Annotated in this window: 52 protein-coding genes (2 of these 52 only partly in view); 21 read left to right on the top strand and 31 right to left on the bottom strand. The window is 68.1% G+C overall.

Annotation, left to right across the window (positions count from 1 at the left end; all coding sequences use genetic code 11):
• The 8 genes from ATO4_RS03350 to ATO4_RS03385 all read right to left on the bottom strand — a co-directional run.
• Positions 1-338, bottom strand: partial view of an amidase gene (locus ATO4_RS03350; protein WP_245308540.1) — the 5' end (the start) only. The gene continues 1,141 nt to the left of window position 1, outside the view; 338 of the gene's 1,479 nt are visible here — the first part of the coding sequence; its start codon is at positions 336-338; its stop codon lies beyond the left edge, outside the window.
• Between the two features lie 34 nt (positions 339-372).
• The gene (locus ATO4_RS03355; RefSeq protein WP_083589996.1) at positions 373-1,506 is read right to left on the bottom strand and encodes a M20/M25/M40 family metallo-hydrolase; all 1,134 of its coding nucleotides are present in this window, start codon (positions 1,504-1,506) and stop codon (positions 373-375) included.
• Positions 1,507-1,560: 54 nt separating this feature from the next.
• Positions 1,561-2,724, bottom strand: coding sequence for a M20 aminoacylase family protein (locus ATO4_RS03360; protein WP_083589997.1), 1,164 nt, complete (start codon positions 2,722-2,724; stop codon positions 1,561-1,563).
• Between the two features lie 54 nt (positions 2,725-2,778).
• Positions 2,779-4,287 (bottom strand): M81 family metallopeptidase, encoded by a 1,509-nt coding sequence (locus ATO4_RS03365; protein ID WP_083589998.1) that lies wholly within the window; start codon positions 4,285-4,287, stop codon positions 2,779-2,781.
• 9 nt (positions 4,288-4,296) lie between these two features.
• Positions 4,297-6,042, bottom strand: coding sequence for an ABC transporter ATP-binding protein (locus tag ATO4_RS03370; protein WP_083589999.1), 1,746 nt, complete (start codon positions 6,040-6,042; stop codon positions 4,297-4,299).
• Positions 6,042-6,863 carry an ABC transporter permease gene (locus ATO4_RS03375; protein ID WP_083590178.1) on the bottom strand — a complete coding sequence of 274 codons (822 nt, stop codon included), beginning with the start codon at positions 6,861-6,863 and terminating at the stop codon, positions 6,042-6,044. The genes ATO4_RS03370 and ATO4_RS03375 overlap by 1 nt, the downstream gene beginning before the upstream one ends.
• Positions 6,864-6,952: 89 nt before the next feature.
• Positions 6,953-7,894 carry an ABC transporter permease gene (locus tag ATO4_RS03380; protein WP_083590000.1) on the bottom strand — a complete coding sequence of 314 codons (942 nt, stop codon included), beginning with the start codon at positions 7,892-7,894 and terminating at the stop codon, positions 6,953-6,955.
• Positions 7,895-7,998: 104 nt separating this feature from the next.
• Positions 7,999-9,612, bottom strand: coding sequence for an ABC transporter substrate-binding protein (locus ATO4_RS03385; protein WP_083590001.1), 1,614 nt, complete (start codon positions 9,610-9,612; stop codon positions 7,999-8,001).
• 152 nt (positions 9,613-9,764) lie between these two features.
• Between ATO4_RS03385 and ATO4_RS03390 the strand changes: the two genes are divergently transcribed.
• Entirely contained in the window at positions 9,765-10,532 is a 768-nt protein-coding gene (locus tag ATO4_RS03390; protein WP_083590002.1) for an IclR family transcriptional regulator, read from the top strand.
• Between the two features lie 100 nt (positions 10,533-10,632).
• The gene (locus ATO4_RS03395; protein ID WP_083590003.1) at positions 10,633-12,255 is read left to right on the top strand and encodes a gamma-glutamyltransferase; all 1,623 of its coding nucleotides are present in this window, start codon (positions 10,633-10,635) and stop codon (positions 12,253-12,255) included.
• Between the two features lie 282 nt (positions 12,256-12,537).
• Here ATO4_RS03395 and ATO4_RS03400 read toward each other — a convergent pair whose 3' ends face one another.
• A complete protein-coding gene (locus ATO4_RS03400) occupies positions 12,538-12,879 on the bottom strand; it encodes a DUF2293 domain-containing protein (protein ID WP_245308541.1) in 342 nt (113 codons plus the stop codon).
• A 44-nt stretch (positions 12,880-12,923) separates the two neighbouring features.
• Entirely contained in the window at positions 12,924-13,412 is a 489-nt protein-coding gene (tsaA, locus tag ATO4_RS03405; protein WP_139802224.1) for a tRNA (N6-threonylcarbamoyladenosine(37)-N6)-methyltransferase TrmO, read from the bottom strand.
• Positions 13,413-13,578: 166 nt separating this feature from the next.
• On the opposite strand from tsaA, the gene ATO4_RS03410 reads away from it, so the two are divergent.
• Positions 13,579-14,592, top strand: a complete 1,014-nt coding sequence (locus tag ATO4_RS03410) for a metalloregulator ArsR/SmtB family transcription factor (RefSeq protein WP_083590006.1) — start codon at positions 13,579-13,581, stop codon at positions 14,590-14,592.
• A gap of 10 nt (positions 14,593-14,602) precedes the next feature.
• Positions 14,603-15,517: a methylenetetrahydrofolate reductase [NAD(P)H] gene (gene metF / locus ATO4_RS03415; protein ID WP_083590007.1), complete on the top strand. Its 915-nt coding sequence runs from the start codon at positions 14,603-14,605 to the stop codon at positions 15,515-15,517.
• Positions 15,518-16,020: 503 nt separating this feature from the next.
• On the opposite strand, the gene ATO4_RS03420 is transcribed toward metF, so the two are convergent.
• Entirely contained in the window at positions 16,021-17,334 is a 1,314-nt protein-coding gene (locus tag ATO4_RS03420) for an amidase (RefSeq protein WP_245308542.1), read from the bottom strand.
• A 138-nt stretch (positions 17,335-17,472) separates the two neighbouring features.
• On the opposite strand from ATO4_RS03420, the gene ATO4_RS03425 reads away from it, so the two are divergent.
• On the top strand, positions 17,473-18,693 hold the full coding sequence (locus ATO4_RS03425; protein WP_083590180.1) for an alanine racemase: 1,221 nt from the start codon (positions 17,473-17,475) through the stop codon (positions 18,691-18,693).
• Between the two features lie 9 nt (positions 18,694-18,702).
• On the opposite strand, the gene ATO4_RS03430 is transcribed toward ATO4_RS03425, so the two are convergent.
• A complete protein-coding gene (locus ATO4_RS03430) occupies positions 18,703-19,149 on the bottom strand; it encodes a DUF4112 domain-containing protein (protein WP_083590008.1) in 447 nt (148 codons plus the stop codon).
• A 263-nt stretch (positions 19,150-19,412) separates the two neighbouring features.
• Here ATO4_RS03430 and ATO4_RS03435 point away from each other — a divergent pair, with 263 nt between their 5' ends.
• The 5 genes from ATO4_RS03435 (at position 19,413) to ATO4_RS03455 (ending at position 27,674) form a co-directional block, all read left to right on the top strand.
• Positions 19,413-20,825, top strand: coding sequence for a cation:proton antiporter (locus tag ATO4_RS03435; protein WP_245308543.1), 1,413 nt, complete (start codon positions 19,413-19,415; stop codon positions 20,823-20,825).
• Between the two features lie 156 nt (positions 20,826-20,981).
• A complete protein-coding gene (locus tag ATO4_RS03440) occupies positions 20,982-22,229 on the top strand; it encodes a hypothetical protein (RefSeq protein ID WP_083590009.1) in 1,248 nt (415 codons plus the stop codon).
• On the top strand, positions 22,226-23,632 hold the full coding sequence (locus tag ATO4_RS03445) for a cytochrome P450 (RefSeq protein ID WP_083590010.1): 1,407 nt from the start codon (positions 22,226-22,228) through the stop codon (positions 23,630-23,632). Before ATO4_RS03440 ends, ATO4_RS03445 begins: the two co-directional genes overlap by 4 nt.
• Positions 23,633-23,798: 166 nt before the next feature.
• On the top strand, positions 23,799-25,580 hold the full coding sequence (locus ATO4_RS03450; RefSeq protein ID WP_083590011.1) for a radical SAM protein: 1,782 nt from the start codon (positions 23,799-23,801) through the stop codon (positions 25,578-25,580).
• Between the two features lie 270 nt (positions 25,581-25,850).
• A complete protein-coding gene (locus ATO4_RS03455) occupies positions 25,851-27,674 on the top strand; it encodes a mechanosensitive ion channel family protein (protein ID WP_245308544.1) in 1,824 nt (607 codons plus the stop codon).
• A gap of 108 nt (positions 27,675-27,782) precedes the next feature.
• On the opposite strand, the gene ATO4_RS03460 is transcribed toward ATO4_RS03455, so the two are convergent.
• On the bottom strand, positions 27,783-28,457 hold the full coding sequence (locus ATO4_RS03460; RefSeq protein WP_083590182.1) for a YitT family protein: 675 nt from the start codon (positions 28,455-28,457) through the stop codon (positions 27,783-27,785).
• Positions 28,458-28,694: 237 nt separating this feature from the next.
• On the opposite strand from ATO4_RS03460, the gene ATO4_RS03465 reads away from it, so the two are divergent.
• The 5 genes from ATO4_RS03465 to ATO4_RS03485 all read left to right on the top strand — a co-directional run bounded on the left by ATO4_RS03465 (position 28,695) and on the right by ATO4_RS03485 (position 32,334).
• Positions 28,695-29,708, top strand: a complete 1,014-nt coding sequence (locus ATO4_RS03465; RefSeq protein WP_083590013.1) for a ligase-associated DNA damage response exonuclease — start codon at positions 28,695-28,697, stop codon at positions 29,706-29,708.
• 125 nt (positions 29,709-29,833) lie between these two features.
• Entirely contained in the window at positions 29,834-30,337 is a 504-nt protein-coding gene (locus ATO4_RS03470) for a MarR family transcriptional regulator (protein WP_083590014.1), read from the top strand.
• Positions 30,330-31,013 carry a GNAT family N-acetyltransferase gene (locus tag ATO4_RS03475; protein ID WP_083590015.1) on the top strand — a complete coding sequence of 228 codons (684 nt, stop codon included), beginning with the start codon at positions 30,330-30,332 and terminating at the stop codon, positions 31,011-31,013. Before ATO4_RS03470 ends, ATO4_RS03475 begins: the two co-directional genes overlap by 8 nt.
• 179 nt (positions 31,014-31,192) lie before the next feature.
• Positions 31,193-31,981 (top strand): SDR family oxidoreductase, encoded by a 789-nt coding sequence (locus tag ATO4_RS03480; protein WP_083590016.1) that lies wholly within the window; start codon positions 31,193-31,195, stop codon positions 31,979-31,981.
• A gap of 149 nt (positions 31,982-32,130) precedes the next feature.
• Positions 32,131-32,334 carry a CsbD family protein gene (locus tag ATO4_RS03485; RefSeq protein ID WP_083590017.1) on the top strand — a complete coding sequence of 68 codons (204 nt, stop codon included), beginning with the start codon at positions 32,131-32,133 and terminating at the stop codon, positions 32,332-32,334.
• A gap of 129 nt (positions 32,335-32,463) precedes the next feature.
• Here ATO4_RS03485 and ATO4_RS03490 read toward each other — a convergent pair whose 3' ends face one another.
• Positions 32,464-33,714 carry an SEL1-like repeat protein gene (locus tag ATO4_RS03490; protein WP_176222843.1) on the bottom strand — a complete coding sequence of 417 codons (1,251 nt, stop codon included), beginning with the start codon at positions 33,712-33,714 and terminating at the stop codon, positions 32,464-32,466.
• Between the two features lie 330 nt (positions 33,715-34,044).
• Here ATO4_RS03490 and ATO4_RS03495 point away from each other — a divergent pair, with 330 nt between their 5' ends.
• Positions 34,045-35,001 carry a D-2-hydroxyacid dehydrogenase gene (locus tag ATO4_RS03495; protein WP_083590019.1) on the top strand — a complete coding sequence of 319 codons (957 nt, stop codon included), beginning with the start codon at positions 34,045-34,047 and terminating at the stop codon, positions 34,999-35,001.
• A gap of 89 nt (positions 35,002-35,090) precedes the next feature.
• Here the strand turns inward: ATO4_RS03495 and ATO4_RS03500 are convergent, their stop codons facing one another.
• Entirely contained in the window at positions 35,091-36,587 is a 1,497-nt protein-coding gene (locus ATO4_RS03500) for an ATP-binding protein (protein ID WP_245308545.1), read from the bottom strand.
• Positions 36,588-36,786: 199 nt separating this feature from the next.
• Here ATO4_RS03500 and ATO4_RS03505 point away from each other — a divergent pair, with 199 nt between their 5' ends.
• On the top strand, positions 36,787-37,047 hold the full coding sequence (locus tag ATO4_RS03505; protein ID WP_083590020.1) for a ribbon-helix-helix protein, CopG family: 261 nt from the start codon (positions 36,787-36,789) through the stop codon (positions 37,045-37,047).
• Between the two features lie 5 nt (positions 37,048-37,052).
• The gene (locus tag ATO4_RS03510) at positions 37,053-37,361 is read left to right on the top strand and encodes a type II toxin-antitoxin system RelE/ParE family toxin (protein WP_176222844.1); all 309 of its coding nucleotides are present in this window, start codon (positions 37,053-37,055) and stop codon (positions 37,359-37,361) included.
• An 18-nt stretch (positions 37,362-37,379) separates the two neighbouring features.
• Here ATO4_RS03510 and ATO4_RS03515 read toward each other — a convergent pair whose 3' ends face one another.
• Together ATO4_RS03515 and ATO4_RS03520 are read right to left on the bottom strand one after the other, a co-directional pair.
• Positions 37,380-38,105: a response regulator transcription factor gene (locus ATO4_RS03515; protein ID WP_083590022.1), complete on the bottom strand. Its 726-nt coding sequence runs from the start codon at positions 38,103-38,105 to the stop codon at positions 37,380-37,382.
• A complete protein-coding gene (locus ATO4_RS03520) occupies positions 38,102-38,668 on the bottom strand; it encodes a MarR family transcriptional regulator (protein WP_245308546.1) in 567 nt (188 codons plus the stop codon). Before ATO4_RS03520 ends, ATO4_RS03515 begins: the two co-directional genes overlap by 4 nt.
• 192 nt (positions 38,669-38,860) lie before the next feature.
• Here ATO4_RS03520 and ATO4_RS03525 point away from each other — a divergent pair, with 192 nt between their 5' ends.
• Positions 38,861-39,751, top strand: coding sequence for a branched-chain amino acid aminotransferase (locus tag ATO4_RS03525; RefSeq protein WP_083590024.1), 891 nt, complete (start codon positions 38,861-38,863; stop codon positions 39,749-39,751).
• 129 nt (positions 39,752-39,880) lie between these two features.
• On the opposite strand, the gene ATO4_RS03530 is transcribed toward ATO4_RS03525, so the two are convergent.
• Positions 39,881-40,804 carry a DMT family transporter gene (locus ATO4_RS03530; RefSeq protein WP_083590025.1) on the bottom strand — a complete coding sequence of 308 codons (924 nt, stop codon included), beginning with the start codon at positions 40,802-40,804 and terminating at the stop codon, positions 39,881-39,883.
• A 335-nt stretch (positions 40,805-41,139) separates the two neighbouring features.
• Between ATO4_RS03530 and ATO4_RS03535 the strand changes: the two genes are divergently transcribed.
• Both ATO4_RS03535 and ATO4_RS03540 read left to right on the top strand, forming a co-directional pair.
• Positions 41,140-41,820, top strand: coding sequence for a hypothetical protein (locus ATO4_RS03535; RefSeq protein WP_083590026.1), 681 nt, complete (start codon positions 41,140-41,142; stop codon positions 41,818-41,820).
• Between the two features lie 85 nt (positions 41,821-41,905).
• Positions 41,906-42,547 carry an MBL fold metallo-hydrolase gene (locus tag ATO4_RS03540; RefSeq protein ID WP_083590027.1) on the top strand — a complete coding sequence of 214 codons (642 nt, stop codon included), beginning with the start codon at positions 41,906-41,908 and terminating at the stop codon, positions 42,545-42,547.
• A 31-nt stretch (positions 42,548-42,578) separates the two neighbouring features.
• Here the strand turns inward: ATO4_RS03540 and ATO4_RS03545 are convergent, their stop codons facing one another.
• The 13 genes from ATO4_RS03545 to phnK all read right to left on the bottom strand — a co-directional run.
• Entirely contained in the window at positions 42,579-43,337 is a 759-nt protein-coding gene (locus ATO4_RS03545) for a hypothetical protein (protein WP_083590028.1), read from the bottom strand.
• A gap of 171 nt (positions 43,338-43,508) precedes the next feature.
• Complete coding sequence (locus ATO4_RS03550; RefSeq protein WP_083590029.1) at positions 43,509-44,630, bottom strand: DUF1513 domain-containing protein; 1,122 nt, start codon at positions 44,628-44,630, stop codon at positions 43,509-43,511.
• A 62-nt stretch (positions 44,631-44,692) separates the two neighbouring features.
• Positions 44,693-45,862 carry an imelysin family protein gene (locus ATO4_RS03555; protein ID WP_083590030.1) on the bottom strand — a complete coding sequence of 390 codons (1,170 nt, stop codon included), beginning with the start codon at positions 45,860-45,862 and terminating at the stop codon, positions 44,693-44,695.
• Entirely contained in the window at positions 45,862-47,355 is a 1,494-nt protein-coding gene (locus ATO4_RS03560) for a di-heme oxidoredictase family protein (protein WP_245308563.1), read from the bottom strand. Before ATO4_RS03560 ends, ATO4_RS03555 begins: the two co-directional genes overlap by 1 nt.
• Positions 47,356-47,488: 133 nt before the next feature.
• Positions 47,489-48,775 carry an imelysin family protein gene (locus ATO4_RS03565; protein WP_083590032.1) on the bottom strand — a complete coding sequence of 429 codons (1,287 nt, stop codon included), beginning with the start codon at positions 48,773-48,775 and terminating at the stop codon, positions 47,489-47,491.
• Between the two features lie 300 nt (positions 48,776-49,075).
• A complete protein-coding gene (gene phnN, locus ATO4_RS03570; protein ID WP_139802227.1) occupies positions 49,076-49,669 on the bottom strand; it encodes a phosphonate metabolism protein/1,5-bisphosphokinase (PRPP-forming) PhnN in 594 nt (197 codons plus the stop codon).
• Positions 49,659-50,798, bottom strand: a complete 1,140-nt coding sequence (locus ATO4_RS03575) for an alpha-D-ribose 1-methylphosphonate 5-triphosphate diphosphatase (RefSeq protein WP_083590034.1) — start codon at positions 50,796-50,798, stop codon at positions 49,659-49,661. The genes phnN and ATO4_RS03575 overlap by 11 nt, the downstream gene beginning before the upstream one ends.
• Positions 50,799-50,856: 58 nt before the next feature.
• Positions 50,857-51,699, bottom strand: coding sequence for a phosphonate ABC transporter, permease protein PhnE (gene phnE / locus ATO4_RS03580; protein ID WP_083590035.1), 843 nt, complete (start codon positions 51,697-51,699; stop codon positions 50,857-50,859).
• A gap of 116 nt (positions 51,700-51,815) precedes the next feature.
• Positions 51,816-52,826, bottom strand: a complete 1,011-nt coding sequence (gene phnD, locus ATO4_RS03585) for a phosphonate ABC transporter substrate-binding protein (RefSeq protein WP_083590036.1) — start codon at positions 52,824-52,826, stop codon at positions 51,816-51,818.
• A 59-nt stretch (positions 52,827-52,885) separates the two neighbouring features.
• Positions 52,886-53,755 (bottom strand): phosphonate ABC transporter ATP-binding protein, encoded by an 870-nt coding sequence (gene phnC / locus ATO4_RS03590; RefSeq protein WP_083590037.1) that lies wholly within the window; start codon positions 53,753-53,755, stop codon positions 52,886-52,888.
• Positions 53,756-53,877: 122 nt separating this feature from the next.
• Positions 53,878-54,492: a DapH/DapD/GlmU-related protein gene (locus ATO4_RS03595; RefSeq protein ID WP_083590184.1), complete on the bottom strand. Its 615-nt coding sequence runs from the start codon at positions 54,490-54,492 to the stop codon at positions 53,878-53,880.
• Positions 54,492-55,220: a phosphonate C-P lyase system protein PhnL gene (gene phnL, locus ATO4_RS03600; RefSeq protein ID WP_083590038.1), complete on the bottom strand. Its 729-nt coding sequence runs from the start codon at positions 55,218-55,220 to the stop codon at positions 54,492-54,494. Before phnL ends, ATO4_RS03595 begins: the two co-directional genes overlap by 1 nt.
• A gap of 3 nt (positions 55,221-55,223) precedes the next feature.
• Positions 55,224-55,983 carry the 3' portion of a phosphonate C-P lyase system protein PhnK gene (phnK, locus tag ATO4_RS03605; RefSeq protein ID WP_083590039.1) on the bottom strand. Its footprint extends 17 nt past the window's final position, so the window shows 760 of its 777 coding nt (coding positions 18-777); its start codon lies off the right edge, out of view; it ends in the stop codon at positions 55,224-55,226.

Genomic DNA, 55,983 nt, shown 5'->3' on the forward strand with positions numbered 1-55,983 from the left:
ATGGCGATCGGCAGGCCGTGGAGCGGCCCGAGCGCCACGCCCGACGCCACCTGGCCGTCGGCCGCCTCGGCTTCGGCGAGAATTTCCTTGCGCGGGCGCAGCGAGACGATGGCGAGGTGGCGCGGATTGACCGCGTCGATCCGGTCGAGAAAGGCGGTGGCCACCTCGACGCAGGACAGCCGCCGCGCGGCGATGGCCCCGGCGAGTTCCGTGGCGCTCGCAGCGCAGATGGCGGAGATCTCTCCCGCCGGTGCGCGCAGCGACCCGTCGGCGGCAAAGGGCGACGTCGCATCGCCCTCTGCCGTCGTCCCCTGCGACGGGGCGGTCCCTCGTGTCACGGCCGCACGCCGCCGCAACGACCGTTGCCGGACATCAGTCGAGCTCCGCCAGGAGGCCGGCGATGAGGCGGCCGCGCGAGGCGAGGCTGGACACCTCGATGTGCTCGTTCAGCGTATGCACGTCGCGGCCGACGACACCGAGCCCGTCGAGGGTCGGCAGGCCCATGGCGCCGGTGAAGTTACCGTCCGAGCCGCCGCCTTCCGAGGCATGGGCGAGGTCGAAGCCGAGTTCGTTGCCGATGCGGCGAACGCGCTCATAGAGCGCCATGGTTCCCTCGCTCGCTTCCCAGACCGGGCGAACGACGCTCTTCTCGACGGCGAAACCGGTGCCGTCCGGCTCGCGCTTGTCGAAGGCGAGGATCTTCGCGGTGCCCTGGTCGAGATCGTCCTGGCGCTTGGCCATGGAGAGGCATTCGGCCCGGGCGACGGTGGGCACGCAGTTCACCCACTGGCCGCCATGCATGACCGATACCGAGAAGGTGCAGTCCTCGTTCGTCATGTCCTCGATCTCGATCAGCTTTCTCGCCATCATCTTGACCGCCGACTGTCCGGCCTTGAGGGCCGCGCCGGCATGGCTGGGGCGGCCGGTGGCGGTGAGATGATAGCGGGCGATGGCGTAGCGGCCGGTGACGACGGTGTCGCGGGCCCATGCCGGTTCGGGGACGAGGACGTACTTGTTCTTCGCCGCCTCGGCCTCGATCAGCGCCCGCGTGCCGGGCGTGCCGATCTCCTCGTCGGAGGTGAGAAGCACGGTAACGGGCAGGGGCGTCTCGACGCCCATGTCGGCGAGCGCCTTGACGGCGTGGATGGCGATGTAGTTGCCGCCCTTCATGTCGCAGATGCCGGGGCCCCAGCAGATGTCGCCCTCACGCCGGAAGGGCAGCTTCTCCAGCGTCCCGAGCGGGTGCACCGTGTCGAGATGGCCGATGATCAGGACGCCCGGTTCGCCCTGTTTCGGATGGGGAAACTTGCCCCGCACACAATTGCCGAGGCCCTCCGGCCCGGGGATGATCTCAACCGAGAAGCCGAGCGCCTCCATGTCCCCGGCGGCGAGCGCCATCATCCTGTCGACCGAGGGCTTGTCGTAGGTCGGGCTTTCGCACTCGACCCAGCGCTTCAGGCCCTTGATCATTTCCTCCGCGTCGAGCGGAACCTTCGTCACGTCCATGTCTGTCAGTCCTTGCGAGGATATCGAAATCGCTGTGGCTCGTCCGGAGCCGTCTCAGACGGCGAGCCGCCGCTCCACCACACGGGCGAGCAGGCTCGAGCCGATCGGCAGGATCGCGTCGTCGAGGATGAAGCCGGGATTGTGCACCGGCACCGACCCGCCATGGCCGACCCAGCAATAGGCGCCGGGAACGGCGAGGAGCATGTCGGCGAAGTCCTCGCTGCCCATCATCGGGTTCGGGTCGGTGAGCACGTTCTCCTCGCCGACGATCTCGACGGCGGCCTCCCGCATCGCCTCGGTCTCGGCCGGATGGTTCTCGAGGACGGAGAAGACGTCGCGGATGTCGATGTCGATCTCGCACTGGTACATCGCCGCGGCGCCGGCGCAGATCTCGCGCATGCGGCTCCTGATCAGATCGCCCACCGCGTCGTCGAAAAAGCGGATGGTGCCGCCGAGCTCGGCGGTTTCCGGCACGACGTTGTAGGCCGAGCCGGCGTTGAACTTGGTGATCGACAGGACCGCCGGCAGCATCGGATCGACGTTGCGGCTGACGATGCTCTGGAGGCTCTGGGAGAGCGACGTCGCGATGACGATGGGATCGCGGCTGTCGTGGGGCCGCGCGCCGTGGCTGCCGCGGCCGCGGATGGTGATGTCGAAGAAGCTCGCCCCGGCCATCGCCTTGCCCGGGAAGACGGCGATCTGGCCGAGATCGTGGACCGGGCTGTTGTGGAGGCCGTAGATCTCGTCGCAGGGAAAGCGCTCGAACAGCTTCTCGGCGATCATCGCGCGCGCCCCGCCGAGGCCTTCCTCGGCTGGCTGGAAGACGAACATCGCGGTGCCGGCGAAGTCCCGCCTGGCGGCCAGATAGCGGGCGGCGCCGAGCAGCATGGTGGTGTGGCCGTCATGGCCGCAGCCATGGAAGGCGCCGGGATTCTGCGAGCGATAGGGAAGGTTGGTCTGCTCCTCCATCGGCAGGGCGTCCATGTCGGCTCGCAGGCCGATCGTGCGCCCGGCGCCGCCGGTGCCCCGCAGGATGCCGACGACGCCGGTGACGCCGATGCCCTCATGCACCTCGTCGAGACCGTATTCCTTCAGCTTCGCGGCGACGATCGCCGCGGTGCGCGTCTCCTCGAAGCCGATCTCGGGATGGGCGTGGAGATCGCGGCGGATCTCGGTCAGATCCTGAGCAAAGCTCTGGATCTCGGGAATGATGGTCATGGCAGTCCTCGTGGGCATCGGGTCGGCGGTCGCTCGCCCGCCGCGTGGAAGGGGTCAGACGAAGGCGGGGCCGGTGGGCGACAGGTCGATCCCGCTGCGCAGCTTCTTGAAGGAGAGGCCGGCCGGCGAGACCGGCATCGGGCCGGGCGCCGCGGCCACCAGGATCGTCTCGGCGATCGGCGCGAAGTCGGCGCGGAAATGCACCGAGCTCTTCACCACCAGGATCGCCTGGGCTTCCGGCTCGATACCGACGAAGCGGAACATCTCGCGGTCGGCCATCTGCGCCTTGCTGCTGACGACGACGATGGCGACGCCGCCGACCCGGAGATGGGCCGAAGGCCCCAGACGCATCCGCGCGCCGCCATAGAAGGGTCCGGTGGCGACGAAGTCTCCGTCGGAAAGAGCCATCACCTCGAAGGCGCCGGTATAGGGCGCGTCGCCGAAGACACCCTTCGCGCCGCCCAGCGCGCCGTGGATCGTCGCGCCGACGCCGGCCTCGTGGGCCGCCTTGGCCATCGCCGGATCGAAGATCGCGCCGATCGCGGCGCGCGTTGCGCCTGCCTCGACCAGGGCCTTGAGCATGCCCATGGTGTTCGAGTCGCCGCCGGCACCGGGATTGTCCTGGGTGTCGGCGATGACCACCGGCCGGGTCGAAGCTTCGGCAAGGCGCTGGGCTTCGCGCACCGCCTCCAGCGGATCCAGGCTGTTTCCGGCAAAGGCGAGGCGGGCGGCCGAGACCTTTTTCACGATGGTGTCCGCCGCCGCGTCGGCTGCCTCGCGGGTTTCCCCATAGGCGACGACCGAGGGCCCGCAGTCGTGGATGTCGGCGGCGGGAAAGCCGCAGAGGAAGGAGACCGAAGGAACCCGATCCGTCTCCAGCTCCGCCACGGTCCGGTAGATCGACGCATTCGGCTCCATGTCGGTCGACTGCCAGGCGATCGGGATGAGGAAGGGGATCTGCCGGAAGGCCTTCTGGTATCGCCGGCCGGCGAGAAGGGGAGCGAGTGCGACCGCCGCGCGCCTGCCGGTCTCGGCCATGTCGACATGGGGATAGGTGCGAAAGGCGACGAGGACGTCGGCATGGTCGACCATCGCCGGCGTGACGTTGCCGTGGAGGTCGAGGCTGGCGACGATCGGGACGTCCGGCCCGACGATCGCGCGCACCCGGGCGAGAAGCTCGCCCTCGCCGTCCTCCAGGTGCTCGGCGACCATCGCCCCGTGCAGGTCGAGATAGACGCCGTCAAGGGGCAGGGCGTCGGCGATCGCGGCGACGAGGCGCGAGGCGATGGTCTCGTAAGCTTCTTCGGTGACGTGGGCCGAGGGAACGGCCGCGCACCAAAGCGTCGGGACGAGCGACCAGCCGTCCGCTTCGGCCGTTTCGACGAAGCCGCAGATGGCCATGTTGACGTCGCGGGTCGCCTCCAGCATCGCCGGCCCCTCCGACAAAGGCGGCCAGCCGCCGCCATGCCGGAACGCGGCGAAATCCGCCTTGGTTGGCGCGAAGGTGTTGGTCTCGTGCATGAATCCGCCGACGGCGATGCGCGGCGAAGGAACGCGTTCCATGGGTTTCGATCAGCCTCTCGGAGTGGTTTCGACCGGCGCGCCTGGCGCCGGCATTGGACGGAAATTCGGAAAGTCCCAGTGTCGTCCGGGCGCGGCATCGATCAGCTCGCGGGTGTAGGCTTCCCTGGGATTGCCGAGGACCTCGGCCGTCGGCCCGTATTCGACCACTCGGCCGCGCTGCATCACCGCCACCTCGTCGCAGATCTGCGCGGCGACCCTAAGGTCGTGGGTGATGAAGAGCAGCGCCACGCCGAGCCGCGTCTGGATGTCGCCGAGGAGGTCCAGCACCTGGGCCTGCACCGACACGTCCAGCGCCGAAACCGCCTCGTCGGCGACGAGGACGTCCGGCTCCATCGCCAAAGCGCGGGCGATGGCGATGCGCTGGCGCTGGCCGCCGGAGAACTGGTGCGGATGGCGGTCGATGGCGTCGGCCGGCAGACCGACCAGTTCGAGCAGTTCGCGCGCGCGGGCACGGGCCTCGTGCTTCGGGGTTCCGTAGTTGACCGGCCCCTCGATGATGCTGTCGCCGACGGTCAGGCGCGGATTGAGCGAACGGTTGGGATCCTGGAAGATCATCTGGATGCGCTTGCGCCAGGGACGCAGCGCCCGGCGCGACAGGCCGGCGATCTCGTGGTTGCGCAGCCGGATGCTGCCGGTGGTCGGATCGATCAGCCGCATGACGCAGCGCGCCACGGTGGACTTGCCCGAGCCGCTCTCGCCGACGATGCCGAGGGTGCGCCCGCGGGTCAGCTTGAGGTCGACGTCCTTGGCGGCGACGGTGCCTTCGCGCTTGCGGAACAGCGAGGCCTGGCCGTAGACCATGCCGAGTTCGGAGGTTTCCAGCACGATTTCGCGGGATGCGGCCGGCCGCGCGGCGCGCGGGCTGAGGGCCGGCACGGCGGAGAGGAGGTCGCGGGTGTAGTCGCGCTGGGGCTTGGTCAGGATCGACTGGATCGGTCCGGATTCGACCAGCTTGCCATGGCGCATGACATAGACGCGGTCGGCGATGTCGGCGACGACGCCCATGTCGTGGGTGATGAACAGGACGGAGGTGCCGAGCCGCTCCTGGATTTCCGCGATCAGCTTCAGGATCTGCTTCTGGGTGGTGACGTCGAGGGCGGTGGTCGGCTCGTCGGCGATGAGGAGCCTCGGCTCCAGCACCAGCGCCATGGCGATCATCACCCGCTGGCGCTGGCCGCCGGACAGCTGGTGCGGATAGGAGCGGCACATGCGCTCGACATCCGGCAGATGGACGAGCGAGAGGATCTCGCGGATGCGCGTCCGGCGTTCGGACGCACTCATCGAGGCGTGCGCGGTCAGCACTTCCTGCAGCTGCTCCTCGACGGTCATCACCGGGTTCAGCGCCGTCATCGGCTCCTGGAAGATCATCGACATGCGCGTCGCGCGCATCTGGCGCAGCCGCGAGGCACTGGCGGAGAGCACGTCCTCGCCCTCGACGAGGATGCGTCCCGAGCGGGCGGTGAGCGCGCCCTTCGGCAGGAGGCCCATGGTGGCGAGCGAGGTCACCGACTTGCCGGAGCCGCTCTCGCCGACGAGGCAGACGGTCTCGCCCGGTCCGACGGTCAGCGAGACGTCGTCGATGATCGGGTGCGGATCGCGGCCGTTGGTCTCGACGACGAGGTTCTCGACGACGAGGATGGCGTCGGTTTTCGCGCCCGTGCCCGTGCCCGTTTCTGCGCCAGTTCCAGTGCCGGCCTCGATCGGCCGGCGGTCGTTTGCGATCGTCTCGCCCATCACGCCTGCCTCTTCTTGCCGAGCTTGGGGTCCATGACGTCCCTTGCGGTGTCGCCGAGAATGTTGATCGACAGGATGGTGATCGACAGGAACAGGCCGGGCCAGAAGATCAGGCTGGGCTTGATCTGGAAGTACAGCCGTCCCTCCGACATGATGTTGCCCCAGGAGGGCGTCTCGGTGCCGATGCCGGCGCCGAGGAAGGAGAGGATCGCTTCGGTGAGGATCGCCGAGGCGCAGACATAGGTCGCCTGGACGATCAGCGGAGCGAGAGTGTTCGGCATCAGGTGCCGCCACATGATCTTCGGCAGGCTGGAGCCGACGGCGATCGCCGCCTCGACATAGGGCTCCTCGCGGGCCGACAGGACGACCGATCGCACCAGCCGCACGACGCGCGGGATCTCCGGGATGGTGATGGCGATGAGGACGGTCCAGAGGCTGGAACCGGCCAGCGAGACGATGGCAATGGCGAGGAGGATCGACGGGATCGCCATCAGCCCGTCCATGATCCGCATCAGGATCGCGTCGAGCCAGCGGAAGAAGCCGGCGAAGAGCCCGAGCGGCAGGCCGATCAGAACCGCGACGAGGGCAGCCCCGAGGCCGACGATCAGCGACATCTGGGCGCCGTAGAGCGTTCGCGAGAGGACGTCGCGACCATAGGCGTCGGTGCCGAAGAGATGGGCGGCGCTCGCGCCCTGCAGCCGCTCCATCGGGTTCATTGCAATGGGATCGTATGGCGCGATCAGCGGCGCGAGCAGCGCCGCGACGACGATGACGAACAGGCATACGGCGGCGATGGTCGGCGCGAGCTTCAGGTCGGCCATGTCGATCCGCGGCAGGAACTGGCGCTTGATGACCGGCTGGCTCGCGCCAGGCGCTGTCGCAGCGGTGGGAGCGGCGTCTCGGTTGGCCATCAGTAGCGGATCCTCGGGTCCATGAAGGCGTAGGAGATGTCGATCAGGAGATTGATGACGACGTATATCCCGCTGGTCAGCAGAATCAGCGCCTGGATGACCGGATAGTCGCGGGCGAGGATCGCATCGACGGTGAGCCGCCCGAGACCGGGGATGTTGAAGACGCTCTCGGTGACGACGACGCCGGAGATCATCAGGGCGAAGCCCGTTCCGACGACGGTGAGGATCGGCACGGCGGCGTTGCGCAGCGCGTGGCGGAAGAGGACGATCCGCTCCGTCAGGCCCTTCGCCCGCGCGGTGCGGATATAGTCCTCGTCGAGGACCTCGAGCATCGCCGCGCGGGTCATCCGGGCGATCAGTGCGATGTAGATCGTCGCGAGGGTGAAGGCCGGCAGGATGATGCGGGCGAGGAACGGTCCGATCCCGTCGAAGACGCTCCGGAAGCCCTGGACCGGCAGCAGCCGCAGGTCGATCGCGAAGATCTGGATGAAGATGTAGCCGGTGACGAAGACCGGGATGGAAAAGCCGAGGACGGAGATCGCCATCACCACGTTGTCGGTGAGGCTGCCATGGCGCCACGCGGCGATGACGCCCATCGGGATCGACAGGACCAGCGTGATGATCATGGTGACGATGGCAAGGCTGAGCGTCGGCTCCAGCCGCTGGCCGATCAGCGTCAGCACCGGCGTGCGGGAGATCAGCGAGGCGCCGAAGTCGCCGGACAGGAGCTGGCCGCTCCAGGTGACGAACTGGGTCAAGAGCGGCTCGTTGAGGCCGAGGCTGTCGCGGATGCGCTCCAGCTGATCCGGCGTCGCCATGTCGCCGGCGATGATCGCCGCGGGATCGCCGGGCGTCAGCCGCAGCAGCAGGAAGACGAACAGCGCCACGACCACCAGCACGGGAACCGATGCCAGGACGCGGCGAGCGATATAAGCCAGCATGAAGGGATGCCTCGGGGCACGGGACAGGTTCGCCGCCCGTCATATCGGGCGGCGCAGGAGATCCGGCGCCGCCCGATGTCAGGCGGCGCCGGAACGCGCGTTTGCTACTCGGACTTAGTCACGCTCCAGAACACCGGAACCGGCATTTCCAGCATGCCCTCGAGGGTGTTCGAGATCGTGGCGGGGATCAGGTACTCGCCGACCGGGATGTAGTTCACCACCTCGTAGGCATGGGCCTGGATGTCGGCGGCGATGGTCTTGCGCTCGTCCTCGCTGGTCGCGGAGGCGAACTTCACCCGCATTTCTTCGAGCTTGGTGTCGTCCGGCCAGCCGAACCAGGCCGCGCTCTTGCCGCCGCCGTTGAGCATCGGGTTGTTGATCGGGCTCCAGACTTCCGGAACGATCCAGTTGGTGAAGAACAGGTTCCAGCCGCCGTCCTTCACGCCGGCCTGGCTGGCCCGGCGGGTGACGAGGGTCTGCCAGTCCATCGGCTGCATGTCGACGGTGAAGCCGCCCTGGCGCAGCAGCTGTGCCGCGACCACCGGCTGGGCCGCGAGCGAGGCGACGTCGGTCGGCTGCATCAGGACGATCGGCGTGCCGTCGTAGCCGGCCTCCTTCAGCATCTCCTTGGCCTTTTCGGGCTGCGGCCCGTTAAGGATCGGCTCCGCTCCGGCCTCGGTCGCATAGGGGGTGTCGCAGCCATACATCGTGCCGCAGACCTTCATGTAGTCGGGATTGCCGACGAGGGCCGCGAGGATCGGCTGCTGGCCGAGCGCCGTCAGGGCGGCGCGGCGGATCTTCACGTTGTCGAAGGGCGGGTTCAGCCAGTTCAGCCGGGCCATGGTCTGGTAGCCGTACTTGCCGAGGGTCTTGACCGTCAGGTCGGGGTTGGCCGACAGCAGTGGCAACAGGTCGATCGGGGTCTGCTCGAGGAAGTCGATCTCGCCGGAATTGATCGCGTTCACCGCGGTCTGGGCGTCCGGCATCACCACCCAGGTGACCTTGTCGACCTTGACCACCTTGCCGCCGGCGGTCCAGCTCGCCGGCTCCTCGCGCGGCACGTAGTCGGCGTTCTTCTCGTAGACGGCCCGCACGCCCGGCTCGAACTCGGCCTCGACGAACTTGAACGGTCCCGAACCCGTATAGTCGGTGATCGCCTCGCTCGACGGCGTCTTGGCCACCCGCTCCGGCATGATGAAGGTCGGCAGGCCGGAGGGCTTGGCCATCAGCTCGATGGCGTAGGAGAAGGGCTGCGAGAGCTTCATGACGAGGGTCTTGTCGCCCTCAGCCTCCAGGCTCTCGACGTATTTGAACAGCATCTGGGCGCCGCCGTCCCGCTCGCCCCAGCGCTTCAGCGAGGCGATGGCGTCGGCCGAGGTGACCGGCTGGCCGTCGGTCCACTTCAGGCCGTCGCGCAGGGTGAAGGTGTAGGTCAGCTGGTCGTCCGACACCGTCCACGAGGCCATCTGCGGCTGCGGCTTCAGGTTCTCGTCCATGCCGAGAAGCGTGTCGTAGATCATGTAGCCGTGGTTGCGGGTGATGTGCGCCGTGGTGATCACCGGATCCAGCACCCGGATGCCCGAATGCATCACCGCGCGGATCTCCTGCGCGGCGGCGGGGCCGGCGGCAAAGCCGCTGAGGGCGAGGGCGGAAGCCAAAAGTGCCGAGCGGACGAGCCGGGCCGGTCGGAAGGCGGAAGCAGGGGAGAAGAAAGTCATGCGTGCGTCTCCGGAAGGGCGCGGCAGGGCCGCTGACGAGAACCCGCCAACATTTAGCGCACTGCGCTAGTGATATGCGGATTGAGGTATCGTAAGAACGAGGCTACGAATTAGTCAACATCCATTGTCGAATAAAAAGAGTGCAGCGCAGCATGGAGCAGGACAAGCAGAGGCGGCGCAACGGACATTTCATCGGGTCGCTGGAGAAGGCGATGCGGCTTCTCGAGGCCTTCGGCCCGGAATCACCTCGCATGGGCCTCACCGAACTCGCCCGGCAGACCGGCTTCGACCGCTCGACGGTGCAGCGGCTGACGACCACGTTCCATGAACTCGGCTATCTCGACAAGGACCCGTCGACCCGTCGCTACAGCCCGTCGATCCGCATGAGCGAACTCGCCAACGCCTATCTGTGGTCGGACGACCTCATGCGGGCGGCGATGCCGCGGCTGATCGACCTTCGCCAGAAGCTCGGCGAGACCATCAACTTCGCGCGCCTTGCGGGAACCGACATCGTCTATACCGCCCGGCTGCCGAGCGCCCGGACGAGCTACGACGCGACGATCATCGGCCGCCGCGTGCCGGCCCTCAACACCTCGAGCGGGCGGGCCATGCTGTCGCGGCGCCGCCCGGAGGAGCGTGCAGCGGGGGTCGAGGCCTGGCCGCTCAATCGCTACACCGACGTGACGCTGATGGACCGCGAGCAGATCCGCGAGCGTGTCGAACTGGCGGCGCGGCAGGGATACGCGATCGCCCAGGACGAGTTGCGGATGAACGAACTCGCCGTCGCCGTGGCCGTCGGCCGCGGCGAGGCATCGGGCGGGGCCGTGCAATGCTCGGTCAGCGGGACGGTCTGGACCCCCGAGCGTCTCGTGGCCGAGATCGTCCCCTCGCTTCTCGACGCCGCCAACGCGATCACCTGAGCCGACCCATCACGGTCTCGCCCCCGGGGCCGATTCGCTGCCGACCTGCCAAGCCAGCGCCGCCAGACTGCACCGCCAGACTGCACCGAAAGGAGCTCCCATGACAAACTTCTCCCGCTCGACCATCGTCACCAAGCCCGCCTGCGTCTCGAAAGGCGGCATCGTCGCCGCGCAGCACCGCCGTGCCGCCGAGGTCGGTGCGGAAGTGCTGGCCGCCGGCGGCGACGCGGTCGATGCGGCGACGGCGGTCTCCTTCGCCATCGGGGTGGTGGAGCCCTGGATGAGCGGACCGGCCGGCGGCGGCGCGATGATGGTCTGGCGGGCGGGCGAGGCGAGGCCCCATGCGGTCGCCTACGGCATGCGGGCGCCGGCGGGGCTCGACCCGCGCGACTATCCCGTGTCGGGCGAGGGCGTCGCCGGCGACCTGTTTCCGTGGCAGCGCGTGGTGGGCGATCGCAACATCGAGGGCGGTTCGGCCGTCGCCGTCCCAGGCACCGTCGACGGCATCGGCCTTGCCCACGAGCGCTGGGGCAGGATGCCCTGGCGCGACCTGGTCGAGCCGGCGGCGGCGCTCGCACGCGAGGGCATGCGGGTGGACTGGTACGCCGCGCTGATCATCGCCTCGGCGGCGCGGTCGCTGGCGAAGGATCGCGACGCGGCGGCGCTGTTCCTGGAGGACGGGCTGTTCCCGCCGATCGGCGGCTGGACGGCGCTGAGCGACATCCGGCTGAAGATGCCGCGCTTCGCCGACACCTTGGATGCGATCGCCCGCGGCGGCCGGCGCGCCTTCTTCGAGGGCGACGTCGCCCGGGAACTCGCCCGCGACGTCCGCGACAAGGGTGGCTCGCTGAGCGTGGAGGATCTCGCGGCCTATCGCGCCGAGATCCAGCAGCCGGCGTCGATCGAGGCGTTCGGCGGCCGCCTGCATGCGACGCCGACGCTGACCGCCGGGCCGACCATCGTCGACACCTTCCGCCGGTTGTCGCAAGCGGTTCCGCCGGAGGGCCGCGCCGGCAAGCTGGCGGCGATGGCCGATGCCCTGTCTGCCGCCTATGCCGAGCGGCTGGCGACGATGGGCGACCACGAAAGCCCGCTGTCGCCAGGCTCGACGACGCATTTCTCGGTGGTCGACCGGCACGGCAACATGGTGGCGATGACCCAGACCCTTTTGTCGGTGTTCGGGGCGCGGGTGGTCTCGCCGTCGACGGGGCTCCTCCTCAACAACGGCATCATGTGGTTCGATCCGGAGCCGGGGCGGCCGAATTCGCTCGGCCCCGGCAAGCGCTGTCTGATGAATGTCTGCCCGGTGGTCGGCGAGACCGCCATCGGATCGGCCGAGGAAGCGCGGTTCGCGATCGGTGCTTCGGGCGGGCGCAAGATCCTGCCGGCCGTCGCCCAGATCGCCCATCGCCTGATGGCAGAAGGGGAGGATCTGGATGCCGCCTTCCATGCCCCCCGCATCGACGTCTCGGGCGGCGAGACGGTGATCGCCGACTCGGCCTTCGCGAGCGAGGACCTGTCGGAGCTTCGCCGGGCGTTCCATGTCGAGACCGCGCCGCGGACCGTCTTCCCCTACGCCTTCGCCTGTCCGGCGGGCGTCATGCGCCGGGGCGACGTCAATTCCGGCGCGACCGAAATCATGTCCCCCTGGGGCGACGCGGTGGCGGAGGATTTCCGCGGCCCGGACGATGGACCGTCGCGCGCTCGACCTTCAGGCGATTGAGCGGCGCGGCCGATGCACGCCATTGCGGGGCGTGCATGGCTGCCATGTTTCGGGTGCTCTGGCTGCAGGACGTCGATCGTGGGAGAAGCATCTCAGGCAAGCAACTCCTCCCAAACGTTTGCCGAACTTTGAGAGCCCGTCCGGATCCTCCCCCGGACGGGCTTTTTTGTTTGGGCCATCTGTCGCGGCGAGTGCCGTCGATGCCGCGGGCGTTCACGTGGGTCGCGACATCCGTCGGCTCAGCCGCGCTCAGCCGATCAGGCGCCGCGGGCCGATCGCCGATCAGGCGCCGCGATCCGCTTCCTGCGTGTCTTCCCCGTCTTCATCCGCATCCTCTGCCGCGGCTTCCGCCTCGTCCGCGACGTCGGCCGGATCGACATGGCGGCGCGCGCCCCACGCGTCGAGAACCGCATTGATGTCGTCGGCGACGAAGAAGCGGGCGGCGTCGCGGTCGTAGCCGTCGTCCATGAGCGCGTCGTAGTCGGTGTGTTCGTGCCGGATGCGGGCCACCACCGCAAGCCAAACGGCGGCTTCCGGCGACAGGCTGCGCATGCGGCGCGAGCGGGCCGCCTCGCGAATCGCTTCGGCGTCGAGGAAGGGCGCGCGCGGGATGGTCGCCGTCACCGCCCGCACGATGCGCCTCTGTCGTTCCGTCGCCATCGCCGCCGTCAGCCCTCCTGCGGCCGGTCGACGGACCCGTGATAGGGCTTGATGTCGAGGAGCGGCGTGCCGTCGACGACGTCGATCGCATCGATCGTGACGAGGCCCGACTCGATGTCGAGCGCCTCGATCCGCACGAGATGCAGCCCGATCGGATTGGGTCGCACCGGTGAGCGGAGCGAAAAGGTGCCGCGGGGGGTCTCGGCATGGCGCGGCTTCTGCAAGGCGAGGTCCCGCGCCGCGCCGTCGAGCCAGCTCAGGCAGAAGACATGGTCGCCGGGGGCGAGGCCCTGCAGAGCCTCCCGGAAGGGCCGGTCGACCTCGAGACGCCCCGTCGCCCCGGCCTCGATCGCGGCCCGGCGGTTCTTCGGGCAATCGTCACGGGAGGCGAAGGGCGAGCGCAGCCGGCCGATGAAGACGAGGCCGGCATCGTCGAAGCCGGGCAGGGGGGCGGAAAACGGCTTCTCGCCGGGGCGGGCTGGTCGGGATGCGCTCAGGACGGATCTCCTCTTCTCGAATCGTCAGGGACGCCAGCGGGTGGGCGCGGCGCCCGGTGCGCAACGCCGTCCGGAGAAACGGAAAATCGGCGCCGACGACCGGAAACGCCTTGCCAAATCTCTCGGCGTGACATAAACATATCTTTATATCGTAATCGAGTGTGTCATGTTGGACGTCCGCAAATTCGCCTTCGAGCCCTTCGTCGATCTGCTGCGCGCCGCGGCCGAGCCGACGCGGCTGAGGCTCCTCGTCCTTCTGGCCGCCGCCGATCTGACCGTGAGCGAGCTTACGACGATTCTCGGCCAGTCGCAGCCGCGCATTTCCCGCCACCTGAAGCTGCTCGCCGAGGCGGGCCTGATCTCGCGCTATCAGGAGGGCTCCTGGGCCTTCTTCCGCGCCTCGGACGATCCGGTCGCGCTGCCGGTGATGCGGGCCCTCGTCGGCTGGATCGACGCCGAGGATCCGGTGCTCGCCCGCGATGCCGAGCGGCTGGCCGAGGTGCGGGCGCGCCGGGCCGAGCGTGCGGCGGACTATTTCGCCCGCAACGCCGAGGAGTGGGATCGCATCCGTTCGCTCCACGTCTCCGACGCCGAGGTGGAGGCGGCGCTGAGCCAGGCGCTCGGCCGCAAGCGGTTCGACACGCTGCTCGACGTCGGCACCGGCACCGGGCGGATGCTCGAGGTGCTGGCCCCGCGCTGCGAGCGGGCCGTCGGCATCGATTCTTCCCGCGAGATGCTGGCGGTGGCGCGGGCCAAGCTCGACGAGGCCAAAGTCACCAATGCGCAGGTGCGGCTCGGAAGCGTCTATCACCTGCCGGTCGAGCGGGGCGGCTTCGACCTCGTCTTGATCCATCAGGTCCTGCATTATCTCGACGATCCGGCGAAGGCCGTGCGCGAGGCCGCGGCGGCGCTGTCGCCCGGCGGGCGGCTCGCCATCATCGATTTCGCGCCGCACGAGATGGAGTTCATGCGCAGCGAATACGCCCATCTGCGGCTGGGCTTCTCCGATCAGTCCCTGACGTCCTATGCCGAGGCGGCGGGGCTCGAGGTCCGCTCCCTCGTCCACCTGACGACCAAGTCCGCGCAGGCGGCGGAACTCACCGTCACCATCCTCCTCGCCGAGGATCAGCGCCTTCTCATCGCCGCGAACGACGCGGCGCAAATCGCCATGACAAGCTGAGGAAACAACCATGAGCCAGGTCAACGCCCTGTCGAATTCCGGCATCCGGGTCTCGTTCGAATTCTTCCCGCCGAAGTCCGAGAAGATGGAGGAGAACCTGTGGCGCTCGATCGAGCGGCTGGCGCCGATGCAGCCGACCTTCGTCTCGGTCACCTACGGCGCCGGCGGCTCCACCCGGGAGCGCACCCACCACACGATCGAGCGGATCCTCAAGGAGACCAGCCTCGTCCCGGCCGCGCATCTGACCTGCGTCGACGCCTCGCGCGAGGAGGTCGACGAGGTGGTTCGCCAGTACCGCGATACCGGCGTGAAACACTTCGTGGCGCTGCGCGGCGACAGCCAGGCGGGCGTCGGCGGCAAGTACATCGCGCGGCCGGACGGCTATCGCAACGCGGTCGAGCTGGTCGCGGGCCTGAAGAAGATCGACGACTTCGAGATCTCGGTCTCGGCCTATCCGGAGAAGCATCCCGAGAGCCCGGACTTCGCCACCGACATCGACATGCTGAAGCGCAAGGTCGACAACGGCGCCACCCGGGCGATCACCCAGTTCTTCTTCGACAACGATGTCTTCGAGCGTTATGTCGAGCGCGCCCGCAAGGCGGGCATCTACATCCCGATCGTGCCGGGCATCGCGCCGATCCACGACTTCACCAAGATCGCGCGTTTCGCCAGCGCCACCGGCGCCAGCATCCCGGCCTGGCTCGCCGCCCGCTTCGAGGGGCTGGAAGAGGACGAGCAGACCCGCTCGCACGTCTCCGCCGCCTTCTGCGCCGAGCAGGTCCTCGACCTGACCAGGCGCGGCATTTCCGACTTCCACTTCTACACGATGAACCGCGCCGACCTCGTCTATTCGATCTGCCACATCCTCGGCCTGCGGGCCGCGGCGCCGGTCGGCGAGGACGCGGCTGCGGCCGCGGCGGCCTGAGGCGCCGGCGCCTGCACTTTCAAGACGCCTGAAACAAGCGAAAGGCCGGGTCTCCCCGGCCTTTCTGATTTGTCGTCCATCCTATGAACGGAAGCATATGGACGGAACCATCGGACGGCCAACCATCCATCGAGCCGGTCGGGGCCCGGGACGCCGCGGCGGCCGCCGCTTCAGACCCTGACCGTGATCAGGGCACGTAACCTGTCACCATGGCCGCGAGAAAGGCGAAGGCCGCGCAGATCATGATGAGGTTGAGCGAACGCGTGAGTTGCATGGTTTCGGGCTCCTCTGTGCATTCAACCCTCACAGGTTAACGAATAGTGGCGGCGCGTAAAGAGCCAATCGTCGCTGCAGCGCGGTATGGAGGCAAAAGAGCGCCCGGAGTTTCGTCCGCACCGGGCGATGCAACTGCGAAGACGGCGCGAAATATATCGCAGGATCGTCCCGGTCCGGGACAGGATCGACGGCGTTCCAAGCGTCGATGTTTAATCATAATCTCGAACTTATTGTCGCGCGAGGATGTCCTGCAGCAGGCCAGCGACGGCCAGCGCCCGGTCGTCCCGCCCGAAGCGGGCGATCACCGATACGCCGAGCGGCAGCCCGTCGGCGGTGGCGAGGCCCGGCACGCTGACGACAGGGTTGCCGGTCAGCGTCCAGAGCTTGTTCATCTGGGCATCCCCCGTCGAGGCCAGCGTCACCGGGGCGGCCCCCAGCGCTGACGGCGCCAGCAGGACGTCGACGGTCTCGAACAGCGAGGACGCGGCCTTGCGGGCGATCCGCGCGGCGCGGCGCGCCTCGTCATAGGTCGAAGGCGCCAGCGTGGCCGCCTGCTCGAGGACGGCCAGCACCTTCGGGCCGAGTTCCGACCGGTGATGATGGAACTCGTCCGACAGCGCCATCACCGCCTCGAACCCCTGGATCGCCCCGTGCCAGTCCCGCGCCGAAGCCAGCGCGGCGGGTTCCTCGACCTCGACGAGGCGGGCGCCGGCCCGTTCGAGAAGGCCTGCGGCCTCGGCGACGGCTTCGAGCATCGCCGGCTCGACCTCGATGTCGACGGTGCTGCGATAGAGGCCGATGGTCAGCCCGGCGGCGTCGGGCAGGCGCGCCGGCGCCAGCTCGCGGCGGGTGATCAGGCTCGCCGCCAGGGCGAGGTCCATCGCCGTCGCGGCGAACAGGCCAGCGGTATCGAGCGTGTAGGAGAAGGTCTTCATGCCGACCGTCGGCAGCAGGCGGAAGCTCGGCTTGAAGCCGGCGACGCCGCAGAAGGAGGCCGGCCGGATCACCGAACCGCCGGTCTGCGAGCCGAAGGCCAGCGGCACCATGCCCGCCGCCACCGCCGCCGCCGAGCCCGAGGACGAGCCGCCCGGCGTGTGATCGAGGTTGCGGGGGTTGCGGGTCGGGGTGGGGTCGAGGCTGGCGAATTCGGTGGTCGTGGTCTTGCCGATGATCGCCGCACCGACGAGCCTCGCCATGGAGACGAGGGCCGCGTCGGCGACCGGCCGGTGGTTGCGGTAGATCGGCGAGCCGTGCTCGGTCGTCATGTCGCGGGTGTCGTAGATGTCCTTGACGCCGACGGCGACGCCGGCGAGCGGGCCCGTCTGCGCCGAAGCCGCAACCAGGCTGTCGCGAGGCGCGGTCCGCAGGAAGGCGCCGATCGGGCCGTCCGCCTCGGCGATCCGCTCTTGCGCGGCCTCGATCTCCCGCGCGGGGCTCGAGCGACCGGAGGCGACGGCCTCGACGATGTCTTCAAGGGAGGTGGCGGCGATCGGATGGCGGTTCGGCATGGGCCTGATGACCTTCGAGGATTGGCGTGTCATGGTTCGTCGGAACCGTGGGTAGCGCCCGAGCGCTGGTCGCGACAAGCAAAAACCCTGACGGTGGAGTGACAAGGCCGGTTCGACCTTCGCCTCCGGCGCCCCATGTTCCGCCGCGCCACCATCACGGGAGACGCCAGCTTGCAGAGCTTTTCAACGGCCAGGGACGCGGCTCTGACCCTGCGCCCGGACGTGCCGGTCTACTGCTTCCGCCCGGAGGTCCTTGCCGCCGACGCCAGAGCCTTCGTCGCCGCCTTTCCGGGCGAGACGGCCTATGCGGTGAAGACGAATGGCGAGCCGATGGTGCTGGAAACCTTGGCCAAGGCGGGGATCTCCACCTTCGACGTCGCCTCGCCCGGCGAGTTCGCTGCGGTGAAGGCGGCGAGGCCCGACGCCGAGATGCTCTACATGCATCCGGTCAAGGCGCAGTCGGACATCCGCCTGGCGCTGGAGACCTACGGCATCCGCGTTCTGTCCCTCGACCACGAGGACGAGGTGGCGAAGATCCTGCGGATCGTGCGGGCGCTCGACATCGACCCGGGCACGGTGACGCTCTTCATCCGGATCCAGACCAAGGGCCATGCGGCCTACGAGCTGTCGAAGAAGTTCGGCGCAGCTCCCGCCCATGCGGTCGAGCTCCTGCAGCGCTGCCACAAGATCGGCTTCAAGGTCGGCCTGTGCTTCCATGTCGGCTCGCAGATCGAGGATCCCGACACCTACGAGCGCGCGCTCGCGTCCGCCGACTGGGTGCGCAACCGGGCCGACGTGCCGCTGGCCGGCCTCGACGTCGGCGGCGGCTTTCCGGCCGAATACGGCCATGACCCGCGCCGCAAGAAGAAGGACATGCCGGGCATGGCGGAGATCATGACCCGGCTGAACTCCGACATCGAGGAATGGGGCTTTGCCGACATGCCGCTGGTGGCCGAGCCCGGCCGGGTGATCGTCGCGCGGGCCTTCTCGCTGATCGTGCGGGTGCTGCTGAGAAAGGGCAAGCGGCTCTACATCAACGACGGCATCTGGGCGTCGCTGTCGGATTCGTGGACCGGCAAGATCACCCTGCCGGCCCGCTTCATCCCCGATCCCGCCCGCGTCGCCCGCAATGGCGACCCGGCGAAGATCGGCGCCTTCAAGGTCTGCGGCGCGACCTGCGATTCGGTGGACATCCTGTCACGGCCGTTCTGGCTGCCCGAGACGGTCGACACCGGCGACTGGATCGAGATCGGCCACATCGGCGCCTACTCGCTGTCGCTGCGGACCCGCTTCAACGGCTTCTACCCGGACACCTTCGTCGAGGTCACCACGCCCTTCGACGCCGGCGAAAAGGCCGAAGGCTACGCCAGCCTGGAGACGATGGCCGACTGAGCGGCCGGCCTACCGCCCCGAGCGGGCCTTCGGCGTGATGTCCTTCATCGGGCGGATGTCGCCGCGGGAATCGATCATGCCGTCATGGCCGAAGTGATCGAGGATGATCGCGAGGTTCTTGCGGTTGGCCTTGAAGAACAGGTCGAAGACGTCGCCGACCAGCGGAACCGCGCCGAGGCCGAAATCGACGCCGACATTGGCGAGCATCTTCGCCAGCTTGTGCGACGGCATGCCGAGGCGCCGGGCCTCGTTGACGATCCACAGGGACACCAGCGCGGTGCCTGCGTCGCCGACGCCGGGGATGAGGCCGACGATCGAATCGCCGCCGAAGCTGATCCCTGTTCCGGGAATCCGGATCGCCGTGTCCATGACCCGGGCCACCTTGGCGACGCGCCGGAGCCGGCGAAGGTGGTCGACCTCGTCGAGGGCATGGGTCGGGGCGTAAGTCGCGCTCATGGTGTCGTAGTCTCCCGGTGATCTTCGCAGCGGATGCGAATGGCTCTGTCGCCATTTCATATGGGGAAGCGATCAGACGGGAAAAAGATCCGGAATTCGCACGCCGATCGCGGTCGCGGCGATGAAGCCGCTGCCGCGAGGGCGAGGGCCGTTCGGGGCTCGCGAAAAATCAGCCGGCCTTTCCGCATGGCTCGACAAACCACGACCAAGGTTGTCGCCTGTGATGGCGAATCGACTTTTCTCGCGCCGACCGGAGATGCCGCTTGGAAGACACCGCGGCCGGCCACGCCGGCGACCTGACCGTCATCGCCTTCGTCATTCTCGTCGCGGTGGTCTCCGGCCTCGGCCTGATGCGGCTGCGGCAGCCGCCGTTGGTCGGCTTCATCCTGGCCGGCGTGTTTCTCGGCCCCTCCGGCCTCGGCTTCGTCTCGACCTCCGACGAGAACGTCACGATGCTCGCCGAGATGGGCGTCCTGATGCTGCTCTTCTTCATCGGGATGGAACTGTCGCTGAAGGCGTTCGTGGCGACGCTGAAGCCGGCGCTGGTGATCGCCAGCGGCCAGCTCCTCGCGGCGATGGCGATCACCTTCGGCCTGAAGCTGATCTCCGACGCCACCCTCGCCGAGGCGATCATCCTCGGCTTCATCATCGCCTTGTCCTCGACGGTGGTGGCGATGAAGATGCTGGAGGACATCGGCGAACTGCGCGGCGAGCCCGGCCGGATCGCCGTCGGCGTCCTCATCGCCCAGGATATCGCCGTGGTGCCGATGCTCTTGATCTCGACGTCCCTCGGCGCGAGCGACGAGATCGACTGGGCGAGCCTGATCGTGAAGATCACCGTCGCCGTCGCGGTGCTCGCCGGGCTCCTGTGGTATCTCGGCCGGCGGCCGAAGCTGAAGCTGAGCTTTGCCGCCGCCATCGAGGACAATGTCGAGATCCTCGCCCTCGGCTCGCTCGCCTTCTGCTTTGCCGCCGCCTCGCTGTCCGGCATCGTCGGCCTGTCGCCGGCCTATGGCGCCTTCATCGCCGGTCTCGTGGTCGGCGCCTCGAGCCTGCGCTCGCGGGTGATCCACGTGGTCGAGCCGATCCAGTCGATCCTGCTGGTCGTGTTCTTCCTGTCGATCGGCCTCCTGATCGATCTCGGATACATCGCCGCCAACTGGGAGCTGGTCCTGATCGCGGCGGTGTTCGTCGTCCTCGCCAAGACCATCCTCAACGTCCTGTTGATCCGGCTGGCCGGGCTCGGCCACAAGACCGCGCTCGAGGCCGGCCTGTCGATGGCGCAGATCGGCGAGTTCTCCTTCGTGCTGGCGGCGGCGGCCTTCGCCTCCGGGGCGATCGGCGCCGACGTCTACCGGCTGGCGCTGGCGGTCACCGCGATCACGCTGCTGGTCTCGCCGGCCTGGATGGCGCTGAGCCGGCGGATCGAAGGCGAGGCCCGCTTCGGCTATCACGAGTTCCGCGCCGCCCTCGCCGAGATCTACGAGGGGCAGGTCGAGACGGTCGAGGATCTCGGCTTCTGGCTGAAGGTGCGGGCGCGGGCGATGCGGCGGGCCTGGCGTCGCAGGCGGGCGACACGGGGGGCGGCGAGGCGGCAGGGGCGCGAGGCGCCGGCCGAGCCGATGGGACAGCCGCTGGACCTGCCGATGCCGGGGAGCAAGGCGCCGGGGGAGTAGACCCTCCAGCGCTGTTCGAGAGCACGTGTCTCGGCCGTCGGCCCTGGCCGCTGCCTCGATTCATGTGGGTCGATGACGGAAGGCCCCGCTGTGCGGCGCACCATCATGGGGTATGGACGAACGATCAGGGCGCCGCTCGATGGAGACGAGACGAGAATGACGCATTCGCCGGTTCAGGATCGCAGCCTCGATGGGAGGAGTGCCGACTTTCGCCGTCACGTCTTCTACATCCACGGCTTCGATCCCCGCGGCGCGCCGATCTATCACGGTCATTTCCGCAGCGGTCTCGACGCCGCCTCCAGGCGGTGGCGGCGCCGGATCGCGGTCCGGGAAGAGCCGGAGGAGGCCGTGGCAGCCGGCGCCTGGACGGTGGATGCGCTCAGTGAGGCAAACGGCCGGCGCGTCGAGACGCGCTACGAGATGCTGGTCTGGACCGACATTGTCAGCCGCTACTGGTTCCCGCGCCGGCAGGTCAGGCTGGCGGTCGAATCCTTCCGCTTCGCCCTCGCCACCTGGCGGCGCGGCATCCTGAAGCGCTTCCATCGGCCGGCCTGGGCGCTCTATGTCGCCATCCTGATGACGCCGGCGCTGGTTCTTCTCGGCGTCCTGGTGGGGCTGGTCACGGTCGCCGTGACGGTTGCCGCGGTGTCCGTCGCCGCGTCGAGCCTCGGAGCGACGGCCGGGCTCTCGACCGCCGCCGCGATCCTTGCGTCGGTTGCCATGCTGGTCGTCCTCGCGATGGGTTGGAACCGGCTCAAGGCCTGGCTGAACATCTGGTGGGTGACGCGCTTCCTCGGCTATCTTCGCGGCATGGCCGACGGCGCCTTCGAGCGATCCGAGGAGCGGGCCGAGGCCTTTGCGGAAAGGATGTTCGAGGTGTGGCGGCAGGGCGAGGTGGACGAGATCCTCGTCGTCGGCCATAGCCTCGGCGCGATTTATCTGGTCAGGGCCGGGGCGAGGCTGCTGCGCCGGATCTCCCACGAGGCGCAGGACGACCCGCCAGAAGCCCGCACGGGGCCGAGGATCGTGCTCCTGACACTTGGCCATACGGTGCCGCTCTACACGCTGCTCGGCGGCGACGCGGGGTTTCGGCGGGATCTCGCCGACATCGCGGCGAGCGACCGGCTGCTGGTTCTCGACGTGACCTCCGGCTCGGACCCCGGATCGAGCTGCCGCATCCCGCTGGTCGAGGGGGTCGACTTCGGCGATCGATCGTCGCGGGTGATCAGCCGCGAGCCGGATTTCCACGATATCCTCGAGCCGGAGACCTTTCGCCGCATCCGCATGCGGCCCCTCGACTTTCACTTCCAGTATCTCAAACCCTCCGAGCGCGGCCACGGCTTCGACTATTTCGAGCTGGTGACCCGCCCGCGGCCGATCGAAACGAGCGTCGCCCAGCCATGAGCCAAGACTTCCATCCCGTCCTGCCCAAGGCCAAGGACGTCCATCCCGACAAGCCGCTGGACCGCATCCGCGGCCACCTGCGCTCGAGCCTCGGCCTGTTCCTGAAGGGCAGCTACGGCTTCATCGGCGTCAGCCGGCACAAGATCCCGTCGCTGCCGTTCATGAAGAAGCGCGACCTCTACAACGTTCGCGACCCCGCGGTGATCCGCGACATCCTGGTCAGGCGCTACAAGGAGTTCCCGAAGGGCGCCCTGATGGAACGGATGATGCGCAAGCTCTCCGGCTATTCCATCTTCGTGTCCAATGGCGAGGCCTGGGAGCGCCACCGGCGGATCGTCGACCAGGCCTTCAGCCATGCGGGAGTGAAGAACGTCTTCCCGCTGATGCGCGATGCTTCCGATGCGGCGGTCGCCCGCCTCGCGGCGCAGGCCGATACCGGGGCGGAAGTCGCGATCGACGCCGAGATGACGCATTTCGCCGGCGACGTGATCTTCCGCACGATCTTCTCCGAGCCGATGTCGGCGGAGGATGCGCGGCGCATCTTCTCCGCCTTCGACGAGTTCCAGGCCATCGCCTTCGCGCAAGGGATGATCGGCCTCGTCGGCGTGCCGATCCACTGGCTGTGGTCGAACCGGCGCGCCCGCAAGATGGCGAAGGAGATCCGCGACGTCCTCGACGGCCCGCTGCAGCGCCGGCTGAAGGCGGTGCGCGAGGGGCGGGCGGTGCCGACCAACGACATCCTCTCGGTGCTGATGACCGCCGAGGATCCGGTGACGAAGACGAAATTCGAGGGCGAGGAACTGCTCGACCAGATCGCCATGCTGTTCCTCGCCGGCCACGAGACCTCGGCGGCTGGCCTCGGCTGGGCGCTCTACTGCCTCGCCAACCGGCCGGACGTGCAGGCGGAGATGCGGCAGGAGGCGAGGGCGGTGCTCGGCGACCGGCCGCCGGAGTTCGCCGACATGAAGCGGCTGGAGCGCACCCGCGACATCTTCCGCGAGGTGCTGCGGCTCTATCCGCCGATCGCCTATCTGTCGCGCGACACCGAGAAGCCGGAGCGGCTGGGGGACCAGGACGTGCCCTGCGGTTCGCCCGTCGTCGTGCCGATCTGGCTGATGCACCGGCATACCGAATACTGGCAGAGCCCCAACGAGTTCCAGCCCGACCGCTTCGCCTCGCCCGACACCCGGGAGGCCCAGCGCTGCGCCTACATGCCGTTCTCGATGGGAGCGCGGGTCTGCGTCGGCGCCTCCTTCGCGCTGCAGGAGGCGGCGCTGGTGCTGGCGGAGATCGTCCGCCGCTTCGAGGTCACCCCGGTTCCCGGCCACGAGCCGGAGCCGGTGTCGCGGCTGACGGTGCGTTCGGAAAACGGGATCCGGCTTTTCGTCCGGAGGGCGGGATGATTATCAGTCGCAGGTAAAACAGTACCACCAACAATTCGGGCGGCCGCGGGGAGGAGCGACCGTTTTCCTGAGAATCCCTTGCGGAATGTCCGTAAATCCAACATGATCTTCGCAGATGCACAAGCTCAGCTGTGGGGATGGGCTTGCGGCAGACCGGGGAGATCAGATGGCGAGCGAAGAGAAGTTCCACGTCGTTTTCGTCAAACCGACGCATTACGACGACGACGGCTACCCGCTGCAATGGCGGCGCTCCACCATCCCGGCCAATTCGCTCGCCTGTCTCAACGGCATCGCCATGGACTGCATCGCCCGCAAAGTCCTCGGCGACGTCGACGTGGTGATCCATACGATCGACGAGACCAATACCCGCATCCGGCCGAAAGAGATCCTCGCGATGATCGGCAAGGATGGCGGCAAGGGCATGCTCGCCCTCGTCGGCGTGCAGTCGAACCAGTTTCCGCGGGCCGTCGATCTCGCCCGCCCGTTCCTGGCGGCGGGCGTCCCGGTCTGCCTCGGCGGGTTTCATGTCGCGGGTTCGCTCGCCATGCTCGACGAGACGCCGCCCGAGATCGAGGCGGCGAGCCGCATGGGCATCAGCTTCTTCGTCGGCGAGGCCGAGGGCGGGCGCTTCGACCAGGTGCTGCGCGACGGCTATGCCGGCACGCTGCAGCCCTATTATCGCCACGACGCCGACCTGCCGGGCCTCGAGGGCGCGGAGATCCCGTTCCTCGACCGGGCCCAGGTCGAGAAGACCTTCGGCCTCTATTCGAGCTTCGACATCGGCAGGGGCTGCCCCTTCCAGTGCTCTTTCTGCACCATCATCAACGTGCAGGGCCGCGTCAGCCGCTTCCGCTCGGCCGACGATCTGGAGGCCATCGTGCGGGCCAACTGGGCGATCGGCGTCGACCTGTTCTTCGTCACCGACGACAATCTCGCCCGCAACCGCAACTGGGAGGCCTGCTTCGACCGGCTGATCCTCCTGCGCGAGAAGCACGGCATCAAGATCCGCATGCAGATCCAGGTGGATACGCGCTGCCACAAGATCCCGGGCTTCATCGACAAGGCGGTCAAGGCCGGCGTCGACCAGGTCTTCGTCGGGATGGAGAACATCAATCCCGACAACCTCATCGCGGTGAAGAAGAACCAGAACAAGATCGTCGAATATCGCGAGATGTTCCTCGAATGGAAAAAGCGCTCGGTGATGATCACCGTCGGCTACATCATCGGCTTTGCAAACGACACGCGGGAATCGATCCTGCACGACATCGACGTGATCAAGCGAGAGCTGCCGATCGACCTGATCTACTTCACCAACCTGACGCCGCTGCCGGGCAGCGAGGACCACCAGACGCTCTTCAGGAAGGGCGTCTGGATGGATCCGGACCTCAACAAATACGACCTCAACCACCGCGTCACCCATCACGAGAAGATGTCGGACGAAGAGTGGGACCAGGTCTATTCGGAGGTCTGGGGGCGGTTCTACTCCTGGGATCACATCGAGACGATCATGAAGCGCATGCGCGCCACCGGCTCGACCCGCAAGATGATGCTGCTCTTCCGCATTCTCGGCTATCGCAACTACTACATGGTCTATGGCTGCCATCCGCTGGAAGGCGGCTACATGCGCATCAAGTCGCGGCGCGACCGCCGGCACGGCATGAAGATCGAGAACCCGCTGACCTTCTATGCCCGCTACGCCTTTTCGGAGGCGCGGGCCGTCGCCCTGATGTTCCGGGACTATCTGCGGATGAAGCGGATGGCCGACCGGATCTGGTCCGATCCCGCCGCCGAACAGTATCGCGACCTCGCGATCACCCCGCCGGATGCCGACGAACTCAGCCTCGCCCTCTATTCGGAGACGCGCGGCACCTCGGCCGAGATCGCCCGCATGCGAAGGCAGGAAGTGCTCGTGCGCAATGCCCGGGCGAAGAAGGAAGAGGCCGCCTGAGGTACCCCGCCCCATCGGGGCCGGCATGGCAGGCAGGCTGGCGGGCAGGCAGGGGGTGAGGATCCACGCCCGTTCTCGTTGCCGTGCCCTGCCAGGAGACGGTCGAGGCGGACGGATCTGCGAGGGGTCAAACGATCTGCCAAGGGTGCCCGGCTCTGCGGAGTGGGGAATGCGTCCCACCGGCTGCGATCGACGGCGGCGCGGACCGACGCGGGCCCCCGATGCGACGTCATGCGACTGCCAGAACCGCGCTGCTCGTGGTGAGGCCTGTTGACGCGACTGCTTTCCCAAGCCGCCGGCTGGCCGCTGATCGCTATTCCCGGTGAGATCCCGTCCTATGTGCGGTTGCACGGCAACCAGCTCGAAGGGCCAAGTATCAGGGTGAGATTCCAGCCAACCGTCGCTTCGGCGCTCGTTCTTCATCTCCTGCTCGTGCTCTTCGCGGCGCAGGCCGCGCAGGCGCAGGATTCCGCAGCCGGCCGCTATTTCGAGGTCGAATCCCTCCATGAGGGCCTCGAACCGGCCGAGGGACCCGTCCTCCTCGATACCCCGCAATCGATGATGGAGACCTTCATCTTCGCGGCCGAGGGCAATGACTGGAACACCGCCGCCCATGCCCTCGACCTGTCGGAGATCCCGCAGGACCTCCAGGCGAAGATGGGCCCCGTTCTCGCCAAGCGGCTCTACGAGGTGATGCAGCGGGCGATGTGGCTCGACTGGGGAGACCTGCCGGACCGCCCCGACGCGCTGCTCGCCAGCGCCTCCAACAAGAACCCGATGGCGGGCGAGCCCCGCCGCGACATCCGCCTCTCCATCCTGGAACTCGGCGACCGGTCGGTGTCGATCCGCATCGTCCGGATGAAGCCGCAGGACGAAGATCCCGCCTGGGTGTTCGCCAGCCAGACGGTCGGCAACATCCTGGAGATGCACGCCGTCTTCGGACCGACCGGCTTTGAGGACAGCCTGCCGGAATTCCTGCAGCAGCGGGCCTTCTGGACCCTCGCGGTCTGGGAGGTCATCGCCCTGCCGCTGATCCTGCTCGGCGCCGTTCTGGCGGCGGCGCTCGCCTATCGCGGTCTCGGCGAGGTGCAGATGCGCCAGCCGACGCGGATCGGCTCCCGCATCATCGACGTGATCAAGATGCCGTTCGCTCTGATGGTCTGCGTCGGCACCTTCGCGCTGGTGAAGACGATGCTCTTCACCTTCTCCGGCGCGGTGAACATGTTTCTCGGCCCGCTCCAGTCGGCCCTCTTCGTCATCGCGCTGGCGCTGGTCGCGGTGCGGGTGGTCGATGCGATCCTCGACCGGGTCGTCCGCCAGAACATGGATGAGCTGACCGAATCGGGCGCTGCCACCGAGCGCGATTTCTACACCAACATCTCGGCGGCCCGGCGCGTCGCGATCGTCCTCGCCTTCCTTCTCGGCACGGCGCTGGTCCTGATCCAGATCAACGCCTTCCAGACCCTCGGCTTTTCGCTCCTTGCGTCTGCCGGCGTCATCGGCCTGATCTTCGCCTTTGCGGCGCGGTCCATCCTCGCCAACATCATGTCGAGCCTGCAGATCGCGCTGGCGAAGACCGCACGCATCGGCGACGCCGTGCTGTTCGACGGCAACTGGTGCTATGTCGAGCGCATCAACTTCACCTATGTCCAGCTGCGGTCCTGGGACAACCGGCGGCTGATGGTGCCGGTCAGCGAGTTCGTCTCGACGCCGTTCGAGAACTGGACCAAGCAGGATCCCAAGCTGACCAAGACGGTCGAGTTGAAACTCGACCACCGGGCGGACGTCGACAAGCTGCGGGCGGCATTCCAGGATTTCGTCGACCAATCCGAGGACGTGATCGACAAGGACCAGGCGAAGGTCCAGGTGATCGGCCAGGACGCCATGGGGATGACGGTCTGGTTCGTCGCGGCGGCCGAGGATCCTTCCGCCGGCTGGTCGATGCAGTGCCGGCTGCGCGAGGAGATGCTGAAGGCCGCCGTGCGGCTGGAGGCGGAATACTCGCAGACCCCGGCCGAGCGGCCCTCCTACCTGCCGCGCGAGCGCGAGATGATCGTCGGCGAGTTCGGCGCCCGCAAGCAGGGTGCCGAGTAACACCGTCGGCCCCGGTCTTCGACGCCCGCCCCGTTGTTGCCGCTCGAGCGCCGCGCGGGCCCGACACCAGCGGTCGGGGGACGGCCTTGCGGACCGCCGGTCGCACCGTCACGTCGCCAGATAGCGGTCCGGCCGGTGGTTGATGGCGAGGAAGCCGTTGAGGACCACCGCGCCGATCAGCGAGAAGACCACCGCCGTGAAGTCCACCACGAAAAGGGCGCCGGCAAGGATCGCCAGGTCGAAGGTGAGCTGGACCAGCCCGGCGCGGAAGCCGAAGCGATCCTGCAGGTAGATCGCCAGGATCCCCGCGCCGCCGAGGCTCGCCCGGTGGCGGAAGAGAGCAAGGAGCGCGAAGCCGATCAGCAGCCCGCCGATCACCGCGCCGGCGAGCGGATCGACATACTCGATCGAGAACACCAGTGGCAGCCAGTAGGAGACCAGCGACAGGAGGCCGATCGCCGCGAAGGTCTTGATGGTGAAGGCGCGGCCCATGCGCCCGACGGCGAGGGCGTAGAAGGGGATGTTGATCAGGAAGAAGGCGAGGCCGACATTGATGCCGAAGACGTAGGAGACGATGAGCGCCAGCCCCGCCACCCCGCCGGTGAGGAATTTCAGATGGGCGAGGATCGCCAGCCCCAGCGCCGCCAGGAGGACGCCGGTGAGGATCGCCTGGGCGTCCTCGGCGGGGCTGTGATGGGTCGCCGTCGCCGACCAGTCGCCGAATCGCGATCGCCTGCGGGCGGCAGGTTCGGCTCCCTCCCGGGTCTCGGCGGACTGGCTCATCGGCATGCTCCGGTTGATGCTGCGCTGCGAAAGATGAAACGCTACAGCATCGGCCCGACAATCGGAATCGATTTTCGGAAAAGCACGATGCGGTGAAACAGGGCGTTGGAGCGCACTGCGTCCGACACCACGCGCGGCGCTCTAACGCGTGGGAACAGTCAGGGGAAGTGCGTCGGCGGCAGGGGTGCCCTGCATGCGGTGCTTCGTTGCGCGATACTGCGCCCTAAGTCACGCCCGATGATCAAGCCCGAAGACCTCCTGCGCCCGACCTCCGAGGGCCTCTACTGCCCGCCCGGGAACTTCTACATCGATCCGGTCCGCCCGGTGGACCGGGCGCTGGTCACCCATGGCCATGCCGACCATGCCCGGCCCGGCAACGCCAAGGTCATGGCGACCCGCGAGACGCTGGACATCATGGCGCTGCGCTATGGCGGAGAGTTCTGCGCTGAGCGGCAGGTCGCAACGCTCGGCGACAAGGTCCGGATCGGGGATGTGACGGTGTCCTTCCATCCGGCCGGCCATGTCCTCGGCTCGGCGCAGATCGCGGTGGAGTGGCAGGGGATGCGGATCGTCGCCTCGGGCGACTACAAGCGCCGGGCCGATCCGACCTGCCTCGGCTTCGAGCCGGTCCCCTGCGACGTCTTCATCACCGAGGCGACCTTCGCCCTGCCGGTCTTCCGCCATCCGCCGACCGCCGACGAGATCGGCAAGCTCCTGACCTCCCTCGAGCATTTTCCCGAGCGGGCGCATCTCGTCGGCGCCTATGCGCTGGGCAAGGCGCAGCGGGTGATCCGGCACCTGCGGGATGCCGGCTACGACGCGCCGATCTACATCCATGGCGCCCTGAAGAAGCTCTGCGACTACTACCAGAGCCAGGGCATCGACCTCGGCGACCTGCGCCCGGCCACCGTCGAGGGAGGCCGGAAGGGCGACTTCGCCGGCGCGGTGATCGTCGGGCCGCCCTCGGCCTTCGCCGACAAGTGGGCCCGGCGGTTCCCCGATCCGGTGGCGAGCTTCGCCTCGGGCTGGATGCGGGTGCGCCAGAGGGCGCGCCAGCGCGGCGTCGAGCTGCCGCTGATCGTCTCCGACCACTGCGACTGGGACGAACTGACGGAGACCGTCGAGGAGCTCGCGCCACAGGAACTCTGGGTGACCCACGGGCGCGAGGAGGCGCTGGTGCGCTGGTGCGAACTGCGCCAGATGCGGGCACGGCCGCTGCATCTCGTCGGCTACGAGGACGAGGCGGAATAGCCGGACGACCCGTGGTGCCCGTCGCTGCGGGGTCGAAAAGGTCCGGTCCGGGCCGTGCAGCCCAACCGTCTTGCGTCGAATTATATAGCGGTTTATATAACTAGTTATGTGAATCGGAGATCCGCATGACGGAAGATGTCGTCCGGTCCCTCGGCCTTTTGTGCCTCGGAACGCATCTCAAGCGGCTCGGCGAGCGCCTGCAGGGCGAGACGGACACGATCCTTGCGGCGTACGGGCTCGGCCTCAGCGCCAGCCAGTATCCCTATCTCGCCTGTCTCGACCGCCTCGGGCCGTTGACGCTGGGCGATCTGGCGGAGGCCGTCGGTGTCAGCCAGCCGGGCGCGACGCGCACCGTCAATACGCTCGTCGAACAGAAAATCCTCCAGGTCGAGCCGTCGTCGGGCGATCAGCGCCGGAAGATCATCGCCCTCTCCGAGGAAGGCCGGCGTCTGGTGGCGATCGGCAAGGCCGAGCTCTGGCCGCAGATCGCCGCCGCCGTCGGCGATCTTTGCGCCGGCCTCGACGGGCCGCTGCTCGATCAGCTGAACAGCATCGAAGACAGGCTCAAGGAGAAGCCCCTCGCATTGCGCGGGACATCGCCTGCAACCGTGAAGGACCGACATGGCTGACCCTCTCGACAGGCCGATCTGGACGGCCCTCACCACCCGCCAGGCCCATCTGGCAGAGGGAGACGCGCATGCCCGCCGCTATCTTCCCGACATCAGCCCCTTCACGGCGACGCGCGACGATAGCGAGGCGAGCCTTGCGCCTCTGGCACGACTCGCCGAACCGGCCGGAACGATGCTGTTCCTGCAGGCCAGCCCGGTCGTCCTGCCGCCGCAACTGGTGGAGAGACAGACGGCCGAAGCGGTCCAGATGATTGCCGAGGCGCCGTTTGCGGTCATCGAGGATCGGCGCGTCGAGCGTCTCGGACCGGCCGATGCCGAGGCGATGCTGGCACTCGCCGAGCTTACGAAACCCGGGCCGTTCACGCTGAAGGCGCAGAGCTTCGGCGCGTTCTGGGGCGTCAGGGAGGAGGGGCGGCTCATCGCCATGGCGGGCGAACGGCTGAAGCTTCCCGGCATCACCGAGCTGAGCGGCCTTGCGACCCACCCGGACAGGCAGGGCGAGGGGCTCGGCAAGCTGCTGCTGACCTATGTCGCCGGGCAGATCTCGGCGGGCGGCGACGCGGTGTTCCTGCACGCCTATGCCTGGAACGAGAAGGCAATCCAGCTCTATGAGCGGCTCGGCTTTCGGCTCCGCTCCGCCATGCACGTCGCCGTCGTCGAACTGCGCTCTCCTTAAGCGATAACGGGGCTGAGGGAGAACCGGCGGAAGGGGAGGGTCCTTCGCGGGCGGTTCGGCGGCACGGTGCCTGCTGCGTCCCGTCCGCCCCCTTGCCCGGGGGCATTCGCTGATCGCAAGAATCGGATACCCTCCTGATCCTCGACCGGATCGGGAGAGCAAGAGGAGGAGAACGCAGCATGGATCTCGGATTGAAGGGCAAGCTCGCCGTCGTCACCGGCGGCTCGGTCGGCATCGGGCTGGCGGTGGCCGAAGGCTTGGCTGCCGAAGGCGCCAACGTGGTCATCGCGGCGCGCGGCAAGGAGCGGGCCGAAGCGGAGGCCGAGCGGATCGCCGCCGCTCATGGCGTGCGCGCTGTGGGCGTCGGGGCGGACGTCGCGACCGTCGCCGGCATCGACGCGGTTGTCGCGGCGGCGGCCGAACTCGGCGGTGCCGACATCCTGATCAACAATGCCGGCACCGGTTCCAACGAGACCATCATGGCGGCACCGGACGAGAAGTGGCAGGCCTATTGGGACCTCCACGTCATGGCGGCGGTGCGGCTGGCGCGCGGGGTGGTGCCGCAGATGCGGGCGAAGGGCGGCGGCGTCGTTCTCAACAACGCTTCGATCTGCGCCGTCCAGCCTTTGTCCTACGAGCCGATCTACAACGTCACCAAGGCGGCGCTGATGATGTTCTCGAAGAACCTCGCCACCGAGGTGATCGGCGACGGCATCCGCGTCAACTGCATCAATCCCGGCCTGGTCCTGACGCCCGACTGGATGAAGACCGCGAAGCAGCTCACGGCAGATAGCGGCGGCGACTGGGAGGGCCATCTCCAGGGCGTCGCGGAGGAACATGCCGCCATCAGGCGGTTCGCATCGCCCGAGGAGCTGGCGCATTTCTTCGTGTTCCTGTGCTCGGACAAGGCGAGCTACTCGGTCGGCTCCACCTATTTCGTCGACGGCGGCATGCTGAAGACGGTGTGACGCCCGCATGCCGACCGGCGTCATCGGCAGCGCGGCCTCGGTCCCCCGGCGTTGGCCATCGACGGAACACTCGGGCTTGAGACACGTTGGCCTCTCGAATGCAGACGGGCGAGGCGTTCGCCCCTCGAATGCAAGATGGAGACGACGTGATGAATTGGGACCAGATCCAGGGCCAGTGGAAGCAGTACAAGGGCTCCGCCAAGCAGCAGTGGGGCAAGCTCACCGACGACGACATGGACAGGATCGACGGCAACAAGGACATCCTGGCCGGCCGGCTGCAGGAACAGTACGGCATCGAGAAGGAAGAGGCCGAGCGCCAGATCGACGACTGGGTCAAGGGCCGCTCGCACTGATCGCGCAAGACGCCCGGTCAGGCGATCGGGCCGAATGACGTGCCTCGAGCCTCGCACCCACCGGTGCGGGGCTCTTTCATGTTGGCCGCACGAAAAGGCGACGGCCCTTCCGGCTCGGCCTGCCTCCGGTCAGCGTGCGGCGGATGCGGCGATCCGCGGCGGGACACCGTCGCCGGCGTCGATCGCGGCGAGATCGGCGGCGGCCATGCGGCTGCCGCGGGCGGCGGCAAGCGTCAGCAGTTCGCGGGCCCTCTCGGTATCGCGTGCGACGCCGACGCCCTGCCGGTAGAGCAGTGCCAGGTTGCGCGTCGCCGCTGCATGGCCGCGTTCCGCACCGAGGCTGAACCAGAGCAATGCCTCGTCTCGCGGCGCCACCTCGCCAGCCAGATGCATGGCGCCGAGCGTGTTGGTGGCATCGCCGTCGCCGGCCGTTGCCGCCTTCGCCAGCCAGTGCGCCGCCAGTGCGGGGTCCGCAGGAGCGCCGCCTTCGCCGCGATAGGCCCGTCCGAGCATCGCCATGGCCGGGACGGAGCCGCCGCGGGCCGCCCGTTCGAAGAAGCCGAGCGCGTCGCTGCGGTCCCGCTCGACGCCGTCGCCGTTCCAGAGGTCGAAGCCGTAATTGGCGGCGGCGACCGCGAGACCCTTCTCGGCCGCCGCGCGATGCAGCCTGGCTGCGCGGCGCAGATCCGGCGCCGGCGCTCGCTTCAGGAGATTGGCGAGGTCGTTCATCGCCTCCGCGTCGCCGTCTCTTGCTGCGGCCTCCAGCCAGCGCCGTGCCTCGGCCTCGTTCGTCGCCATGCCGAGACCTCGGGTGAGCGCCGCGGCCAGCATCTTGCGGGACGTCGGGTCGCCGGCCTCGGCCGCCTCACGAAACCGGCGGACCGCCTCCGCCCTGTCCTTGGGCAGACCGTCGCCATTCCAGAGCAGGAGGCCGAGATTGCGCGCGGCCATCGCGCTGCCGCCCGTTGCGGCGCGGCGGTAGAGGTCGGCGGCCCGGGGCACGTCGCGCGGCATGCCGACGCCGGTCGCAAGCCGCAGGGCGAGGTCGTTGAGGGCGAGCGAGTTGCCTTTCTCGGCGGCGGAGCGAAGCCCGTCCAGCTCGCTCCTGGCGACGATGGTCCTGCCGTCGATGGCGACCGTCATGCCCCATCCACCGGCGTCGACGACGATCTCGCCGAAGCCGCGCTCGGGGTGCTCGGTGCCGTTGATGGCGAGCATGTCTTCCCGCACCACCACCCGGTCGTCGCCGATGCTGACGAGGACGCCGTCTGAGGTCCGAAGAAGGCACTCGGCCGTGCAGCCGCGCACCGTCACCCTGACGTCGCCCGCAATCGTCGCCTCGACACTCTCGGCGCGAGCGGCGAGGGAGGGCGCCGACAAGAAGACCGCGGCGAGAACCAGAACCGAACCGCGACACGCTCGCCACGCACGGACCGGGGCGAACTCCGTCCGATCGCGCGGGGGCGGCGCGTTATGAAAAGCCCTTTCCGGTCGCATCGGCAGGCCGGTTCGCGAAAACGCCATCGCTCTTGTCCTGGCGCTGGTGACGGATCATCGCCGGGGATTCTTCCAGAAGGAGGTGAACCATTCACTAAGCAAAAGGCAGCCGGTGCCGCGCCGCAGCTTTTGCTGGCAATGGACAGTTCCGGCCTCCTCCGGCACTACAATGGCGCCTGAAGCCTGAAGCACCCCCCGACCGGAGACCCGCCCATGACACGAATCGTCTTTCTCGACCGCGAGACCATCGGCCCGGACATCGAGCTGACCCGCCCTTCGGCCGAGCACGAATGGGTGGAATATGCCTCGACCCGGCCCGAGGATGTCGCCGAGCGGCTCCAGGGCGCGACGATCGCCGTGACCAACAAGGTGCCGATCCGCCGCGACAGCCTCGAGAAGCTGACCGACCTGAAATTCGTCACCGTCGCGGCGACGGGCTACGACGTCATCGACATCGAGGCCTTCCGCGAGCGGGGCATCCCGGTCTCCAACGTCCGCGGCTATGCCGAAAACACCGTGCCGGACCACGCCATGGCGATGATCCTCGCACTGTCGCGCTCGCTCCCCGGCTACAGGCAGGACGTCATCGACGGAGCCTGGCAGAAATCCGGCCAGTTCTGCTTCTTCAACCACCCGATCTTCGATCTGGCCGGGCGCAAGCTCGGCATCCTCGGCGAGGGGGTCATCGGCCAGGGTGTGGCGAAGCGCGCCGCCGCCTTCGGCATGTCGGTCATGTTCGCCGCCCACAAGGGGGTGTCGGGCATGGGACCACTCTATACGCCCTTCGACGAGGTGATCGAGACGGCCGATGTCCTCACCCTCCACGCGCCGCTGACGCCGCAGACGAAGAACATGATCGCGATGCCGGAATTCCGGCGGATGAAGAAGAAGCCGCTGATCGTCAACACCTCCCGCGGCGGCCTCGTCGACGAGGCCGATCTCGTCCAGGCCCTGGAGGAAGGGCTGATCGCCGGCCTCGGCTTCGACGTCCTCACCAGGGAGCCGCCGGCGCCGGACAATCCGCTTCTGAAGGTGCTGTCCCGTCCCAACGTCATCGTCACGCCGCATGTCGCCTGGGCGAGCAACGAGGCGCAAAGCGAGGTCTGGCGGCAGGTGGTCGACAGCATCGACCGGTTCGTCGCCGGCGAGCCGGTGCGCCGGGTGGTGTGAGCGAAGGGGCGCGAGCGAGCTGCCTTCGGGAGTCGGCGCCGGGGGGCGCCGAAGGGCACCCTCCGTCCCGACCCGGTCCAGGCCGCCCCTCACGCCGGGATGCGGATGAGCGCGCGCAGGCCGCCGAGCGTGCTGTCCGACAACAGGATGTCGCCGCCATGGGCCCGGGCGATGTCGCGGGCGATGGCGAGGCCGAGGCCGGTACCGCCGGCGTCGAGATTGCGGGCGCCGTCGAGCCGCACGAAGGGCTTGAACACCTCCTCGCGCTGGTCGCTCGCGATGCCGGGCCCGTCGTCCTCGATGGCGAGCGACAGCCAGCGGGCATCGTGGGTGACGGTCACCTTCACGTGGGCGGCGTGGCGCAGGGCATTGGCGACGATGTTGGAGATCATCCGCGTGAAGGCGTTCGGCCGCACGGTGACGCGGGTGTCGCCGGAGATGTCGAAGGCGAGCGCCTTGCCCTTCAATTCGGCCTCGGCCTGGTAGCGCTCCATCAGCGGTTCGAGGTCGATTTCCGCGACGTCCTCGCCGGCCTCCCCCTTGGCGAAGGCGAGATAACCCTCCAGCATCCGCTGCATCTCGTCGATGTCGGCGTTCAGTTCGTCCTGATCCTCGCCCTCGCCGAGCAGCGCCAGCTGTAGGCGGAACCGCGTCAGGACGGTGCGCAGGTCGTGGCTGACGCCGCTGAGCATGCGGGTGCGCTGCTCGATCTGCCGCTCGATGCGGTCGCGCATCTGGATGAAGGCCACCGACGCCTGGCGAACCTCGGATGCGCCGCGCGGGCGAAAATCCGACGGCATCGGTTTGCCGCGGCCGAACTCGTCGGCCGCCGCGGCCAGCGCCTGGATCGGCCGGATCTGGTTGCGCAGGAAGAGCACGGCGATGACGAGGAGCACCAGCGACGTGCCGACCATCCAGATCAGGAAGATGTGGGTGTTCGACGCATAGGCCGAGTTGCGGGGCGCGAAGACCCGCAGGACGCCGTCGTCGAGCCGGATGCGGATCTCGACGATCTTGGAATTGCCGACGGTATCGATCCAGAAGGGTCGACCGATCTGCTTGGTCACCTCCTCGGAGAGGATCCCGTCGAGGATGTTGAAGAAGGGCTTCGGCGCCGGTGGCGGCAGGTCGCCGGGCGGCAGCAGCGAAATGTTGAGATCGAGCCGCCGCTGGGCAACGTCGAGAATGCGGGTGCGGTCGCCGGCATCCTCCTCGGTCTCGATCAGGTCGACCACCGCCGCGATGTCCTTGACCACGGCCTGGGACAGGCGCTCCGTCACCAGCGCCCAGTGGCGCTCCATGAAGACGACCGTGACGACGCATTGCAGGAGGATCATCGGCGCGAGGATGATGATCAGCGAGCGGGCATAGAGGCCCTTCGGCAGGAAGCGCCGGGCGATGCGCGGAACCGGCCGCAGCGGTCCGCGCCAGACGTCGACCCGGCTCGGCACCCGGCCCAGCATCGTCTCGACCACCCGGCCGACGCGCTGCGAGAACCGGCGCTCGCGCAGGTCACGGAGCGGCAGCGCCCGGTTTCGCGGCTTGCGGGTGCGCAGGAGACGGTCGATCAGGGTCATGAGCCTCATTTAGGTTCGATGCCCGGGTTTCGTCATGCAAAATCGGTGGAAGCATCGAGCGGCGGCGCCGGCGTGACGTCCCGACCTGGTCCGGTGCCATCGCCGGACCGCAACCTCACCCCGCTCTCACCATTCCCCACAGCGTCAGCACGCCGTTGACCTCCGGGCTCTGGCGTAATACGCTGTATTACATCTCGCGAGGTGCGTCATGGCAAAATCCGAACTCTCAGATCCGATCACATTGCGCGTTCCGCTCGACGTGCTGGAATCGCTCGAGGCGATCGCCGACGTCTCGCAGAGGACGCGGAGCTGGGTCATGGTTCGGGCGCTGCGCCAGTATCTGGCTGGGGAAGGGGCCGAGGTCCTTGCGATCCGCCGGGGACGCGAGGAGATCCAGTCCGGTCGGTCCCACGACATCGACGACGTCTTGCGTGAGATCGAGGCCATCGTGGCGGGCAAGGCCGCCTGATGCGTATGCGCCTCTCCGACGAGGCGCGAGACTTCCTGCGGAACGAGGCGCGCTATCTGAAGCCACGCAGCCCGAGCGCGGCGCGGCGCCTCGTGGAAACCGTGGGCGAGGCAAGGCGCAGGCTGTCGAGCTTTCCGCTCATGGGAGCCGGGGACGCGCACGCTCTGGTGCCGGGTTCGCGGCGGCTCGTCATCGGCGACTACGTCATGACGTATGAAATCATCAAAGACGTCATCGCGATCACGTCGATCCGGCACGGGCGCATGGCACCGAACATGCCGGAAATCGACGACGACTTCGACTTCGAGGCATGAATCCGGCGACGGCGCGCCTCAGTCGATGTTCAGCCGGTAGCCGATGCCGCGCACCGTCTGCAGCCAGAGCGGGTTGGTCGGATCCTGCTCGATCTTGCGCCTGAGGCGGTTGATCTGGACGTCGACGGTGCGCTCGCCGACCTCGCTCTCCTCGCCGAGAAGCTCCAGCCGCGGGATCGTCTCGCCGGCCTTGGCGGCGAACTGGCTCATGATCTCCTGCTCGCGCTCGGTCAGCCGGATGATCTCGACGCCCCGCTTCAGCTCGCGCCGCGACAGGGAGAAGGTGAAGGGTCCGAACCGCACGTGCTCGAGCTTGGTGGCCGGCTGCGGCGCGCCGCGCTTCAGGATGTTGTTGACCCGCAGCAGCAGTTCGCGCGGGTCGAAGGGCTTGGGCAGATAGTCGTCGGCGCCGGCCTCGAGCCCGGCGATGCGGTCTTCCGTCTCCGAGCGGGCGGTCAGCATCAGGATCGGCGCGTCGCGGGTCTTGCGGATCGAGCGGACGAGGTCGATGCCGTTCTCGCCGGGCATCATCACGTCGACGACGACGAGGTCGAAGTCGAGGCCGCCGAGGATGCGGCGTGCCTCCGCGGCATCCGCCGCCACCGACACCCGGAACTGCTTCTCGGTGAGAAAGCGCGACAGCAGCGAGCGGATGCGGCGGTCGTCGTCGACGATCAGGATGTGCGGCGCATCGTCGTCGATCATCGCGCGCGAACCGGCGATCTCGGCTTCGGTCTCGGTCATTCGGGGTCTTTCCAGCTGATGTCCTTGCGCTCGAACCACTCGCGGGCCGACTCCCGGTCCGAGGCCATGGCCTTGAGGAACGCCGCGATCGGCCGCATGTCCTCGTCGCTGGTCTTGGCGAGCGCCGCCTCGATGCGGCGCACCTGCGCCTCGGACAATTCGACCGCGAGCGCGCGGCCCTTCTGCGTCGGATAGAGCCGGCGCTGGCGCCGGTCCTCGTCGCCGGGGATCTGGCAGATGAAGCCCTCGTCGAGGAGCTGTCGCAAGACCCGGGAGAGGGACTGCTTGGTGATCTGCAGGATGTCGAGCAGCTCGGCGATGGTCAGGCCCGGGTCGCGGTTGACGAAGTGCAGGACGCGGTGATGGGCCCGCCCGAAGCCGTAGCGGATGAGGATCTCGTCGGCGTCGCCGGTGAACTCGCGATAGGCGAAGAAGAGGAGCTCGATCACGCGGAAGTCGAGGCTGCCCTGGGTCGGCAGAGGATCGCGCACGACGGCCCCATCGCAGTCGTTGGTCGGATCGGTCTGAATGGCCGGGATGTCCATTAAATAGGTCAGCACCATTGACGTAATTTCGGTTTATTGTTACACCCGCGACATGGATGTGGAAACAGCGCGATACCGCCTTCGCGGCACCGAGCAGATATCATCAATCGCCGTCCTTTCGCATTGCGCCAGCGACAATTCTGCCTGCAGTGTGATGTCCCGTCCAACGGCAATCTAGGGAGAGCGCCCGGTCGTGGCGCTGGAAAAACCATGAGCGCGGTTCCATTCGATCAACTCGATGGCGAAATCTGGTTCAACGGCGAGTTCGTTGCCTGGAAGGACGCCAAGATTCACGTGCTGACCCACGGCCTGCATTATGCCAGCGCCGTGTTCGAGGGCGAGCGTGCCTATGGCGGCGAGGTGTTCAAGCTGCGCGAGCACACCGAGCGCCTGATCGAATCCGGCCGCATCCTCGGCTTCAAGATCCCCTATTCCGCCGACGAGATCGACGCGGCCACCGACGAGCTTCTGTCCCGCCAGGGCCTCTCCGACGCCTATGTCCGGCCGATCGCCTGGCGCGGCTCGGAGATGATGGGCGTCTCGGCCCAGACCAACCGCATCAACGTCGCCATCGCCATCTGGCAGTGGCCGAGCTATTTCGATCCCGCGACGAAGATGAAGGGCATCCGGCTGGATCTCGCCCAGTATCGCCGGCCCGATCCGATGACCGCCCCGTCGAAGTCGAAGGCCGCCGGCCTCTACATGATCTGCACCATCTCCAAGCACGCCGCCGAGGCGAAGGGCTATGCCGACGCGCTGATGCTCGACTGGCGCGGGCAGGTGGCCGAGGCGACGGGCGCCAACGTCTTCTTCGTGAAGGACGGCGTCATCCACACGCCGAAGGCCGACTGCTTCCTCGACGGCATCACCCGGCGCACCGTCATCGGGCTGGCCAAGCGCCGCGGCATCGAGGTGGTCGAGCGGGCGATTATGCCCGAGGAGCTTTCCGGCTTTTCCGAGTGTTTCCTCACCGGCACCGCCGCCGAGGTGACGCCGGTCTCCGAGATCGCCGACTGGCGCTTCACCCCGGGCGAGATCTCCCGGCGCCTCGTCGAGGATTATGCGACCGAAGTTATGCCGAAGCGCGCCGCTGCGGAATAACCGCAAGCCATCGCCTGTCATCGCCAGCGGGCGCCTGCCGGATCGGTGGGCGCCCGTTGGCGTTTGCGGGCCGGCTGTGCTGGGCCACGAGGCGAGGAAGCCGCAAGGCGGGCGACAACGATCGCCGGCTCAGTGCAGCGTGCGCGGCACGGTCTTCGGCGGCACGCCGTCGTCGACGATCTTCTGCCGGTGGAACAGGAACAGCCCGGCGACGATGATGATGACCGCGCCGACCAGCACCTGCGGCGTCGGCAGGTTGCCGAAGAAGACGAGGCCGAAGATCGCCGCCCAGAGCAGCAGCGTGTATTGCAGCGGCGCCAGCGTCGAGGCCGGGGCGAGCTTCAGCGAGCGGGTGATCAAGAGGTGGGCGCTGCAGGAGACGACGCCGAGGAGGAGCAGCGCGCCGAGGTCGAAGGCGGAGGGCGTGACCCATGTGGTCACCGACAGGACCGCGCCGGCAATGAGGGCGGTGAGGGTCTGCCAGCCGACCAGCGTGGCGTCGCTGGTCCTGCGCAGCGTCCGCGCCAGGACCAGCGTCATCGCGAAGGCGATGCTGCCGACGAAGGCGAAGAGCGAAGCGAGCGACAGCGAGGCCGAGGAGGGCTGCAGCGCGACGACGACGCCGAGAAAGCCGACGACGATCGCCACCCAGCGACGCCAGCCGACCTTCTCGCCGAGAAATACATGGGAGATCGCCGCGACGTAGATCGGTCCGGCCATGTAGAAGGTCATCACGTCGGCGAGCGGCATGGTGGCGACGGCGGCGTAGAAGAGCCCGGTGTCGACGGTGGCGCACAGCGCCCGCATCGCCTGCAGCCCCGGGCGCTCGGCGCTGAACAGGGCGACCTTGCCCTGGCGCAGGAGCAGCGGCCCGAGGATCAGGAACGCGCCCAGCGAGCGGATCAGCAGCACCTGCCCGACCGAGAAGCTTGCCACCAGCCATTTGCCCATGGCGTCGTTGAGCGCGAACATGAAGTCGCCGACGAGCATCAGGATGACGCCGAGGGCGACGGGGCCGACGAGCGGAGCGGCGGAAAACGGGCGGGCGGTCATGGGTTCGATTCGAGGCTCGTGTGCGCATGGGCCGGCGACGATGGTCGCCGTGGCCGATCCAGGCGTCGGATCGGCCGGTGGCTCCTGCTTCGCAGTCTGGTTGATCGTCGTGGACGCCCTCGGCGATGCTCTATGGCGCTTCGCCGGGGCCGGCAACAGAATTTGCGAGGGGGCCGGCGATTGGCATCGATCCCCGCATGGGGCCACCGCACGCCCTCGATCGCGGGACGCGAAACCGCCGGCGGCCTATTGGCATCGCCGCCGTTTCGATGACAAGACAGCCACTTGCCATGCGGCCCGCACAAGCGGCCATCCTCGAACGACGAAGCGTGCCGATGATACCCTGGGAACACCTCGCCACGACGCAGATCCCCGGCACCGGGGGCGACATGAAGCTGATGCGCCGCGGCGCCGAATATTCGATCATGCTCGGCCGCATCGAGCTGATGAACAGCCGGCTGTCCGGCTCGGAGGAAGCCCTGGCGCAACTCTCGCTCGACAGGATCGCCGGGCGGCCGACGCCGGCGATCCTCGTCGGCGGGCTCGGCATGGGCTTCACCCTGCGGGCGCTTCTTGCCACAGCGCCGGCCGATGCACGCATCGTCGTCGCCGAACTCGTCCCGGCCGTCGTCGACTGGGCGAGGGGGCCGATGGCGCACATCTTCGCCGGCAGCCTCGACGACCCGCGGGTCGAGATCGTGGTCCGTGACGTCGGCGCGCTGATCGGCGAGACGACGGCGGGCTTCGACGCCATCCTGCTCGACGTCGACAACGGGCCGGAGGGGCTGACCAGCGACGCCAACGACGCGCTTTATGCGGCCAGGGGCCTCGGCGAGGCGCGCCGGGCGCTGACGGACGGCGGCGTCCTGGCGGTCTGGTCGCAGGGGCCGGACGAGCGCTTCGCCGCAAGGCTCAGGCGCGGCGCCTTCGACGTCGAGGAGGCGCGGGTCAAGGCTCATCGCGGCAAGCGCGGCGCCCGGCACGTCATCTGGCTGGCGGTGAAGCCGTCTGCCTGATGGGGGAAAGGCTTGCCGGCAGCCGCGCCGGTCGCCACCTTGCCTGACGACATCCAGTCAACGCTCTTGCATCGATGAGGACACCTTGGCCCAGCTCAGCGCCCGGATCGTGCCGGTCACGCCCTTCCAGCAGAACTGCTGCATTCTCTTCGACGAGGCCGCAAGGGTCGGCGTCGTCATCGATCCCGGCGGCGACGCCGACCAGGTCTTCGCAGCGATTACGGAACTCGGCATCGAGCTGAAGGAGATCTGGCTCACCCACGGCCATCTCGACCATGCCGGCGGCGCCATGGACCTGAAGGCTCTGACCGGCGTCGAGATCGTCGGTCCGCACGAGGACGACAGAATGCTGCTCGATACGATCGAGGAGCAGTCGAAGGCCTTCGGCGTCGGCGGGGGCATGAAGAACTGCACCCCCGATCGCTGGCTGAGCGAGGGCGACGTGCTGACCTTCGGCGGCCACTCCTTCGAGGTCTTCCACACGCCCGGCCATGCGCCCGGGCACGTCATCTTCTTTCACCGCATGGCGCGGTTCGCTCATCTCGGCGACGTGCTCTTTGCCGGCTCGATCGGCCGCACGGACCTGCCGGGCGGCGACCACGAGACGCTGCTGCGATCGATCCGCGACAAGGTGCTGCCGCTCGGCGACGACGTCGGCTTCCTGTGCGGCCACGGGCCGGGCAGCCGCATCGGCGACGAGCGGCGGACCAACCCGTTCCTCACCTGAGCGCCCGATCCGGCGGCCGGCTCGTCGCCGGCTACTTGTCGCCGACCGGATTGGCGCTGGCCTGGTAGCCCGCGGCGATGCGGATGATCTTGGCGCCGCCGGTATAGATCGTCTCGATGCCCGACACAGGCATCGGCCGGCGGTCGAGGCGCTGGTCCTCGACGCTGATGATCTTCGGCTCGCTCGGCAGGGTCCGGGTGCTCGATATGTCGCGGAAGCCGCGTGCCGACGCGGGCAGGTACGAGCCGCGATTGCCGGGCTCGGTGCCGACGTCCGAGGTGATGAAGCCGAAGGATCCGCGGCTCGTCAGATTGACCGGCCGCACCACCATGTGGCGCCAGTGGCCGGCCGTGTTGTTGCCGCGCAGGACGACGATCCCGTTGTCGGGGATCGCGTCGCCGCGCGCGAACGCAGGTTCGATCGAGCCGCCGTCCTCGAGAAATTCCTCGCGCTCGCCGGTGACGTAGATGTCCGGCGCCGTGCCGAGATCGTCCTCGCGAAGGCCTTCGAGGACGTCGTCTCCCGTCAGGCGTTCGATGCCGCTCACCGGCCGGGCATCGCCGCGCGGGGCGAGGGCGTCGTCGTCGTTGCGGCGGTCGCGGCGTTGCTGGACGGGCGCAATGCGCACGGCGCCGCCGTCGCGCAGATAGGGCTGGTCGCTCGACGAGGAGGAGATCTGCGCGGACCGGCGCTGGTCGTCCCCTGCCTTGGCCGGTCCGGCTGCGAAGGGCAGGCCCGTCACGGCGAGCGACAGGATCGTCGTGACGGCGAAGAGGCTGCGGTGACCCATGAGTCTCTCCCTTGAGGTAAGGTTTCGTTAACCTTCCAGAGTGGGAGCAGGTTTCATGCCAGATGATTCTGTGCCGTTTCGAGCCAAATCCTGGCCATTCCGTCCCAGAACGGAGCGGGCTTAACGTCTTGGTAACGAAACGGGACGTGGTCCGGCGAGGGGAAGCCCGCGTCAGAGGGCGAGGATGTGGTTGTCCCATTCGAGATCGGCCGTGGCGCTGCGGTCGTCGGCTTCGAGGCGCAGGACCGTGCCGCGGCCCGACGTCGCGAGGAAGCCGTCCGCGTCCGGTGCGAGGCCGCAGCCGTCGGCGAGGCCGACGCGCCTCAGCACGTTGCCGGTCGCCGCGTCGAGGATCATCAGCGTGCCGCCGACGGGGGAAGACACGGCGATGCGTTCCCCGTCCCGACTGGCCGCCACCGATCCGATGTAGTTCGACAGCGACGCGAGATCCGCCGGGCGAAGCTCCGTCAGGTCGAGCGGATCCCCGGCCCTGGCGAAGCCGACCAGCGGCGGGGCGTCGCTCGCCGCGCCCTGGTACTGGCCGCCGAACCACACCCGGTTGTTCCCGTCGATGGCGATGTGGTGGAGCGACAGCTTGTGCAGTTCCTGCGGCAAGAGCTGCTTGTCGATGAGGTCCCCCGACCGCCGGTCGATGAAGACGATGGAAGGCTGCATGGTCGCAAGGTTCAGCATCTGCCGGCCGTAGTCGGGATGAGTCTCGATGCCGCCATTGGCGATGACGATGGTCTCGCCGTCCGGCATCAGCAGCGCCTCGTGGGTGTCCATGCCATGGGCGTCGAACTCGCCGATGCGGACATAGCCGGCCTCGACGTCATAGACGGCGACGAGGCCTCTGGCGGCGTCGTAGTCATGCTCGGTCGCATACATCAGCCGGCCGTCGGGCGAGAAGAAGCCGTGGCCGAAATAGTGCCGTCCTTCGGGCGAGTTGAGCGTCCGGAAGGTCTCGCCGGTCAGGGGATCGAAGACGATGGCGAAGGTGCGCGGGCGCCTGGCGAAGGCGACCGCCTTTCCGGAAACGGGATCGAAGGCGACGTCGTGGCCGCGCTCGGGCAGGGCCACGGTCGAGACGATTTCGCCGCGGTCGGTGAAGATGGCGCATCCGAAGCTGCCGTCGGGGCGCTTGCAGGAGGCGCCGAACAGCGCGTCCGCCCGCTCGAGCGCCTCGGCGGAGCGGGGCGCGAGGCCGGCGGCGAAGGCCGCGCCGGCGCCGATCAGGAAGCTGCGCCGGTCGATCGCCGGGCCGCGGATGGTCATGTCGTCGAAGCGGCGCATCGCTGGCGCTCCCTTTTCTGCTTGAGCCGGTCTTGCCCGAGCCGGGGCGGAGCGCCGGGGGATCAGTCGCCGTCGAGGGCGGAGAAGCCCGCCGACAGGCCGAGCAGCGGCGAGAGCTGGCCGGCGAACTGGCTCTGCAGGCTGTCGGTAACGATCAGCAGGTAGGTGAGGTTCTGGCGCTTGGGCCCGTCGCCGACGACCTCGGTCAGCGGCGGCTGGAGCTTTGCGAGGGCCATGTCGGCATTCTCGAACTCGAACGCGATCGCGTCCTTGAGATAGGCCTGCGCGTCGGGCAGGAGCAAGGCGACGTCGGATGCGGTGAAGAGCCTGCTCATTCCGGCGAAGTTCGCCCGGAGCGAGGCGAGGGCGAGTTCGGAGCGGTGGAACAGGAAGAGCTTCGGCCGTACGGCCTTCTCGCTGTCGCCCATCGCCGGCTTCAGCCGCAGGTCGCGGATCGCCTCGAAGCCGTTGATGAAGACGCCGACGATCTCCTTCAGCGAGTCGTCCGCCGTGCGGTAGGCCGGATCGTCCTCCCTTGGATTGGTCAGGCGTTCGACGATGCCGCCCGTCTCCTTCGCCCAGCCATCCTGGATCGCTTGGCCGAGACGGACGAGATTGCCGGCGATCGCCCGGCCGTAGCGGCAGCGGAAATCGCCCTCCGGCGTCTCCAGCGTCTCGGCACCGGTGCCGTGGAGCACGAATTCCAGCGCGCCGAGCCCCTGGACGGCGACGGACTTGCCGGCGAGTTCCTCCGGCGAGGCGGCGCTCTCGTCCCCGTCGGCGAGGATCGCCTGGACCTGCTTCAGCCCGATGCTGCGCCGGTCGGGAAAGAACAGGATGCGCGCGCCGCGATTGTCTTCCATCACCGGGCCGAACTGTACGAACTCGATCCGCGACCACGCGTCGACCATATGGGCGAAGGCCTCGCGCGCGTCCGTGAGGTTCTCGCCGGCGGGCAGCTGGCAGAGATCGCCCATCGCCGTTTCGGCTTCCTCCGCCGCGTCGACGAAGGCCGCGTAGCCCGGCCGGATGGCGCCGTCGATGGCATTCCAGACGACGTCGAGCTTCTGCTCCCGCGTCGCCGTCGTCACCTCCGGCGGCCCGTCTTCCTGGGCGGCGGCCGGGAGTTGCAGGCCGGGGAGCGTCAGCAAGGCCGCGATCATCCCCGCGAGGAGGCGGCGACGGCCGCCGGGGCGCGAAGGTCCGGCCGGGCGGGTGAGCGGGAAGGGCATCACAGGGACTCCAGGAATCGGTGCAGCGCGTCGCGATCGGCCTTGTCCATGGCGGCATAGGCGTCGCGCGCCGCCTCGGCTTCGCCGCCGTGCCAGAGGATCGCCTCGGCGAGATTGCGCGCCCGTCCGTCATGCAGGAACAGGGTGTGACCGTTCACCGTCTCGGTCAGCCCGATGCCCCACAGCGGCTGCGTCCGCCATTCGCTGCCCGAGGCGTCGCCCACCGGGCGATGGTCGGCAAGGCCCTCGCCCATGTCGTGCAGGAGGAAGTCGGAATAGGGCCAGATCAGCTGGAAGCGCTGGGCCTTGTCCGGCGCGGCCTTGGAGGTGACGAATTTCGGCGTGTGACAGGCGGTGCAGCCGGCGCCATAGAACAGCTGCTTGCCCCGCAGGACTTGCGGGTCGTCGACGTCGCGGCGGGCGGGAACGGCGAGGTTCTGCGAATAGAAGGTGACGAGGCCGAGGATCGGATCCGGCGCCTCGACCGCGCCGAGCCGCTCCTGCACGCCGGAGGGCGCGCCGCGGCAGACCGACTGGGCAATCGAGCATTCGCCGAAGGCGTCGGTCTTGAGCGGCGTCGAGATGCCGATGTCGCCGGAAAACGCCTCGGCGCTCTGCACCTTGATCGAGGGCGTCGTCGCCTTCCAGCCGAACCGGCCGAGGACGAGTTCGCCGGTGTCCGGATCGCGCGCCATCGACGCCTTGCCGGAGATGCCGTCGCCATTGGCGTCGTTCGGATCGGCCTGGGCCAGGATGTCGGCCGGCTCGATCTGCTCGACGAGGCCGAGGCCGATCATCGGCGGGGCAACGCGCGGCGAGAGCATCGCGTCCTTCGCCATGGGGCCGTAGCCGAAATCGGCGACCGAGTAGGTCGGGTGGCGCAGGCTCACCACCGTGCCGTCTCCGAGGGTGACCGGCTCCTCGCGATAGGTGATCACCATGCGGCCCTCGGGCTTCAGCCCCTGGACGGCGAAGTTCTGCAGCTGGCCGCCATAGGTCGGCTCGGGGATGCGGCTGAATTCGTGGCTGGCGAGCTTGCGCCGTTCCTCCTCGGTCCTCGGCGGCACCGACAGCCGCAGGAACATCGAGACCGCCGGCTCATCTGGTTCGGGAGGACGGCCGCGCCCGTCCTTCAGGTGGCAGGACTGGCAGGACCTGGAATTGAACAGCGGGCCCAGCCCGTCGGACGCCTCCGTGGAGGAGGGCGAGGATACCCAGAGCTTGCGGAACAGGGCGTTGCCGAGCTTGAAGCGATCCTCGCCGGCAAAGGTCTGGTTGGCCGAGACCTGGCTGAAGGAATCGCGATTGACCAGCTTGGTCGAAGTGGCGCCGCCGGCCTGCATCGCCTCGAACTTTTCCGGCGCGGTGAAATCCCGCGTCGGGGCGGTGACGGCCCGCACGCGCGCGAGATCCTTCTTGGAAAGATCCTGGCGGACCGGGCGATCGATGCCCCAGCTGGCCGAAAGGGGGATTGCGGCCGGCAGAAGGATCATGCCGGCCAGAAGCGTCGCTTTCGCGGCGAAACGCATGTCTTGCGTCTCCATCCATTGCAACGGCGAAAAGGGCCGCCCGGGCGGCCCCTCGCATGTGTGTCCACCGGTCGGCTGAGGCCGGCCGTCGGGTGCCTTACTGGAAGACCGCCTGGGTGTTGTCCAGCGAGTCCGAGCCTTCGATGGTCACGCCGCCGAGTTCGAGGGCGGCGACGGCCCGCTCGATCGCCCTCGTCTGGGTGATCAGCGCGTCGATGCCGGCCTGGACGCGGGCGTTGCCCTCGTCGTTGCCCTCGCCGATCTGCTGGTCGTAGGCTTCGCCGTTTTCGGCAGCCTTGGCGATCGCCTCGAACTTTTCGACGCTGGCGTCGAGATCGGCGCGGATCTCCGTGTCGATCTCGGGCGCCTTGGCGGCGACGAGGTCGGCGATCGCGGGACCCTCGACCATCGTGCCGTCGACCCGCTCGTACCTGCCGGTATAGACGTTGCGGATGCCGAGAACGTCGTTGAGATGCGAGACGTGGGTGTTGTCGGAGAAGCAGTCGTGCTCCTCCTCCGGATCGTGCAGCAGGAGGCCGAGCTTCATGCGCTCGCCGGCAAGCTCGCCATAGGAAAGCGAGCCCATGCCGGTGAGGATCGCCGACAGGCCCTTCGTCGGATCGTCGAGAAGCGCCTTGCGGGCGGCGCCGTCGTCCTGCCAGTTGCCGACCATCTCCTGAAGGTCCGAGACGAGAAGGTCGGTCGCCGCATCGAGATACTGGCCGCGGCGGTCGCAATGCCCGCCGGTGCAGGCCTCGCCCGTCGCAAAGTCGGTATGGGGGCGCTCGCCGGCGCCGGCCTTGGTGCCGTGGAGATCCTGGCCCCAGAGCAGGAATTCCACGGCGTGGTAGCCCGTCGCCACGTTGGCCTCGATGCCGCCGGCTTCCTGCAGCTTGTCCTGCAAAAGCTCCGGCGTGATGGTCGAGACGTCGATCGTCTCGCCGCCGATGGTGATGCTCTCGTTGGCGATGACGTTGGCGGTGTAGAGGGAATTCTCGTCGGACTCGGACCCATAGCTGTTGTCGACATAGTCGATCAGGCCCTCGTCGAGGGGCCAGGCATTCACCCGGCCCTCCCAGTCGTCGACGATCGGGTTGCCGAAGCGGAAGGCCTCGGTCTGCTGATAGGCGGGGCGGGAGGCGCGCCAGGCTTCGCGCGCGGCCTTCAGCGTCGCCTCGCTGGGATCGGCGATCAGCGCGTCGGTCGCCTCGTCCAGCGCCTTGGCCTTGGCGAGCGCGTCCTGATAGCCGGCGAGCGCGATGTCGGAATAGGTCTTCAGCACGGCTTCCGGCGCCGGCGCGTCGGCCAGAGCCGCGTCGTTGGCGCCGATGATCGGCGCTGCGGTCGCAAGCGCGATCGTGAGGGTGCGGGCGAGAATGTTCATGACGAAGGGTCTCCTCCCGGGCGCTTGAGGCGTCCAGTGATCGATGCGGCAGGATGAGCGGTGACGCTGCGGATAATCTTGGCTAAGCGGGTCAGGTTTATCTGTCAACCGCCGCAGCAAAGATTGGAATCGATCGAATTTTGTTTGGAAGCGTTCAAATAGCGGAAGCACTTGCGGATCAGCTGCTTGCTGCCGGCAGTGCCCTTCGGCGGCGCTTCGGGCGTGCCTGCCTTCTCCCGTCCCCGGTTCGAGGAAAGCGCCGCCCAGTGGCTGTTGTGGGCGAAGTGGATGCCGGAATGGCTATTGCCCGTCCGGCCTGCAAGCTTCCAGAAAGGCGATGAACCGTCCAAGCCCTTGCGCGACCGGTCCCGAATTGTCGATCTCCGCCACGCGCCAGATGGTGCGCGGCAGCTCCAGCGGCGCCTCGCGGCGGGCGCGTTCCATGGCGGCTGCGCGATCCTCGCGGCCGCGCCTGACGATTCGATCCACCAGAAGCTGCTCGTCGACGACGACATGGGCGACGGCTACCCGAGGAAACACCGCCGCCGCATCGCCGATCCGGCTCCGGGAGATGTTGGCGATCACCGTCTGGCCGTTCGAGATCCGGGTGAGCAGCGAGACGTCGAGGCCGTAGCCGAGGCCGTGGGCGCGCCAGCAGAGGGCGAAGTCCCATGCGTCCCGTCGGCGCACGAATTCGGCCTCGTCGATCTCGGCGTGGTCCTCGGCATCGGGATCGGCGGTCCTGGTGACGAAGCGCCGGGCGAAGTGGAAACTGTCGTCGCCGGCAAAGTGCTCCGCCGCGAGGCGGATCAGCGTGTCCTTGCCGGCGCCGCTCGGCCCGACCACGGCGACGAAGGCGCCGGGGGATGGCCGATCCTGCCGGTCAGGCGACACGGCGACCGGCCCGGTAGACGCTGGCGACGAGGGGCGGGCGCTCCGGCCGGTCGGCGCGCACCCGGACGAGGTCCGCCCGCTTGCCGATGGCGATCTCGCCCCGGTCGGCCAGGCCCGCGGCCCTCGCCGGATTGGCGCTGACGAGCCGGATCGCGGCCGGCAGGTCGAGCGTGCCGTCCCGCGCCAGGAGAAACGCCGCCTGCAGCATCGAGAACGGAATGTAGTCCGAGGAGAGGATGTCGAGATGACCGGCCGCAAGCAGGTCGTGGGCGGCGACATTGCCCGAATGCGAGCCGCCGCGCACGATGTTCGGCGCGCCCATCAATACGCCGAGGCCGGCGCCGTGGGAGGCCTTCGCCGCCATCGGGGTCGTCGGGAACTCGGCGATCTTCGTCCCGAGGGCGATCGCTTCGTCGACATGGGCCTCTGTCGCGTCGTCATGGGAGGCGAGTGCGATGCCGCGCTCATGCGCCACCGCCGCGATGGCGCGCCTCGAGGGCGCGCTGTTCGCCTCGGATTCGGCGATGCGCTTCTGGCTGAAGCGATCGAACTCTTCGTCCGAAAGCGCCTTCTTCTTCTGGTAGTAGAGCCGGTAGGTCTCGAAGCTGACGAACTGGCGCTGGCCGGGAGCGTGATCCATCAACGAGGCGAGGCGCACCCGGGGGTTCTGCGACAGGCGCTCGAAGCCCTCGACAGCGTCCGGCGCGGAGACCTCGCAGCGCAGGTGGATGAAGTGCTCGGCCCTCGTGTCGTCGCTCGCCGCCGCCTCGGCGATCACGTTCGAGAGCTTCTCCATCGTGTCGACGGTCAGCGTCGCATCCTCGTCGGTGCCGACGCGGATGGCGTCGAAGACGGTGGTGATGCCGGAGGCGGCGATCTGGGCGTCATGGGCCTGAAGCGCCGCGAACATGTCCCAGAACACCTTCGGCCTGGGCATGAAATGCGTCTCGATATGATCGGTATGGAGTTCGACGAGGCCGGGGATCAGCGTGTCGCCGCCGAGATCCTCGCCGGTGGCCGGGCCTTTGCCGATGTCGACGATGCGGCCGTCGCGGATGACGACATGGCCGTCGATCGCCTCGTCGGCAAGGACGATGCGGGCGTTGGAGAGGATCGTTTCGGCGGACATCGAAGGACTTTCGGAAGGCGAGGCGGGCAAGTCTCCCGGTCGGCGGGGAGGGGAGCCCTCAGGTGACGAACTTGCGCAGCTGCTGGGACAGGAGGTCGGTGAGGACGACGGTGAGGACGACGATGATGAGGATCGCCGACGACTGCGGATAATAGAAGCCGCGGATCGATTCGAACATCACCTGGCCGATGCCACCGGCACCGATGACGCCGAGGATCGTCGCGGTGCGAACGTTCGTCTCCAGGCGGTAGAGGGTGTAGGACACCCAGAGCGGCAGCACCTGCGGGATGACGCCGAAGACGACTTCCTGGATGCGCGTCGCGCCGGTGGAGCGGATGCCCTCGACGGGGCGCGGGTCGATGGATTCCACCGCCTCGGAGAACAGCTTGGCCATGATGCCGGTGTTGTGGATGAACAGCGCCATGACGCCGGCGAAGGGGCCGAGGCCGACGGCGACGACGAACAGCACCGCCCAGACCACCTCGTGGATCGCCCGGAAGAAGTCCATCAGCCGGCGGCAGGGATGCAACACCCACCAGGGCACCATGTTGTGGGCGCACAGGATGCCGAAGGGGATCGAGACGATCAGCGACAGGAAGGTGCCCCAGACCGCGATCTGAACGGTGACGATCATTTCGTGAAGATAGTACCGCCAGTCGGTGAAGTCGGGACGCAGGAAACCCGAGGCGTACTCCGCCATGTTGGAGGAGTCGGTGAAGAGATAGGTCCAGCGGCCCATCTCCGAGGGGCCCCAGCTGATCGCGAGGGCCGCGATCACGCCGGCGAGGATCACCAGGTTCCAGACGGAACGCGACCAGTCGCGACCGGCATTGATGTCGGAAGCCTTCGCCGCCGGTTTGGCCGCCGGGGCGCCCGCGAGGGTTTCGCTCGTCGTGCTCATGTCGGATTCCCGCCCTTGCCTCGGACAATCTCGTCAAAACGGCTGGCCGCCCTGTGGCGGCCAGCCGTCATGTCAGGTCTGCGGCCCGGACGGGCCGCGACGCCTGTCGTGCCGGATCAGGCGCCCGAATTCTTCTCGTTGGCGTCGATCTGCTTCTGGTACTCGGCCTTCTGGGCCTGAAGCTTCTCGATCTCGGCCTTCTTGGTGGCCTCGTCCTTGTTGGCGTCGGCGTTGATCTGGCCGATCTGCTTCTCGACTTCCATCACGCGGATCGGCAGCAGCTGATCGTTGGTGGACTTGCGGAACGGCGCCCATTCGAGAGCGGCGAGAACTTCCTTCTCGGCGGCGGCGTCGCCCTTCGAATTCTCGGTGCCGTAGTTGAGGACGAAGTCCTCGATCTTCTGGCGGGCCTCGGCGTCGACCTTGTTGGAGATCACCAGCGGGTCCGACGGGATCAGCGGCGACTTCCAGATGACCTTGATCTTCTTGAAGGCTTCCGGCTGGTTCTTCTCGATCAGCGCGAGGCTCTCGGTGTTGTTCGAGGCCGCATCGACCTGGCCGTTGGCGACGGCCATGGCGTTGGTCTCGTGGTTGGCGTTGGTCACCGTCTTGAAGCACTCCTTCGGATCGACGCCGTTCTGGGCGAAGACGAAGGTCATCGGGACGAGATAGCCCGAGGTCGAGTTCGGATCGCCGAGGCCGAAGTTCAGCGTCTTGTCGCACTTCAGGAGGTCGTCGAGCGAGGTGAGCTCGGAATCGGCCGGGGCGAGGATCAGCGACCAGTAGCCCGGGCTGCCGTCGAGGGCGACGGTCTGGGCGAAGATCGAGCCGTCGGCGCGGTCGACGGCTTCCATCGCCGACTTGTTGCCGTACCAGGCGAGCTGGACCTTGCCGAAGCGCATGCCCTCGATGACGCCGGCATAGTCGGATGCGAAGAACGGCTTGATGGTCAGGCCCGTCTGCTCGGCCATGTCGGCGAGGAACGGCTCCCACTTCGGGCGCAGGTTCTGCTGGCTCTCGGTGGAGATGATGCCGAAATTGATCTCCTGGCTGTCCTGGGCGACGGCCGGGGCGGAGAGCGAGAGCGCGACGGTGGCGGCCGCGACGACTTTCGAGAAGAGTTTCATGGGGTGTGGTTTCCCTGTTGGTGGTCTCGTGGATGCTCGACTTCCGGTCCGCGCTTGCGTCACGCGGGCTGGAGGATCTTCTCTCTCTGGCCGGCGCCGGGACGGTTCTCCGGTTCGGCCTCGGCGACAGGTCGCGGCTTGCCCTTGACGGGCAGTTTCTGCGGCAGGACCAGTTCCTCGGAGGCGGCGCCGTACAGCTCGGTGAGGAAGCTGTCGGACAAGGCGTCGGACGGGCCGTCATAGACGACCTTTCCGTCCCTGAGCGCGATCGTCCGGTCGCAGTAGACCCGGGCGTATTCGACCTGATGCAGCGAGACGAGGACGGTGAGCCTGTCGGTGCGGTTGATGTCGGCGAGGACGTCCATCACCCGCCGCGCCGAGGCCGGATCGAGCGAGGCGATCGGCTCGTCGGCGAGCAGGATCTTCGAGCGCTGCAGCAGCGTCCTGGCGATTGCCGCGCGCTGCTGCTGGCCGCCCGAAAGCGTCGAGGCGCGCTGCCAGGCGACCTCCGGAATGCCGACCCGGGCGAGCGATTCGATCGCCGCCTGCTTCTCGGCCTTGGTGAAGATGCCGAAGGTCCCACGCCAGGGCGAGATGTGGCCGAGAATGCCGCACAGGACGTTGGTGATCACCGGCAGCCGGGCGACCAGATTGAACTGCTGGAAGATGACCCCGGTCTTGCCGCGCAGTTCACGCATGTTGGGGCCGAACTTGCCGTCCTGCTGCTGGACCTCGCCGAGGATCCTGACGATCGAGCCGGCATCGCCGCGCTCGAGCCCGCAGATGTGCCGCATCAGCGTCGACTTGCCGGAACCCGAGGCCCCGATCAGCGCCACCATCTCACCTTCCGATATCGTCAGGTCGACGCCGGCCAGCGCCTGCTTCTTGCCGAACCGCTTGGACAGCTTCTCGACGGCGATCGCGGTCATGGGGCGGGCTCCTGATCGGGTCGCTCGGTGAATTCGGCAAACCATTAGAGCCGGCGAATGTGACCTCGATGACGGTTCTCTGACGCTTCCATGACAACTGAACCGGTATCGCTCAGAGGGGCTTAAGCGGCATATTTGGCGAGGAACGCCTCGGCATCGAGGGTGCGGAAATCGGCGAGCGCCGCCCGCAGCGCCGAATGCGGCCAATCCCACCAGGCGAGCGCCGCCATGCGGGCCGCGATGTCCTCGGAAAACCGCCTGCGGATGAGCCTTGCCGGCACGCCGCCGACGATGGTGTAGGGCTCGACGTCCCTGGAGACCACCGCCCCGGCGCCGACCACCGCGCCGTCGCCGATCGTGACGCCGGGCAGGATCGTCGCGCCGTGGCCGATCCAGACGTCGTGGCCGATCGTGACGGCGTTCGAGCGCCGCCAGTCGAAGAATTCGGCCTCGTTCGCCTCGCCGTCGAAATAGTCGCCGGCCCGGTAGGTGAAGTGGTGCAGCGTCGCCCGCCAGGTCGGATGGTTGGTGGCGTTGATCCGGACGGCGGCGGCGATGTTGACGAACTTGCCGATCGCGGCGGCCCAGATGCCGCAGTCCTGCATGACGTAGGAGTAGTCGCCGAGCCGGGTCTCGGAGATGCGGCAGCGCTCGGCGATCTCGGTGTAGTGGCCGAGATGGCTGGCCTCGACCTCGGCGCTCGGATGGACCAGCGGGGTTTCGGAGAGCCTGGCCATCACGCGGCGGCCTTGCGGGCCGAAAAGCCGGAGACGTCGACGATCCGGGTCGCGATGCGGCTGCGCACCTCCTCGTCGTGGAAGATGCCGAGGATCGCGACGCCCTCCCGGCGCTTGGCCTCGATCAGCTCGCAGACGACATCGCGATTGGCATTGTCGAGGGAGGCGGTCGGCTCGTCGAGGAGGAGGACCGGGTGGTCGGTGAGAAAGCCGCGGGCGATGTTCACCCGCTGCTTCTCGCCGCCGGAAAAGGTCGCGGGCGGCAGTTCGAAGAGGGCGGTCGGCAGGTTCAGCCGCTCGAGAAGAAGGGCGGCGTGGCGACGGGCTTCGCCTGTGTCCACGCCGCGCGAAAACAGCGGCTCGGCGACGACGTCGAGGGCCGAGACGCGCGGGATCGCCCGCAGGAACTGGCTGACATAGCCGATCACGTCGCGCCTGAGCGCGATGATCTCGCGCGGGCTGGCGGCGGCGAGATCGACGAAGGGCGTGTCCGCTTGGCCGCGCATCCGGATGTGGCCGGTCTCGACGCCGTAATTGCCGGTGATCATCCTCAGGATCGACGACTTGCCGACGCCCGAGGGACCGCCCAGCACCACCACTTCGCCGGCCTCGACGTGGAAGGAAACGTCCCGGACGACGGGCAGGTGGATGCCGCCGCGCAGATGGTTGGTGAAGCTCTTGGCGACGGCTTCGAGGCGGAGCCGGGTCTGCGGGGATGCGTCATGCATGGCTCAGACCTCCAGGATCGAGGCGACGAGAAGCTGGGTATAGGGGTGCTGCGGGTCGTCCAGCACCCGGTCCGTCAGCCCGTGTTCGATGACATGGCCCTGCTTCATCACCATGATCCGGTGCGACAGCAGCCGTGCGACCGCGAGATCGTGGGTGACGACGATCGCCGACAGGCCCATCTCGCCGACCAGCCCGCGCAAGAGATCGAGGAGCCGCGCCTGCACCGAGACGTCCAGCCCGCCCGTCGGCTCGTCCATGAAGACGAGGCGCGGCGCGGTGACGAGATTGCGGGCGATCTGCAGGCGCTGGCGCATGCCGCCGGAAAAGGCGGTCGGCCGGTCGTCGATGCGCGCGCCGGGGATCTCGACCCGGGACAGCCAGTCCTCCGCCGTCGTTCGGATGCGGCCGTAATGCCGGTCGCCGACCGCCATCATCCGCTCGCCGATATTGGCCCCGGCCGAGACGCGCATCCTGAGCCCATCGGCCGGATTCTGGTGGACGAAGCCCCAGTCGGTGCGCATCAGGAAGCGCCGCTCGGCTTCGCTGAGACTGGCGAGATCGCGCATTGTGCCGCCGCGCATCCGGTAGCTGACGGTGCCGCTGGTCAGCGGCATGCGACAGGAGAGGCATTCGAGGAGGGTCGACTTGCCCGAGCCGGATTCGCCGACAATGGCGAGGATCTCGCCCGGATAGAGGTCGAAGGAGACGTCCTCGCAGCCGACATGGGCGCCGTAGAGGCGGGTGAGGGAGCGGGCGGAGAGG

The sequence above is a fragment of the Aurantimonas sp. 22II-16-19i genome (assembly GCF_002088275.1).
In the GTDB taxonomy this organism is placed as follows: Bacteria; Pseudomonadota; Alphaproteobacteria; order Rhizobiales; family Rhizobiaceae; genus Jiella.

Excerpts from the sequence above, each read along its gene's own strand:
- ATO4_RS03355 (WP_083589996.1), bottom strand. The coding sequence starts at position 1,506 with ATGGACGTGACGAAGGTTCCGCTCGACGCGGAGGAAATGATCAAGGGC.
- ATO4_RS03360 (WP_083589997.1), bottom strand. The coding sequence starts at position 2,724 with ATGACCATCATTCCCGAGATCCAGAGCTTTGCTCAGGATCTGACCGAG.
- ATO4_RS03365 (WP_083589998.1), bottom strand. The coding sequence starts at position 4,287 with ATGGAACGCGTTCCTTCGCCGCGCATCGCCGTCGGCGGATTCATGCAC.
- ATO4_RS03370 (WP_083589999.1), bottom strand. The coding sequence starts at position 6,042 with ATGGGCGAGACGATCGCAAACGACCGCCGGCCGATCGAGGCCGGCACT.
- ATO4_RS03375 (WP_083590178.1), bottom strand. The coding sequence starts at position 6,863 with ATGGCCGACCTGAAGCTCGCGCCGACCATCGCCGCCGTATGCCTGTTC.
- ATO4_RS03380 (WP_083590000.1), bottom strand. The coding sequence starts at position 7,894 with ATGCTGGCTTATATCGCTCGCCGCGTCCTGGCATCGGTTCCCGTGCTG.
- ATO4_RS03385 (WP_083590001.1), bottom strand. The coding sequence starts at position 9,612 with ATGACTTTCTTCTCCCCTGCTTCCGCCTTCCGACCGGCCCGGCTCGTC.
- ATO4_RS03390 (WP_083590002.1), top strand. The coding sequence starts at position 9,765 with ATGGAGCAGGACAAGCAGAGGCGGCGCAACGGACATTTCATCGGGTCG.
- ATO4_RS03395 (WP_083590003.1), top strand. The coding sequence starts at position 10,633 with ATGACAAACTTCTCCCGCTCGACCATCGTCACCAAGCCCGCCTGCGTC.
- ATO4_RS03410 (WP_083590006.1), top strand. The coding sequence starts at position 13,579 with ATGTTGGACGTCCGCAAATTCGCCTTCGAGCCCTTCGTCGATCTGCTG.
- metF (WP_083590007.1), top strand. The coding sequence starts at position 14,603 with ATGAGCCAGGTCAACGCCCTGTCGAATTCCGGCATCCGGGTCTCGTTC.
- ATO4_RS03420 (WP_245308542.1), bottom strand. The coding sequence starts at position 17,334 with ATGACACGCCAATCCTCGAAGGTCATCAGGCCCATGCCGAACCGCCAT.
- ATO4_RS03430 (WP_083590008.1), bottom strand. The coding sequence starts at position 19,149 with ATGAGCGCGACTTACGCCCCGACCCATGCCCTCGACGAGGTCGACCAC.
- ATO4_RS03440 (WP_083590009.1), top strand. The coding sequence starts at position 20,982 with ATGACGCATTCGCCGGTTCAGGATCGCAGCCTCGATGGGAGGAGTGCC.
- ATO4_RS03445 (WP_083590010.1), top strand. The coding sequence starts at position 22,226 with ATGAGCCAAGACTTCCATCCCGTCCTGCCCAAGGCCAAGGACGTCCAT.
- ATO4_RS03450 (WP_083590011.1), top strand. The coding sequence starts at position 23,799 with ATGGCGAGCGAAGAGAAGTTCCACGTCGTTTTCGTCAAACCGACGCAT.
- ATO4_RS03460 (WP_083590182.1), bottom strand. The coding sequence starts at position 28,457 with ATGAGCCAGTCCGCCGAGACCCGGGAGGGAGCCGAACCTGCCGCCCGC.
- ATO4_RS03465 (WP_083590013.1), top strand. The coding sequence starts at position 28,695 with ATGATCAAGCCCGAAGACCTCCTGCGCCCGACCTCCGAGGGCCTCTAC.
- ATO4_RS03470 (WP_083590014.1), top strand. The coding sequence starts at position 29,834 with ATGACGGAAGATGTCGTCCGGTCCCTCGGCCTTTTGTGCCTCGGAACG.
- ATO4_RS03475 (WP_083590015.1), top strand. The coding sequence starts at position 30,330 with ATGGCTGACCCTCTCGACAGGCCGATCTGGACGGCCCTCACCACCCGC.
- ATO4_RS03480 (WP_083590016.1), top strand. The coding sequence starts at position 31,193 with ATGGATCTCGGATTGAAGGGCAAGCTCGCCGTCGTCACCGGCGGCTCG.
- ATO4_RS03485 (WP_083590017.1), top strand. The coding sequence starts at position 32,131 with ATGAATTGGGACCAGATCCAGGGCCAGTGGAAGCAGTACAAGGGCTCC.
- ATO4_RS03495 (WP_083590019.1), top strand. The coding sequence starts at position 34,045 with ATGACACGAATCGTCTTTCTCGACCGCGAGACCATCGGCCCGGACATC.
- ATO4_RS03500 (WP_245308545.1), bottom strand. The coding sequence starts at position 36,587 with ATGAGGCTCATGACCCTGATCGACCGTCTCCTGCGCACCCGCAAGCCG.
- ATO4_RS03505 (WP_083590020.1), top strand. The coding sequence starts at position 36,787 with ATGGCAAAATCCGAACTCTCAGATCCGATCACATTGCGCGTTCCGCTC.
- ATO4_RS03510 (WP_176222844.1), top strand. The coding sequence starts at position 37,053 with ATGCGCCTCTCCGACGAGGCGCGAGACTTCCTGCGGAACGAGGCGCGC.
- ATO4_RS03515 (WP_083590022.1), bottom strand. The coding sequence starts at position 38,105 with ATGACCGAGACCGAAGCCGAGATCGCCGGTTCGCGCGCGATGATCGAC.
- ATO4_RS03520 (WP_245308546.1), bottom strand. The coding sequence starts at position 38,668 with ATGGTGCTGACCTATTTAATGGACATCCCGGCCATTCAGACCGATCCG.
- ATO4_RS03525 (WP_083590024.1), top strand. The coding sequence starts at position 38,861 with ATGAGCGCGGTTCCATTCGATCAACTCGATGGCGAAATCTGGTTCAAC.
- ATO4_RS03530 (WP_083590025.1), bottom strand. The coding sequence starts at position 40,804 with ATGACCGCCCGCCCGTTTTCCGCCGCTCCGCTCGTCGGCCCCGTCGCC.
- ATO4_RS03535 (WP_083590026.1), top strand. The coding sequence starts at position 41,140 with ATGATACCCTGGGAACACCTCGCCACGACGCAGATCCCCGGCACCGGG.
- ATO4_RS03545 (WP_083590028.1), bottom strand. The coding sequence starts at position 43,337 with ATGGGTCACCGCAGCCTCTTCGCCGTCACGACGATCCTGTCGCTCGCC.
- ATO4_RS03550 (WP_083590029.1), bottom strand. The coding sequence starts at position 44,630 with ATGCGCCGCTTCGACGACATGACCATCCGCGGCCCGGCGATCGACCGG.
- ATO4_RS03555 (WP_083590030.1), bottom strand. The coding sequence starts at position 45,862 with ATGCCCTTCCCGCTCACCCGCCCGGCCGGACCTTCGCGCCCCGGCGGC.
- ATO4_RS03560 (WP_245308563.1), bottom strand. The coding sequence starts at position 47,355 with ATGATCCTTCTGCCGGCCGCAATCCCCCTTTCGGCCAGCTGGGGCATC.
- ATO4_RS03565 (WP_083590032.1), bottom strand. The coding sequence starts at position 48,775 with ATGAACATTCTCGCCCGCACCCTCACGATCGCGCTTGCGACCGCAGCG.
- ATO4_RS03575 (WP_083590034.1), bottom strand. The coding sequence starts at position 50,798 with ATGTCCGCCGAAACGATCCTCTCCAACGCCCGCATCGTCCTTGCCGAC.
- phnE (WP_083590035.1), bottom strand. The coding sequence starts at position 51,699 with ATGAGCACGACGAGCGAAACCCTCGCGGGCGCCCCGGCGGCCAAACCG.
- phnD (WP_083590036.1), bottom strand. The coding sequence starts at position 52,826 with ATGAAACTCTTCTCGAAAGTCGTCGCGGCCGCCACCGTCGCGCTCTCG.
- phnC (WP_083590037.1), bottom strand. The coding sequence starts at position 53,755 with ATGACCGCGATCGCCGTCGAGAAGCTGTCCAAGCGGTTCGGCAAGAAG.
- ATO4_RS03595 (WP_083590184.1), bottom strand. The coding sequence starts at position 54,492 with ATGGCCAGGCTCTCCGAAACCCCGCTGGTCCATCCGAGCGCCGAGGTC.
- phnL (WP_083590038.1), bottom strand. The coding sequence starts at position 55,220 with ATGCATGACGCATCCCCGCAGACCCGGCTCCGCCTCGAAGCCGTCGCC.